Origin of the sequence: Methylobacterium sp. 37f (assembly GCF_023093475.1) — a bacterium.
Lineage (GTDB): Bacteria > Pseudomonadota > Alphaproteobacteria > Rhizobiales > Beijerinckiaceae > Methylobacterium.
Window position 1 is genome coordinate 1 of the sequence record NZ_JAGHKN010000039.1, and the last position, 46,612, is coordinate 46,612.

General features: G+C 65.7%; 38 protein-coding genes, 1 tRNA gene and 1 pseudogene. 26 read left to right on the top strand and 14 right to left on the bottom strand.

The genetic code is table 11. From position 1 onward, the window contains the following. Positions 1-81 precede the first annotated feature (81 nt). The 12 genes from J7U37_RS20325 (at position 82) to J7U37_RS20380 (ending at position 14,437) form a co-directional block, all read left to right on the top strand. Positions 82-1,074, top strand: coding sequence for a DUF5309 domain-containing protein (locus J7U37_RS20325; protein WP_247636916.1), 993 nt, complete (start codon positions 82-84; stop codon positions 1,072-1,074). Positions 1,075-1,149: 75 nt separating this feature from the next. Continuing rightward, positions 1,150-1,452, top strand: a complete 303-nt coding sequence (locus tag J7U37_RS20330) for a hypothetical protein (RefSeq protein WP_247636889.1) — start codon at positions 1,150-1,152, stop codon at positions 1,450-1,452. Between the two features lie 2 nt (positions 1,453-1,454). Then, positions 1,455-2,042: a hypothetical protein gene (locus J7U37_RS20335; protein ID WP_247636890.1), complete on the top strand. Its 588-nt coding sequence runs from the start codon at positions 1,455-1,457 to the stop codon at positions 2,040-2,042. Next, the gene (locus tag J7U37_RS20340; protein ID WP_247636891.1) at positions 2,039-3,550 is read left to right on the top strand and encodes a hypothetical protein; all 1,512 of its coding nucleotides are present in this window, start codon (positions 2,039-2,041) and stop codon (positions 3,548-3,550) included. The genes J7U37_RS20335 and J7U37_RS20340 overlap by 4 nt, the downstream gene beginning before the upstream one ends. Positions 3,551-3,558: 8 nt before the next feature. Then, positions 3,559-3,858, top strand: coding sequence for a hypothetical protein (locus tag J7U37_RS20345; RefSeq protein ID WP_247636892.1), 300 nt, complete (start codon positions 3,559-3,561; stop codon positions 3,856-3,858). Then, positions 3,855-4,259, top strand: coding sequence for a hypothetical protein (locus tag J7U37_RS20350; RefSeq protein ID WP_247636893.1), 405 nt, complete (start codon positions 3,855-3,857; stop codon positions 4,257-4,259). The genes J7U37_RS20345 and J7U37_RS20350 overlap by 4 nt, the downstream gene beginning before the upstream one ends. Before the next feature lie 2 nt (positions 4,260-4,261). Beyond that, positions 4,262-6,601 carry a hypothetical protein gene (locus J7U37_RS20355; protein WP_247636894.1) on the top strand — a complete coding sequence of 780 codons (2,340 nt, stop codon included), beginning with the start codon at positions 4,262-4,264 and terminating at the stop codon, positions 6,599-6,601. A 12-nt stretch (positions 6,602-6,613) separates the two neighbouring features. Further along, a complete protein-coding gene (locus tag J7U37_RS20360; RefSeq protein WP_247636895.1) occupies positions 6,614-8,287 on the top strand; it encodes a hypothetical protein in 1,674 nt (557 codons plus the stop codon). A 61-nt stretch (positions 8,288-8,348) separates the two neighbouring features. Next, positions 8,349-10,913: a phage tail tip lysozyme gene (locus tag J7U37_RS20365; RefSeq protein ID WP_247636896.1), complete on the top strand. Its 2,565-nt coding sequence runs from the start codon at positions 8,349-8,351 to the stop codon at positions 10,911-10,913. Then, complete coding sequence (locus J7U37_RS20370) at positions 10,910-11,263, top strand: hypothetical protein (RefSeq protein ID WP_247636897.1); 354 nt, start codon at positions 10,910-10,912, stop codon at positions 11,261-11,263. Before J7U37_RS20365 ends, J7U37_RS20370 begins: the two co-directional genes overlap by 4 nt. Positions 11,264-11,325: 62 nt before the next feature. Continuing rightward, the gene (locus J7U37_RS20375; RefSeq protein ID WP_247636898.1) at positions 11,326-13,839 is read left to right on the top strand and encodes a hypothetical protein; all 2,514 of its coding nucleotides are present in this window, start codon (positions 11,326-11,328) and stop codon (positions 13,837-13,839) included. 1 nt (position 13,840) lies between these two features. After that, a complete protein-coding gene (locus tag J7U37_RS20380; RefSeq protein ID WP_247636899.1) occupies positions 13,841-14,437 on the top strand; it encodes a hypothetical protein in 597 nt (198 codons plus the stop codon). Between the two features lie 14 nt (positions 14,438-14,451). Here J7U37_RS20380 and J7U37_RS20385 read toward each other — a convergent pair whose 3' ends face one another. After that, positions 14,452-16,203 carry a recombinase family protein gene (locus J7U37_RS20385; protein WP_348773009.1) on the bottom strand — a complete coding sequence of 584 codons (1,752 nt, stop codon included), beginning with the start codon at positions 16,201-16,203 and terminating at the stop codon, positions 14,452-14,454. Positions 16,204-16,249: 46 nt separating this feature from the next. Here J7U37_RS20385 and J7U37_RS20390 point away from each other — a divergent pair. The 7 genes and pseudogenes from J7U37_RS20390 to J7U37_RS20420 form a co-directional block, all read left to right on the top strand. After that, positions 16,250-16,681 (top strand): annotated as a pseudogene (locus J7U37_RS20390) (glutathione S-transferase C-terminal domain-containing protein); the annotation flags it as partial. Between the two features lie 64 nt (positions 16,682-16,745). Continuing rightward, positions 16,746-17,231, top strand: coding sequence for a hypothetical protein (locus J7U37_RS20395; protein ID WP_056181992.1), 486 nt, complete (start codon positions 16,746-16,748; stop codon positions 17,229-17,231). Between the two features lie 160 nt (positions 17,232-17,391). Continuing rightward, positions 17,392-18,285, top strand: a complete 894-nt coding sequence (trxA, locus tag J7U37_RS20400; protein ID WP_056181989.1) for a thioredoxin — start codon at positions 17,392-17,394, stop codon at positions 18,283-18,285. Between the two features lie 28 nt (positions 18,286-18,313). Beyond that, on the top strand, positions 18,314-18,982 hold the full coding sequence (locus J7U37_RS20405) for an LON peptidase substrate-binding domain-containing protein (protein ID WP_056181708.1): 669 nt from the start codon (positions 18,314-18,316) through the stop codon (positions 18,980-18,982). Positions 18,983-19,009: 27 nt separating this feature from the next. After that, positions 19,010-19,216, top strand: coding sequence for a Trm112 family protein (locus J7U37_RS20410; RefSeq protein WP_056181705.1), 207 nt, complete (start codon positions 19,010-19,012; stop codon positions 19,214-19,216). 13 nt (positions 19,217-19,229) lie between these two features. Then, positions 19,230-20,231 carry an asparaginase gene (locus tag J7U37_RS20415; protein ID WP_247636901.1) on the top strand — a complete coding sequence of 334 codons (1,002 nt, stop codon included), beginning with the start codon at positions 19,230-19,232 and terminating at the stop codon, positions 20,229-20,231. A gap of 198 nt (positions 20,232-20,429) precedes the next feature. After that, positions 20,430-20,825, top strand: a complete 396-nt coding sequence (locus J7U37_RS20420) for a hypothetical protein (protein WP_056181702.1) — start codon at positions 20,430-20,432, stop codon at positions 20,823-20,825. A gap of 276 nt (positions 20,826-21,101) precedes the next feature. Here J7U37_RS20420 and J7U37_RS20425 read toward each other — a convergent pair whose 3' ends face one another. After that, positions 21,102-21,461 carry an STAS/SEC14 domain-containing protein gene (locus J7U37_RS20425; protein ID WP_056181699.1) on the bottom strand — a complete coding sequence of 120 codons (360 nt, stop codon included), beginning with the start codon at positions 21,459-21,461 and terminating at the stop codon, positions 21,102-21,104. A 53-nt stretch (positions 21,462-21,514) separates the two neighbouring features. Further along, on the bottom strand, positions 21,515-23,761 hold the full coding sequence (locus J7U37_RS20430) for a primosomal protein N' (protein WP_247636902.1): 2,247 nt from the start codon (positions 23,759-23,761) through the stop codon (positions 21,515-21,517). A gap of 96 nt (positions 23,762-23,857) precedes the next feature. On the opposite strand from J7U37_RS20430, the gene J7U37_RS20435 reads away from it, so the two are divergent. The 5 genes from J7U37_RS20435 to J7U37_RS20455 all read left to right on the top strand — a co-directional run bounded on the left by J7U37_RS20435 (position 23,858) and on the right by J7U37_RS20455 (position 28,915). Further along, positions 23,858-24,565: an alpha/beta hydrolase gene (locus tag J7U37_RS20435; RefSeq protein WP_247636903.1), complete on the top strand. Its 708-nt coding sequence runs from the start codon at positions 23,858-23,860 to the stop codon at positions 24,563-24,565. After that, positions 24,562-25,638 carry an ABC transporter ATP-binding protein gene (locus tag J7U37_RS20440; RefSeq protein ID WP_247636904.1) on the top strand — a complete coding sequence of 359 codons (1,077 nt, stop codon included), beginning with the start codon at positions 24,562-24,564 and terminating at the stop codon, positions 25,636-25,638. Before J7U37_RS20435 ends, J7U37_RS20440 begins: the two co-directional genes overlap by 4 nt. Before the next feature lie 148 nt (positions 25,639-25,786). Beyond that, entirely contained in the window at positions 25,787-26,797 is a 1,011-nt protein-coding gene (locus J7U37_RS20445; protein WP_247636917.1) for an extracellular solute-binding protein, read from the top strand. A gap of 253 nt (positions 26,798-27,050) precedes the next feature. Beyond that, positions 27,051-28,820, top strand: coding sequence for an iron ABC transporter permease (locus J7U37_RS20450; RefSeq protein ID WP_247636905.1), 1,770 nt, complete (start codon positions 27,051-27,053; stop codon positions 28,818-28,820). Positions 28,821-28,840: 20 nt separating this feature from the next. Next, positions 28,841-28,915 (top strand) — tRNA-Val (locus J7U37_RS20455). Between the two features lie 37 nt (positions 28,916-28,952). Here J7U37_RS20455 and J7U37_RS20460 read toward each other — a convergent pair. The 3 genes from J7U37_RS20460 to J7U37_RS20470 all read right to left on the bottom strand — a co-directional run bounded on the left by J7U37_RS20460 (position 28,953) and on the right by J7U37_RS20470 (position 31,325). Continuing rightward, positions 28,953-29,396 carry a DMT family transporter gene (locus J7U37_RS20460; RefSeq protein WP_247636906.1) on the bottom strand — a complete coding sequence of 148 codons (444 nt, stop codon included), beginning with the start codon at positions 29,394-29,396 and terminating at the stop codon, positions 28,953-28,955. 411 nt (positions 29,397-29,807) lie between these two features. Then, positions 29,808-31,010 (bottom strand): Na+/H+ antiporter NhaA, encoded by a 1,203-nt coding sequence (gene nhaA, locus J7U37_RS20465; protein ID WP_247636907.1) that lies wholly within the window; start codon positions 31,008-31,010, stop codon positions 29,808-29,810. A 57-nt stretch (positions 31,011-31,067) separates the two neighbouring features. Further along, entirely contained in the window at positions 31,068-31,325 is a 258-nt protein-coding gene (locus J7U37_RS20470; RefSeq protein WP_247636908.1) for a hypothetical protein, read from the bottom strand. Positions 31,326-31,633: 308 nt separating this feature from the next. Between J7U37_RS20470 and J7U37_RS20475 the strand changes: the two genes are divergently transcribed. Next, entirely contained in the window at positions 31,634-31,864 is a 231-nt protein-coding gene (locus J7U37_RS20475) for a tautomerase family protein (protein WP_056181677.1), read from the top strand. A gap of 7 nt (positions 31,865-31,871) precedes the next feature. Here J7U37_RS20475 and J7U37_RS20480 read toward each other — a convergent pair whose 3' ends face one another. From J7U37_RS20480 to J7U37_RS20505, 6 genes are all read right to left on the bottom strand, one after another. After that, positions 31,872-32,243, bottom strand: a complete 372-nt coding sequence (locus J7U37_RS20480; protein ID WP_244476968.1) for a hypothetical protein — start codon at positions 32,241-32,243, stop codon at positions 31,872-31,874. Between the two features lie 138 nt (positions 32,244-32,381). Continuing rightward, positions 32,382-33,665 carry an NAD(P)/FAD-dependent oxidoreductase gene (locus J7U37_RS20485; protein WP_247636909.1) on the bottom strand — a complete coding sequence of 428 codons (1,284 nt, stop codon included), beginning with the start codon at positions 33,663-33,665 and terminating at the stop codon, positions 32,382-32,384. Positions 33,666-33,710: 45 nt separating this feature from the next. Next, positions 33,711-34,088, bottom strand: coding sequence for a response regulator (locus J7U37_RS20490; RefSeq protein WP_247636910.1), 378 nt, complete (start codon positions 34,086-34,088; stop codon positions 33,711-33,713). Positions 34,089-34,178: 90 nt separating this feature from the next. After that, positions 34,179-39,440, bottom strand: a complete 5,262-nt coding sequence (locus J7U37_RS20495; RefSeq protein WP_247636911.1) for a DUF4011 domain-containing protein — start codon at positions 39,438-39,440, stop codon at positions 34,179-34,181. A 537-nt stretch (positions 39,441-39,977) separates the two neighbouring features. Further along, the gene (locus tag J7U37_RS20500; protein ID WP_247636912.1) at positions 39,978-40,334 is read right to left on the bottom strand and encodes a hypothetical protein; all 357 of its coding nucleotides are present in this window, start codon (positions 40,332-40,334) and stop codon (positions 39,978-39,980) included. 186 nt (positions 40,335-40,520) lie between these two features. Continuing rightward, positions 40,521-41,567 carry an Atu2307/SP_0267 family LLM class monooxygenase gene (locus J7U37_RS20505; RefSeq protein WP_247636918.1) on the bottom strand — a complete coding sequence of 349 codons (1,047 nt, stop codon included), beginning with the start codon at positions 41,565-41,567 and terminating at the stop codon, positions 40,521-40,523. 245 nt (positions 41,568-41,812) lie between these two features. Between J7U37_RS20505 and J7U37_RS20510 the strand changes: the two genes are divergently transcribed. Next, the gene (locus tag J7U37_RS20510; RefSeq protein WP_247636913.1) at positions 41,813-42,733 is read left to right on the top strand and encodes a LysR family transcriptional regulator; all 921 of its coding nucleotides are present in this window, start codon (positions 41,813-41,815) and stop codon (positions 42,731-42,733) included. 18 nt (positions 42,734-42,751) lie between these two features. On the opposite strand, the gene J7U37_RS20515 is transcribed toward J7U37_RS20510, so the two are convergent. Beyond that, positions 42,752-43,936 carry a VCBS domain-containing protein gene (locus J7U37_RS20515; protein WP_247636914.1) on the bottom strand — a complete coding sequence of 395 codons (1,185 nt, stop codon included), beginning with the start codon at positions 43,934-43,936 and terminating at the stop codon, positions 42,752-42,754. Between the two features lie 796 nt (positions 43,937-44,732). Further along, positions 44,733-45,866, bottom strand: coding sequence for a DUF2336 domain-containing protein (locus tag J7U37_RS20520; RefSeq protein WP_247636915.1), 1,134 nt, complete (start codon positions 45,864-45,866; stop codon positions 44,733-44,735). Positions 45,867-46,612 lie beyond the last annotated feature (746 nt).

The following is a 46,612-nucleotide window of genomic DNA, read 5'->3' on the forward strand; positions in this document are numbered from 1 at the left end:
CGTGAGGCGCCTGCCTCGATCGCCACCACGACGCGTTCACGCAGATCGGCTGACAGGGCTGAGGGCATCCAGCTCTCCTCCTTGGAAAGCCGCGCATCGAATCACATCTGCGCCGCCCTCGAAACCCCAGTCGACTCAAGCCGATCGGACACCGCTCTAGTCACCAATTCGGTCGTTCACGTTCGTGAAGACCTCAGCAACGTCATCAACAACATCAGCCCCGAGGAGACCCCGGTCTACTCCATGCTGGAGAAGAAGAAGGCAACCAACACCCGTCACGAGTTCCTCACCGAGACCCTGAATGCTGCCAACGGCAACAACGCAGTGGCCGAGGGCGCTGAGTTCGTTGACAGCGCTCTCACCACCCCCGTGCGCCTGGGCAACTACACCCAGATCAGCACCAAGGTGATCAACGTCTCTGGTACCCTCCAGGCCGTGAACAGCGTGGGCAGCAACAACGAGTTCGGTCGTCAGGTCGCAAAGGCTGGCGTGGAACTCAAGCGTGACATTGAGACCTCGCTTGTTGGCAACAGCGCCAGCGTTGGTGGTCCTGTCCGCAAGAGCGCAGGCATTGAGGCGTGGATCAGCACCAACGTGAACGCTGGCGCTGGTGGTACAAGCCCCGGCTATAGCGCTGGTACCGTTGCTGCCCCCACCGATGGCACTCTGCGTACCCTCACCGAGGCCATGTTCAAGGGCGTGATTGCCACTGCATGGACCAACGGCGGCGACGTCAAGAAGGTCATTGCTGGCCCCAGCCTCAAGCAGGCCATCTCCGGCTTCACTGGCAACGCCACGAAGTTCCAGCAGGCCAAGGACCAGACCGTGACTGCGGGTATCGATGTGTACGTGAGCGACTTTGGTCGTCACGAGATCATCCCGCACCGCTACATGCGTTCGCGCACTGTGATCCTGTTCGACCCCAGCCTCTGGGCCATCGCCACATTGCGCGCGATGAAGACCGAGGATCTTGCCAAGACCACCGATGCTGACCGCAAGGCCATCCTCACCGAGTGGACACTGGAGAGCAAGAACGAACTGGGCAACGCCAAGATTGCTGACGTACAGCCCTAATAAATACTGGGTGCTTGGGGGAGGGCTCGTTTGGGCTCTCCCCTTTTTCATATGAATATTCTTGTAGGTGATTGCGTGAGCGAGAAGATTTTGTGGGAGGAAACTCCCGATAAGCGTGTTTGGTTTATCCGTAACGGCGAACACATGATCATCGAGACCGAGTGGAAGATTGATGCACTGCTGGATGCCAACAAGGCCAAGCAGGTCGATTTCAGCCGCACCAGCAAACTAGGCGAGATGATCCAAGTGGCCAGCATCCCCACGGGAATGTACTGGGACTGGCACAAGCAAGGCATCCTTGATGATGACGCTGCATTCAAGCGCCGCATCAACAGCAGTGACTTCCAGCACCTGCGCACCAACAACTTGAAGGTGTAAGCATGGCACTGGCGAACATCGTTGAACTGAGGGCTGCCCTAGCCGACTACACCACCCGCTCGGACCTACCCAATGCCACGTTGATTGCGCTGGCTGAGACCAAGTTCGCCAGCACCGTGAAGCACCGGCTGGCTGAGCGCTATGTGGAAATCCCTGTAGCCACGGGCGCAGCGAGTTTCCCACTTCCCGTGGACTTCCAAGAGGGTCGTTCACTCAAGGTCAATCACAAGCCCCTGACCCTGGCCAGCATCGACAGCCTCAATGCTGAGCCCGGCGACACCGATCAGTATGCGATCGTGGGCAGCACGGTTCGGCTCCAGAGCCGTCCGGCTGCGGATATCGTTGTGGGCCTCACCTACTACGCCCGAGTGCCTGCGCTCTCCGAGACCGCTCCCACCAACTGGCTGCTGGCCACGTTCCCGGATGTGTACCTCTACGGGGTGCTGCTGGAATACGCGATCTGGGCACAGGACCAGGACAAGCAGGCGGCATACGGCACATTGCTCGCGGCTGCGCTGGGCAACCTCAACACGGACCACGCACGCGGCTCCTTCAGCGGCAGCACGCTCCAGACACGGAGGTTCGCATGAGCCTTCCCAGCCTCAACGTGCCATTCGGCGAGTGGCTTCCTGACCAGCCCGCGTTGAACAATCCGGGTGTGACACGCGCACACAACGTGATCCCCGGTAGTGGTGCGTTCTACAAGCCATTCCCGAGCCCGCAGCAGTACTCGCCTACCTCGCTGCCCAGTCGCCCCTACGCGGCTATCTCGCTGCTGGACAATGGCCGCAACGCTCACGTGTATGCGGCTTCGCGCACCAACCTGTTCACGCTGGACCCTGGCACTCAGAACTGGACCGACATCAGCCGCCCAGCCGGATACAACACCGCTGAGATTGAAGGCTGGCGCTTCACTGAGGCTTATGGCCTCGTGGTGGGTACCAACTACAGCGACAATCCCCAGTACATCGACGCCACCAAGGGCACACGTTTCTCGGACCTCACCTCGCTGGTGAAGGCACGATACGTGACCACGCTGCGCGATTTCGTACTCGTCGGAAATACCTTCGACGCCTTTGACGGCGCAGTGCCGTATCGAGTGCGTTGGAGCGCCATCGGCAATCCCATGGACTGGAATTTCTCAGCCACCACGCAGGCGGACTTTCAAGACATCTTGGGCGGTGGACCTGTGCAGGCCGTGATCGGTGGCGAAGAAGGCACCATCCTGCTCAAGAGCCAGATCGTGAAGATGGTCTATGTGGGCTCGCCAGCAATCTTCGAATTCAAGACCATCTACCAGAACAAAGGCTGCGCAATCCCGCAAAGCGTGATTTCCGCAGACGGTAAAATCTTCTTCTACGGAGAAGATGGCTTCTACATGATGGAGAACGACAGGCTCAACGCCATCGGTAAGGGCAAGGTAGACAGTTGGTTCAAGGCGGACAGTAACCAAGCCGCGTTCGACCGTATGACCGTGAGCATCGACCCGCTGAACAAGTTGGTGATCTGGCTCTATGCCAGCGTGGACGCTTACGACCTCAAGCCGGATCACTTCCTGATCTTCAACTACGACACCGGCACATGGAGCACCGGCAACAGCACGGTGCAGTTCCTGTTCAACAGCCTCAGCCTTCCAGAGACACTGGCTGCGCTGGATCGCTACGGCAGTATCGAAGCCGTGCCAGCATCCCTGGATAGCACCGTATGGAGCGGTGGACGTGCGTTCCTGGCTGCCATGGATGAGAGCGGCAAGGTATACTCGTTCTCTGGTTCCAACATGCTGGCCACCATCGAGACCGGCGAATACCCAACCGCAGCCATGCTGGCGCAGCAAATCCAGGGCGTGAAGGGCGACCGAGCATTGGTGCGAGGCGCAAGCCCCAAGGTGCATGGCCGAGCGGATGTCTCGGTGCAGGTAAGCGGCAAGGTCACTCCCCAGGCAAACACCAACTACGGCACCACCTCTCCCATCAACATCAACGGCTGGTGCCCCCTGCGCAGTGATGCTCGCTATCACCGCTACCGCATCACCATCAGCGGCGGGTGGAGCCAGGCCATGGGCGTGGAAATCGACGCGGTTCCCACGGGCCTCAGGTAAATAAACGCATGAGTACTCGTGCGGATGGAACGCTCCGTCAGGTGATTGACCAGTGCAATCGCCTGGAGCGCAAGACAAATATCAAGGGCGAAGTCACCCTGGCTACTAACACCACAACTACGGTGGTCACGGTGGCACAGAGCGGCTTCGACGCAGCCGTTTCACTCTGCGCTAAGACCGCAACAGCGGCAGCAGAGATGGCATCAGGTGCTTGCTACGTGAGCGCCTACGGTCCCGGTACGTTCACCATCACGCATCGCAACAACGCTCAAGCAGATCGGACATTTAGATACGTGGTGGCAGTTTGAACGTTAAATTTTGCAGTACAGGTCTTGAAGCCGTCCTAGCCGATTATCTTGAGTGCCGCGAGTTGCTGTTAGAAGCCGTCGCACACGGCGACGGCAGAGTGAATGAAGCAGTGCTGATCGCTGGCCTTGTGAAAGGCGACTATCAGTTGTGGCGCACCGCCAACAGCGCAGGTGTCACGCAGATTAACACAAACCCTTTCAGCAAAACCCTCTTCATCTTCCTTAGTGCTGGCGACCTCAACGAAATCGAGCATGTTGCAGGCCCAGTAGTTGAGAAGTGGGCAGCAGATCAAGGCTGCACAAGCATCATCCTAAGCGGTCGGCGTGGATGGGAGCGGGCGTTGCGTCCGCTTGGATACGATTTTCAATCCACAAATTTAATTAAAAGAATTGCAGGTTAAGCATGGGAACCCAGACACGCACGGAGACCGTAACAAGCAACCAGAAGACCGAGCCGTGGAGTGGCGCTCAGCCATACTACGCTGATCTGTACGCGAGTGCTGAGGCTGCACGCAAGAACGGCAATCCGGCTCCGTACCCGAACAGCACGGTGATCGACTGGAGCAAGCCCACCCAGGACGCCTACACGAACATGGAGGCGATTGCCCGTAATGGCTCGCCCCTCATCGGTCAGGCCGGTGGCACTGCCAGCAACGTGATGACCGGCAGTGCCTACGATGGCACGCCCAAGAACACCTACGAGAACCTACAGCAGGGCCTGAACCCCAGCGCCAACCCGTACTCGGGCATGGTGAACGCGGTAGCCAACGGCGCACTGGCCAACGGCTTCGGTGGCACTGGTGCACTGGCTGCGGGCTCGCAGTGGAACAACCCCGGTGTTGCCGCCACGGCAGGGGCCGCAACAACGATCAACAACAACGCGGGCAACGCCCTGATGCAGAACGGCCTCACCGGCACCAACGCCGGGATGGGGCTCGCGCAGCAGGCCGCACAGACCGCCTCGTCCAATCCGGCCCTTACAGGTTACCAGAGCGCCAGCGGCTACACCAACGCGGCTGGCGGCAGCGCTGGGACGCTTGCAGGCATGGCAGGGTTCAACCCCGCTGTGTTCGGCTTCGGCGCGCAGACCGGCTACACCAACAGCGGTCTCGGCCTTGCGCAGAACGCAGCCACCCAGGCCAGCAACAACCCGGCACTGTCGGCTTTCCAGAACGCCAGCGGCTACACCAACGGCAGCCTTGATCAGGCTCGTGGCCTCGCGGGCACTGCTGGCAACAACCCGGCTCTTGCAGGCTTCCAGGGAGCCACCGGCTACAACAACAGCGCACTTCCGGCTCAGCAGGCTTTTGCCTCGTATCTCGCCAACAACGGCAACCCTGCGGGCAGCATGCTCCAGAGCACAGCCAATGGCGATTACCTGAACAGCAATCCATACATCGATCAGGCTATCAAGAACAGCAACCAGACATTCGTAGACCAGTTCAACAATCAAGTTGCTCCGGGTGTGGATAGCGCCATGTCCAAGGCTGGCCGACTGGGTTCCGGTGCATACGCGAGCCTGCGCAACACCGCTGAGGAAGCCACTGCGAAAGCAATGGCCACCAACAGCGGCAACATGATGTACAACAACTATAACAGCGAGCGCACCAACCAGTTGAATGCGCAGAACGCTATTGGCAACCTGTACCAGCAGAACGTTGGCAACGTACAGAACGCGCTCAACAGCCTCAGCAGCACGGATCAGGCCCAGCAGGCACAGCGCCTCGCTGCGCTCACGGGTCTCAGCAGCACCAGCGATGCAGCCACCAAGAACGCTCTCGCGGCCAACCAGAACGCAGCGAACATCGACAGCAACCAGCAGGCTCAGCGCTTGGCTGCGATCACCGGCATAGGCAACACCTCGGATGCCATCGCCAAGAACAGCATCGCTGCCAGCCAGAACGTGGCCAACATCGACAACAGCCAGCAGGCTCAGCGCCTCGCTGCCCTGACCGGTCTCGGCAACTTCTCGGACAGCGCCACCAAGAACGCGATCGCCGCCAACCAGAATTGGGCCAACATCGACAACACCCAGCAGAGCCAGCGCCTAAACGCCCTGGCGGGTGTTGCGGGAACCGCCGACAGCATCGCGAAAAACCAGATCAGCGCCAGTCAGAACATCGCCAACATCGACGCGCAGCAGCAGACCACGAATAACAACGCGCTGCTCAATGCGGGCAATCTCGGCAACAGCGCAAGCACACTGTGGTTGAACGCAGCCAACCAGTTGGGCAATCAGGCCGTGGCTCAGCAGAGCAGCAACCTGGGTTACCTCAACCAGTTGAGCGACCTCTACAAGTACGACACCACGAACCGCATTGGTGCAATGAACACTGGTGCCAACTTGGCTAACCAGGACTTCGCGAACCAAATCAGCAATGCTGGTCTTCAGTTGAACTCTGCTAACGGTCAGACTGCAATGAACAACAATCAGGTTGCTCAGCAGTTGCAGGCCGCAGGCATGGCCGGTTCACTCCGCGCTAACGACTACGCCGACAGTCAGGCTCTGCTTGGTGTTGGTCAGGCGCAGCAGGCTCGTGAGGGTGCGTTCCTGCAGGACGACATCAACAAGTGGAACGCCGAGCAGAACGCTGTTTGGACCGGCCTCATCAATCAGGCCAACATCCTCAACGGCGGCGGCTTCAACAACACCAGCGGCACACAGACAAAGCCGATCTACACAAACAACATGGCGCAGGCGACCGGAGCAATCGGCTCCATTGCTGGTCTCATGGCCAAGTAACGGGAGCAAACTATGGGACTTCTCGACATTCTCGGACTGGGCGGTGGCAATGGCAACGGCGCTGCCCCTGGTGCCACAGGCGCACCCGCTGCCGATCAGGGCGGCTTCCTCAGCATGCTGGGTCTCAACGATCCAGAGAAGCGCAGTAGGCTCGGTCAGGGCCTCATCGCGCTGGGCGGCAGCATGATGAAGGCAGGCGGTCCCTCCTACACCCCGAACAACTTCCTGGGTGCGCTGGGCGAGGGCATGAACTCGTTTTCCAAGAGTTACAGCGGCTCGAAGGATGACGGCCTCAAGCGTCAGTACCTCAAGGCGCAAATCGGAAATATGGGCGCGAACACGGTGCTACATCAAATCCAGGCTCAGCAGGCCCAGCAGCAGGCTGCTGCCCGCGCCGCCTTCAACGGCACCGTGAACCCCAACGGCGCTGGCAGTACCGCCATCAACACCACCCCTGGTGCACCCGCGCCCGGCGCTCCTGCCCCCGGTGCTCCCGCTGTGCCGGGTCAGGTTCCTGCCCCCGGCGCTCCCATGGACATCAAGCCCCCGGCTATGCAGCCGCCCCAGGCCGCCCCAGCAGGGCCAAGGCCGCCCCAGGCCGCTCCCGGTGCTCCGGCTGGCCCCGTGGCCCCTGTACAGGGTCCTGCGGCCCAGGGAGGCCCAACAGCACCGCAGGCCAATGGTGGTGACGTTGGCAGCCAGATCATGGCCCGCATCAGCCAGCACAATCAGATGGCGCAGAAGGCTCGTGCGGCTGGCTACGATGACGTTGCCAAGCAGCACAGCGAAGCCGCCTTGGCCTGGGAGAAGCAGGCCGTGAGCCAGGGCCTGTTCCTCGGTGCTGATGGCAACACCGTGCCCATGCCGGGCTATGCGGCTGGCAAGGGCCAGATTGCCCAGGCCGAAAGCGCAGCCAAGAGCGCTGGTGAACTGCCCAGCAAGTTGCTGTTGCAGAACAACGAAAGCGACCTGCGCATGAAGGAGCAGGCCGCCAAGGACGCGAGTGGGGACAAGAAGACGTTCGATGACCGCGCCAAAGACATGAACGCAACTTGGAATGCCAACGAGTACAACAAGAAGTTCCTCGCTGCCAGCAACATTCGTGCAGGCTTTGACCGTGCTTACAAGGACAACAGCGGCTTGGGCACTGCTCAGTTGGTGCTGGACTGGTACAAGTTGAACGATCCAGGCTCCGTGGTCTCACAGAACGAAATCGCGACCCTGAGCACCAAGACGCAGAGCCTGCCCGACGGCATGGTCAGCGCCATCAATCAGGCTCTTACAGGCGGTGGCATGAGCCCCGAGAACAAGGAGAAGATCCTTCGCAACATGGATGGCAAGTATCAGGATCAGCGCAAGACCTACGAGACACAGCGCGACAACCAGCGCAAACTTGCTGGCAAGATTGGCGGTATCGATCCCACCATGGTGGTGCCGGACCTCGCCGAACTGCACAGCCCGTGGAAGAGCCCGGCTGAAATCGAGCGTGAGCAGAACGCGGCTGCTGCCGCTGCTCGTGCCCCGGCCCTGGGTGGTGGTGGTGCTCTTGCTGCACCTGCTGCACCTGCTGCGCCTCGCGCTCCCGCTGGTGTGCCCAAGTTCAACAGCCCCAACGATCCCGGTTTCGCAGCACTCAAGCCTGGAGACAGGTTCGAGTATAACGGCCAGGTCTTCCAGAAGAACTAACTAATAAGAAAAACGAAAGGCCACACCAAGAATGGCTAAGAACATAAGCCCCAACGCACTCATGCTCTACAACAAGTTCCTAGAACTTGGTGTTGCACCCGGTACTGCTGCGGGTGCGGTGGGCTCCATGATTGGTGAGAGCGGCGAGAAACTGAACCCCAACGCGATCAATCCCGGTGATGGTCGCGACGGCTCCGACAGCATCGGCATGGGGCAGTGGAACCAGGGTCGAGCAACGGCCCTGCGTCGCACTGCTGAGAGCATGGGCACATCGTGGAATGACCCGCGCGCCCAGATCAGCCACATCGGCAACGAACTCAACGGTAGCCACAAGCATGTGCTCAAGGCGCTGCTGGCCGCTGGCGATGACGTGCGGGCCGGTAACGATATCTGGACCAAGCAGTACGAGGTTCCCGCCAACGCTGGTGCGGTGGCTCGTGCTCGACTGGGTGATGGCATCCGCTTCGCCGGTCAGATGGGAACGATCAGTCCAGAGCAGATTGCAGCGATCACCGCGCAAAATGCCCAGGCTCCTGTTGGCGAGCCGCCCCGTAGTCGTGGCGCTGCCCCTGCTGGTCCCGCTCCATCGGTCCGTGAAATCACGCAGAACGCTGGCAACTTCGGTATGCCCCCGGACGCACTGGCTGGCATGATTGCCCTTGGCGGTCCCAGCAACAGCAGGCCCGAGGCCGCACCGGTTCAGTTGGCCAGTGCGGACAAGGCCCAGGCCGACGCGCTCACCATGCGCGCTCTCGGTGGTGCTATCCCGGCTGCACCCGTGGCACCGGCAGCACCCATCGCACCTGTGGCTGCGCCTGTGCAGACCGCTCAGGTCATCGGCAGCACTCCCGGCAGCCAGGGCAACCCATTCGGAGCGCTTGCTACCCCGGTACAGCCTGCTGAACCCGTAGCCCCTGCTCAGGCTCAGCCTCTAACTCAGAGTGAAACAGCCAACCCATTCGGTGCGCTGGCCACTCCCGTGCAGAACACCTCTCCCCAGGCCAAGCCTGCTGCGGCTCCCGAGTTCAAGTGGAACGACAAGGCCGAGGCTCCGGCAAACATTCGCTTCGAGGTTGATGCTCTCAGCAAGCCTGAGGATCAGTTGGCTGCGCTGCGCAAGCACTACCCCACTGCAATGCCGTACCAGGGAGACAACTTCCAGTACCAGAACGAAAAGGGCGAATGGCAGAAGTACAACAATCCGGGTTGGATGCCCTCACTGGGTGACATCGCGGGTGCTGCGCCCATGATCGCTGAGATGATCGGTGGCGGCCTCGGTGCTGCCGGTGGTGGTCTCGCAGGCGCTGCCGCTGGTCCCGGTGCACCAATCGCGGTTCCAGCAGGAGCCATGGCTGGTGCTGCCGCTGGCGGTACGGCTGCTCGTGAAGCCGCACAGCGCGGCATCAACTGGTACTACGGCAACAACGACACCCGCAGCACGGGTGAGCAACTGACCGACGCAGCCATTACGGCTGGAGCCAACGCAGTCGGTGAGGGTGCTGGCCGCGCTCTCATCGGCACTGCCAAGTACGCCGGGCGCAGCCTTGGTTTCGGTACGCCGGAAGCAGCCGCAGCAGTAACGGACATGCGCGCTATCGGCATGGAGCCCAGCGTGGGCATGGTGACGGGAAATGCTCCCACGCAGTACGTGGAGCGCGGCGTCAGCGCTGTGCCTGTGTTGGGCGGCCAGTTGGGTAAGGCAGGCACTAGCGCAGGTGAGCGCATGGCTGCGGAGAACGACCGCATCATCAGCGGCATCGCCAGTAGCACCAATCCCCAAGCCATGCCCGGCACGGCTCAGGAAGTGGGCAACACGCTTAAGGCCGCAGCCGGTGACGCGCAGACCCGTTTCACCCAGGCAGCGGATCAGCAGTACACCCAGGTGGGTGCACTCACGGGTGCTCAGCCCGCACAGGGCAATCACATCGCCAACCTCGCATACGAGTTGGCCACGGAACACCAGGGCCTCAGCGCGTTCGGTCGCGAAACCCACGGCAGCGAACTCGGCGCAGCAGTGCGCAGGGTGCGCGCGATCAACGAGGACATCAGCAACGGCGCAACCTTCGACAGCCTCAAGACAGCCCGCACCCAGGTGGGTGGCATGCTCCGCGAGAGCAGCAACACAGCGGAGAAGGGCTACCTGGGTCGCATGTACGATGCACTCACCGCTGAGATGGCTGCCACGGCAGACAACGCGGGCAATGGTGCTCGTGCAGCCTGGGAAGCAGCAGATGCCTCCTACAAGGCCGGTGTAGCCAAGGGCAGCCCCACCAACGTGAAGGAGAACCTAGCGCCCATCCTCAAGGCTCAAGTGGATGAAGACGTACTGACGAACATGCTCAAGGGCGTGGAGAAGGGCGGCAACAGGATCGCGGCTGCTCGTAGGCAGATCGTTCAGGGCCAGGGCAACGAAGCCTGGGACCAGTTCACTGCCGCAACCGTGCAGCGCCTGGGCAACCCCAAGGGCGACGGCTTCAGCAGCACCCAGTTCCTCAAGGGCTGGAACGCCATGAGCCCCGAAGCCAAGAGCGCACTGTCGATGGCACTGCCAACGAAGCCTACCGCAGTGATCTGGATCGCTTGGCTCGCATCGCTGGCAACATGCGCAATTACGGAAAGAGCGTGAACGGCAGCAACACCAGCAACATCGAGACGGTGAAGGCTGGACTGGCGGGTATCGGCGCTATCGGTGGTGCAGCGATGACCGGCAAGGCCACGCTGGCATTGGGCAACATCGCAACAGCCGCTGCCGGTGGTGTGGCCACCAAGGCAGCAGACTTCCTCCTCACCAACCCAACCGTGGTTAGCATCGTGGCCGGTTTGCCCCGTGCACAGGTGCAGCGTGGTGGTGTGGCCAAGAGCGTGCAGGCGCTGGTGGATTACGCCGCAGCGCCGGGACTGGCGGCGGCAGAGCGCGAAGCAGTGGCAAACCTCGCACGTAGCATTGCGGAAGCAGACGAGAAGAAGAAGAAATAAGGTCATACGGGGCTTTGCGGTAAATAGCAGAGCCTCCAACAACAATAAGAAAATGGTGAAAGATGGCAGATCTAACTAACTCCAGTTGGAGTGAAGCAGACAGCAGCAATACTCAGCCCGATCCGAGCGGCTTCCCCTCTGGCATTCTGCCCTCTCAGGTTGGTGGTGTGGTTCGTGCGCTCATGGGCGCAACCAAGCGCTCGTTTGACCGTAGCAACGCTATGGTATCCAGCACTGGATCGGCAAACGCCTACGTGCTTACTTATACGCAGGTGCCCGAAGGTTACGTGAAGGGCGAAGTGTATCGCTTCTTCGCTAACGCCACCAACACGGGCGCTGCTACAATCAACATCAACGGCCTTGGTACTCGCAGCATTCTGCGTGCAGATGGCAGCGCACTTAGCCCCGGTGAAATCGTAGTCGGTCAGGTAGTCACGGTGGTTTGCGATGGCGCAAACTTCCTGCACCAGAGCGTGGGCAGCAGGTTCTTCAAGGACAGCGTGAGCATCGTTAAGGATGGCGATGCCATCCTCACGCTGGAGGACACAGGCGCAGCGGCAACCACATTCCGCAGCAAGAACATCTACAGCAGCAGGAACGTGGGCGGTGGCAATGACTGGCTGTTCCGTTCGCGTCGTCCCAGCGATGGAGCCATTGAGGACTTCACGCTCAAGACCGGCACGGGCGGCACCATCTGGACCACTGGTAATTTCAACCCGGACCTCAAGGCCAACCTTGCCGGTGCAGTGTTCTCCGGTGACATCACTTCGCATCGTGGTGACAAGAGCGGCGTAATTTTCCTGGGTCGTCAGGATCAGAACGGTGGTCGCTACCTCTACTATGACGGCAGCAATTACCAGATGCCCGGCTCACAGTTGTTCGTGAACGGCAGTCAGGTGTGGAAGCGCGATGATTTCGATCCCAACACCAAGGTCACTGTAAACAGCCAGCCGCGTTTCAACGGCTTGCTGCCAGCCCTCACCGGTGAGGGTTACATCTACTCGGACGGTGGTACCAGCAACCTGCGTTTTCGCAGCGGTCCGGCAAGCGCGTACAAGTACGCTGGTCTCAACGACGACGGTAATTTCCAGATCTTCAACGGTGGCGTTGAGGCGGCTGGCGATGTGCACGCGGTAGGCGCAGTTCGCGCGAATGGTCGTGTCGTTGTCGGCGAGGGTGGGAATGCATCCTACATCGAGATGCGTGACAGCGACGAGGGTACTCGCTTCATCCACAACAACAGCGGCCTTATCGGCTTCCTAGGTGCAGATGGCGGCTGGAAGGCTCGCGTAGGCGACGATGGCAAGTTCTGGACTGCTGAACTTGGCGATCTGAATACTCGCATCGAAGCACGCGGCGCAGCATACCGCGACAGTGCCAACGCCAACACCTCGGCGAACTACATGGCGAAGACCGGAGCCGCCGCGAATGGTGGTCTCTACATCAACGGCGGTAGTTCCTACGCTAATGTGCAGCCCAGCCTTAGCCTGTTCTACGGCGGGCTTGAGCACTGGAACATTATGGCTGCCAGCGATGGCAACCTGTACTTCCGCAACGGCGACAACGGCGATGCGCGCATGCGCTTGAACCGCGATGGTTCACTGTGGACCAAGCAGTTTGGTGACCTCAATCAGCGCATCGAGGATCGCACGGCAAACCGTCGCGACGAAGCCAATGCCAACACCGCGGCCAACTACTTCAACAAGGCGACGGGCACCCAGCAGAACGTCAATAACATCCCGTCGTTCAACGCTGCTGCCATCGATATCGTTCGTGGCGGTGTTCTGCGTGCTCGGTGGGTGGTTGACGGCAGTGGCAATACGATCCTTCAGAACGGAGACAATGGCGACAACTTCTTTTACGTGAACACTGGTGGTGCTGTCTGGACCAAGCAGTTTGGTGACCTCAACACTCGCATCGAGGATCGCGCATACGCGCACGCGGCGGGTCAGGCTGGCTCTCGTGTCTCCAAGACCGGCGACACCATGACAGGTACCCTCGAAATCCAGGGGGCGTACCCAACGCTTCGCCTGCACTACCCGAACGTTCGCTATTGGGACATGAATGTTCGTGAGTGGGGTGGCATCTCACTCACCCCCAACGGTTCGGGTGAAACCCACCAGTTCAAGGCGGATGGGTCGATCTGGACGTCGCAGATGGGCGATATCAACAGCCGCATCGAAACCCGCGCACGGGAATGGGCAGAAACTCGCCAGGGTACTCTGGGCTTCATCCCGGTGCAGCAGAGTGGTGGTGCATACCAGGGAAACAACAAAGTTTACCTCGGCTGGGATGGTGCAGCACTACGCGCGCAGGTAGATGCCAGCGATCTTGAGCGTGTGGTCACTCGCAGTTGGTGCAACCCAATCATCGATATTCGTATGACGCTGGCCGGTGACCTCAACAACGATTGGAATAATAACTATTCGTATTCTGAGCCCTATGGTGGTGCGGTGGTTACATCGCGTGCGTCGGGACTTGCCACAAACAGTCAGCAGATGATCTTCGGTATGCGCTGGAGGTATCTACAAAAGCAGGACAGTTACGGGAATTGGTACACAGTGGGGTACGTTTAATATGAATTATACTATCATTAATCACGGCAATTGGGTGCCGTACACCAAGGATGCTGTGCTTAGCCCAGAGGGTTTTCCTCTGGTGCCAGCCGGTACCATTTTCTGCAAGCGCGAGAGCGATGGTGTGGACTGGTACGACTACAGCCGCGCTGAGGGCACTTTCCAGCCTGGCAGCATCAAGGTGGTGTGCCTGCGTACCAACCTCGGCTTGATCACCCAGGCCATCTACGCGGAAGCAACCAGCGTGTTTCCGCAGAACTGCACCCTTATTGAAGTGCAGGGCTGGGAGGGTGAAAAGCCCCACCGGACATTCGAGTACAAGGTGTACGACCCCGAGACCCACACGTTCTCGGATATCGTGCTGCCCGCAGCACCAGTGATCACCTACAAGAAGGACATCTGGGTGAGGGCCACGGACGAGGAAGCCGACATCATCGATCAGGTGCTGAGCCAGCAGAGCACGCGCAAGCAGCGCATCTTCAACGAAGCGCAGTATCTGGACCATGCGAACCCGCTGTTCGCCGAGTTGTATGCGGGCTTCGTACAGGCGTTCGGAACAGAAAGAGCCGACCAATTGCTGGCCGGCTCCTCGGACTGACGCGGAGTTAAACGTTACGAGCGGCTGAGCAGTTGTTTCAGCCGCTCTTCCTCCTCGGGTACAGAAGCGCCCGTGATGCCATCCGCAGTGAACGAGATGGGGTCGATCATCCCGAGCGCACTGTCACCGAGTTGGCTGGTGAGATCGAAATGCCCGGATAACTTGTAGTCCTCAAACCTGTACGCACGCAGGCCGTTCATTACAATCACCGTTACCATGTTGTGCGCGCTGTTGAACGTAATGGCGTCGATGAACGTGCGCAGTGCGGCGTTGGTGCGAGCGCGGAGCATGTACACGGTGCTCTTGTCCGCCGTTTTCCACTCCGCGCGCATGCGGTCGATTTCATCCTCCGTGATGCTCTGTGCGGTCAGCGTCATCTCAGCATCTGCCTTCTGGCGCTCCAAGCCAGCCACGGCAGTTTCCAAGTCGGCTCGTTGGGCCTTGCGCTGTGCAAGACGCTGCCTGATTTCGGCGGTGTCGCCGTCGGCTTCCTCCAACTGATCCAGTAGCCGTGCTTCGCGCTTGCGGATGTCCTCGATCTGATGGCGGATCGCCGCAATCTGCTCGTTGAGCGCATCCAGCGGGTTCGTAGCCTGCCGCTCCCGAAGCACGTCGCTGAGACGAAACTCACGCACGTTGTCCAGAATGGCTGCTTCCAGCGGATCGTACTGAAACAACTTTGCAGGCTGAGGGCAGCCGCGTGCGCGCTTGCGGTTGCCGCAGGTGATGTAGTGCTGGAGGCCATATTCCTCGGCGCGCCTGCGCGTGATGTGGTGCATGTTCATGGCATCGCGGCAGTGCTCGCAGCGACACATGCCGGTGAACAGGTTGCTGAACAGGCTGCCCTTGCGCCCACCGCTGCCGTGATAGGGGCGCTTCTGCTGCTGCGCCCGCTGCCATAGATCGTGGCTCACTACCGCTGGGAAGTAGCCGAGGATTGGTTCGCCGACCGGAATGTTGACCCGATTGGGACCCTCCTTGTTGGGCTGAAACTCACCCAGCGTGTCTCTGCCGTTGATCACTCGGCCAACCATGCCCGAGTACCAACCGCTGCTGCTCTGTTTGAACGGGGGGATGCCCTCAGCATTGAGCGCCTGGGCAATGGCCATCTGCCCCATGCCGCTGGCAGCCATCTCGAAGATACGACGCACAGTGGGTGCATGCTCGTTCAGCACGAACTCGTACTTGCCTCGTCCCACCTTGGTGGCATCGATCCAACCCGGCGCGCTGAGGGTGAAGCCGTAGCCGCCCTCCGCATACTGTGCACGCCGCGCCTCGTAGGACTTCGCCATACGCTGGCTCTTGCGCAGGCTTTCCTCGTGCGCGCGGGCCATGATGGTGAGCGAGATGATGAGTTTGCTCCAGTCGTTACCAACCGTCTCCTGGCTGTACATCTGGTCATCGCCAAGGGTGACGATGGTGATGCCCGCGCGGATGATCTCAAGGAACAGGCTCAGCGCCTCCAGCACCTGATCACGCGACAACCTGTCGAGGCTCTCCACAAGTAGGTAACTGCCCCTGCGGATGCGGCCCTGTTCAACCATTTCGAGAAAGCGACCCAGCGCTCCGTCGGTGCGGTTGCGTCCCTTGAACGCACTGATGCCGATGTCGCGCAGACTGCCATCGAGTGCGACATTATGTCGTTCCGCCCACTCCCGGCTCATGTCCAACTGGCGGCGAAGGCTGTCGCCGGTAATCTGCTTCTCCGTGCTCATGCGTATGTAGGAGTACGCTAGATGCTCCGATTTTATGGGTGTGTGCTCCACTGCCAAACTCCGCGGATTGCTGCATGTGCAATCGCACGGGGGTTGCTACGATGCCGTCAACAACGGGGTCTACAAGGCGGGCTTCGCCACCGAGCCGGATGCCTATGCCGAGGCCTTCACCGCCCTGTTCGCCGAACTCGACGCCCTGGAGGCAAGGCTCGACGGCGCCCGCTACCTCTGCGGCAGCCGGCTGACGGAGGCCGACATCCGCCTCTTCACCACCCTGGTGCGGTTCGATGCGGTCTATGTCGGGCACTTCAAGTGCAACCGGCAGCGCATCGCCGACTATCCCAACCTGTCGAACTATCTGCGCGATCTCTACGCGCTGCCGGGCGTCGCCGGCACGGTGAACCTCACCCACATCAAGCGCCATTATTACGAGAGCCACCCGACCATCAACCCGACCGGCATCGTGCCCCTCGGGCCGGCCCTCGACTTCGACGCGCCGAACGACCGCGCCCGGCGCTTCCCGGCCTGAGCGCACCTGGCGCGCCGCCGCAGACCCTCGACGAATCGCAACCCAGCCTTACATCGGAGTCATGATGCTGCTCTCGACTGCCCGCCTCGTCCTCGCCGCCCTGCCGCTGATCGCGGCCGCGCCCGCCTTCGCCCAGACGGCCGTCAAGCTCGAGGGTCGCTGCGAGAAGCTCGTGATCGCCGGCAAGGACGTGTCGGCGACCTGCAAGAACACGCTGATGAACACGGTCTCGCGCAACCGCACGAGCTTCGACTTCGCGGCCGAGGGCCGGTCCCTCAGCTTCAGCGGCAACGGCGCCCAGCAGGAGCGCACCGAGGAGACCGATCCGCTTCAGCCGATCAACCTCGTGATCCCGAGCGAGACCACGAAGGACGGCGTGGTCCAGGGCCCCCTGGTGGCGGTCGGCTCCTGCGCCTTCAGCACGCCGCAGCCGGGCAAGACCGCGATCACCTGCGAGGCGAACGCCGCCAAGGGCACCTACCAGGGCGTCTTCGTGACGGATACCAAGGCGCCGGACGAGACGGCGGGCGGAAGCGCGCCGGCGCGTTAAGGGCCCGGCCTCCGGGCGCGTCGTCGGGGCGGGGGCAGGGCCTGCAGGCTGCCGCTCTGGTCCAGACGCGCGGAGTTCCCATCTCTTGCTCTTGACGCGGGAGGCGATGGGTGGACAGACCCGGCCCTCCATCGATCCAAACCAAGGCCTCGAGGACGTGATGCTGAACGATGCGCCGATGCCGGGCGAACCCACCAAGGATGTGACCACGGCGAGCTTTCGCCAGGACGTCATCGCGGAATCGATGCACCAGCCGGTGCTGGTCGATTTCTGGGCCCCGTGGTGCGGCCCGTGCAAGCAGCTCGCGCCCGTGCTGGAGAAGGTGGTGGCGGCCTCCGCAGGCCAGGTGAAGCTCGTCAAGATGAACATCGACGAGCATCCCTCGATCGCGGGCCAGCTCGGCATCCAGTCGATCCCGGCCGTGATCGCCTTCGACAAGGGCCAGCCGGTCGACGGCTTCATGGGCGCCGTGCCGGAAGCCCAGATCAAGGAGTTCATCACGCGCCTCGCCGGCCCGGCCGGTCCGAGCCCGATCGAGCAGGCCATGTCCGAGGCCGAGGCGCTTCTCGGCACCGGCGACGTGGCCCAGGCCGCGCAGCTCTACGCCGCCGTTCTGTCCGAGGAGCCCGAGAACGTCGACGCGATCGCGGCGCTCGCCAAGATCCAGCTCGACGCCGGCGATATCGAGAACGCCAAGCAACTGGTCGAGATGGCGCCGGCCGACAAGGCCTCCCATGCGGGGCTCGCCAGCGTGCGCGCTGCGATCGAACTGGCCGAGCAGGCCGCCGCGCTCGGCGACCTCGGCAGCTTCCAGACCCGGATCGAGGCCGATCCGAACGATTTCCAGGCCCGCTTCGACCTCGCGCTCGGCCTCAACGGCCGCAACATGCGCGACGAGGCGGTGGACCAGCTGATCGAGATCGAGCGGCGGGACCGGACATGGAACGAGGGCGCGGCGCGCAAGCAGCTGCTCACGTTCTTCGAGGCCTGGGGCCTCATGGACAAGGCCTCGATTCGCGGGCGGCGGCGCTTGTCGACGCTGGTCTTCGCGTGAGGCAGCCAAGCAACGGCGGGGGGACGCGATGAGCACGCATGCGGGCTACAAGGGACCGGCCGACTGCCCCGGAGTGATCCCGGTCTTTCCCCTGCCCGGTGCGCTGCTGCTGCCGCGCGGACAGATGCCGCTCAATATCTTCGAGCCGCGCTACCTCGCGATGATCGACGATGCCCTGCGCACCGACCGGATCATCGGCATGATCCAGCCGGACGTGGAGGCCGGCGCGTCGCCCATGACCCCGAAGCTGTTCCGCGTCGGCTGTGCCGGGCGGATCACCCAGTTCGCCGAGACCGGTGACGGGCGCTATCTCATCTCGCTCACCGGCATCGCCCGGTTCCGAATGGAGAGCGAGCTGGCCACCACCACGCGCTACCGCCGCTGCCAGGTCTCGTACGACGACTTCGCCTCCGATTTCGAGCCGCGCGCCGGCGAGGAGGCGGTGGACCGCGAGGGCGTGCTGAAGGCCCTGCGCGATTTCGTCGAGGTCAACGACCTCAAGGTCGACTGGGCCGGCATCGAGGAGGCGCCCAACGAGGCGCTGGTCAACGCGCTCTGCATGATGAGCCCGTTCGGCGCCCGCGAGAAGCAGGCCATGCTGGAGGCCGCCGACCTCAAGACCCGGGCCGAGGTCTTGATCGCGGTGACCGAAATGGAGTTGGTGCGCGGGTCGGGCTCCGAGCCCACGCTCCAGTAGTTTTCTCCCGCGAAGGATACGCCCCAGATGGCCGATGACACCCCGAGCCCCGTCGAGGCCACACGCGTCGACCCCAAGCTCCTCGAGCTTCTCGTCTGCCCGCTGACGAAGACCACCCTGGAATACGATGCCGCCCGGCAGGAGCTGGTCAGCCGCTCCGCCCGCCTCGCCTACCCGATCCGCGACGGCATCCCGATCATGCTGCCGGAAGAGGCGCGCGCGCTCACCGACTAACCGGCGCCGTATCATGGCCGAGCGCTCCGTCAGAGCAGGGCGACCCACCATCGCCATCGTCGCCACCGGCGGCACCATCGCGATGCGGAACGATCCCGTCACGGGGGCGCCGGTCCCGGCCCTGACCGGGGCCGATCTCGCCGCCGCGGTGCCGGGTCTCGCCGATTGGGCCGCGATCGAGGTGGTGGAATTCGCCAACGTGCCGAGCGCCTATATGGGCCCGGCCCTGTGGCCGGACCTCAGCCGCGCGGTGGCGGGGCTGCTCGACCGGCCGGAGATCGCCGGCGCCATCGTCCTGCACGGCACCGACACCCTCGACCAGACCGCGTACTTCCTCGACCTGACGCTCAAGAGCGACAAGCCGGTGGTCATGGTCGGCGCCCAGCGCAACGCGTCGGATGCCGATGCCGACGGCGCGCGCAACCTCCTCAGCGCCGTGCGCCAGATCCTGGCCCCGGGCGCAGGTCGCATGGGCGTCACGGTCACGCTCAACCACAACATCAACGCCGCCCGCGACGTGCGGAAGACCCACACCCACAACGTCGAGACCTTCAACTCCGGCGAGGCCGGCTTCCTCGGCCATGTCGATCCGGACCGGGTGGTGTTCACCCGCCAGTCCCTGCGCCGCCAGACCCTGCCGCTGCCGGACCGGCTCGCGCGGGTCGCGCTGGTGGCCATGGCGGCGGGCAGCGACGGGCGCCAACTCCGCCACGCGGTGGCGGATGGCGCCGAGGGCGTGGTGATCGCCGCCTACGGCTTCGGCAATGTCAACGAGGCCCTCCACGACGCAGTGGTGGAGGCGATCGCCGCCGGGGTCATGATCGTGGTGGCGAGCCAGGTGCCTCATGGCCGGGCGCTCCCGGTCTATGGCTTCAAGGGCGGCGGCAGCACGCTTCGGGCGGCCGGCGCCGTCTTCGCCGACGACCTCTCGCCGGACAAGGCCCGCGTGTTGGCGCTGCTCGCCCTCCCGATCACCCGCGATCGGGAAGCTTTGCAGCTGTATTACGATCGATAAAGGCCAGGCTTTCGGCCTGTTGTGCTCTGTTCAGGCAGTTTGAGACATACGTCTCGTCATGGGATTGCGGCGTCTGTCACAATCTTGCCGCTTCGGCGGGTATGCTCGACGCACTCTCAATCGATCGTCTGCTTGGAACGTCGGCGTGCCGCCTTGCGGCCGCGCCACGCACGGGCGCTGTTTGCCGAAGGATGATGCATGACCAAATTCGTGGTGGTTCTGGCGCTCGGAGCCGGCCTGTCCTCGCCCGCGATGATCCCGGCCGCCGCGCGTGACGGCGGAAACTTCAACGGAGCGTGGTCGGTCGAACTCGTGACCGAGACCGGTATGGTCTGCGACAGCCGCTATACCTACGCGGTGTCGGTGCAGGAGGGGGCCGTGCGCCTCGCGTCGGCCTCCGGTTCGGCCAGCGTGAGCGGCCGCGTCGGCCCCGACGGCACGGTCGGCCTCAACGTCTCCAACGGCACCGCCTCGGGCGCCATCTCGGGCCGCCTCCAGTCGCAGAGCGGCGGTGGCACCTGGAAGGTCTCCTCGCTCTGCTCGGGCCGCTGGACCGCCCGCCGCCAGACGACGCGGACCGCGCAGGCGGACTGAGCGCGCGGGCGGTGCGCCGCGCCGCGTCCGTGACAGCAGATTCGCGCATCTCGAAACGCGACGTGGGCCTCCTCCTCATTGAATCCCGGGCCTGCCCGAGATCCGTCGGACGTGTGGGGAAGCGTTGGAGGCTGGAGGTGGCTCCGCCAGCCTCCACCGGCTGAGGGTCACTCAACCACCACCATCCCGAGCCTCTCCCCACTAAGGGAACCTCTCCCCACAAGGGGGAGAGGGACGGGCGCTCTGGATTTGGTCCCCAGAAATCGATTCAGCCCCTCAGGCGGCGGCGAGCCACTGGCGCGCTTCTTCGATATGCGCGCGGTCGAAGGTCTTGATCTGGGCCGGGGAAACCTTGCCGAAGGTGTCGGCGATCATCCGCAGCCAGGAGGCGTCGGTCACCAGGGCGACGTGGCTGACGCCCTTCATCATGGCGAGGCCGAAGCGCGGGTCCTTGAAGAACGCGGCCGGCTCCATGCCCTTGAACTCACGGACGTCTTCCAGGAGCTTGATCTTGCCGCCCTTGTCGAGGTCGGCCTGCATGGCGGTGATGACGGTGTTCATGTCCGCATCGGTGATCTGTCCGTCGACCACGATCTCGGCGACGCTCGAATCCGGCTTCTTGGTGTAGGTCAGCACGTGGGGCACTCCTCAGGGGATCGAACGCTACCCAAGCGAACGTCGCGCCAGCGTTATAGGAAACTCTGCGGGTCCACGTCGATGGCGACCTTCACGTTGCCGCGAATCTTCGGGCCGCGTGCCAGCCATTCGCGCAGGTAGGTCTGCAAATCGACGGCGCGCTCGGTCTTTACCAGCAGCCGGAAGCGGTAGCGCCCGCGGATCAGCGCCAGGGGCGCCTCGGCCGGCCCCAGCACCATCACGCCCTCCGGCGGCTCGGCGGCGCGGGCCAGCGCCTGCCCGTGCGCCTCGGCCACGTCGCGCTCGTTGGCCGAGACGATCAGGGCGGCCAGCCGGCCGAAGGGCGGCAGCCCCGCGGCTTCGCGGGCGCCGATCTCCTCCTCGTAGAAGCGCTCCGAATCCCCCGACAGCAGCGCGGCGATCACCGGGTGGTCGGGCTGGTAGGTCTGCAACAGGGCGCGGCCCGGCTTCTCACCGCGCCCGGCCCGGCCGGTGACCTGCTGCAGCAGCTGGAAGGTGCGCTCGGCCGCGCGCGGGTCGCCGGAGGTCAGCCCGATATCGGCGTCGAGGACGCCCACCAGGGTCAGGTGCGGGAAGTTGTGGCCCTTGGCCACGAGCTGCGTGCCGATGACGATGTCGCAGCCGCCCTCCGCCACGGTCTGGAGTTCGGCCCGCAGGCGCTCGGCCCCGCCGGGAAAGTCGCTCGACAGCACGATGACGCGCTTGTCGGGAAAGAGCTCGGCGACCTCCTCGGCGATGCGCTCCACGCCGGGGCCGCAGGGGGTGAGATTGTCGAAGGTGCCGCATTCCGAGCAGGAATCCGGGCGCCGCTCGGCATAGCCGCACTGGTGGCAGACCAGGGCCCGGCGGAAGCGGTGCTCCACCAGCCAGGTCGAGCAGTTGCGGCACTGGTAGCGGTGGCCGCAGGCCCGGCACAGGGTGAGGGGCGCGTAGCCGCGCCGGTTGAGGAACAGCAGGGCCTGGTCGCCCGAATCCACGGTCTCGCGCACCGCCGCCACCAGGGCCGGGGCGATGAAGCGGCCGCGCTCGGGCTTGTCGGCGCGCATGTCGATGGCGGCGATGTCGGGCAGGCGCCGGCCGCCGAAGCGCTCGGGCAGGGCGACCCGGAGGTAGCGCCCGCGCTCGGCATTGACCCGGGTCTCGATCGACGGGGTGGCGGAGGCCAGCACCACCGGGCAGTTCTCGATGCGCCCGCGCACCACCGCCATGTCGCGGGCGTGGTAATGCACCCCGTCCTCCTGCTTGTAGGCGGCCTCGTGCTCCTCATCGACCACGATCAGGCCGAGATCGGCGAAGGGCAGGAACAGGGCCGAGCGGGCGCCCACCACCACGGCGATCTCGCCCGCCGTGACCCCGGCGCGGATGCGCTCGCGGCGCTTGCCCCCGACGCCCGAATGCCAGGTCGCCGGGCGTACGCCGAAGCGCTCGGCGAAACGGTCGAGGAACTGCGCCGTCAGGGCGATCTCGGGCATCAGGATCAGCGCCTGATGGCCGCGCCGGACGCAATCGGCCACCGCCTCGAAATACACCTCGGTCTTGCCCGAGCCGGTGACGCCCTCCAGCAGCACGGTCGGCGCCTTGTGCTCCACGCCGGGTGGCGCGACCTTGCCGTCCGCCGGCAGGGGATCGCCGATCGCGTCCGTCGCCGCCGGCGCGGCCGGAGCGGGGTTCATCAGCGCCACGAGGTGGCGCACCGCCGCCTCCTGCGCCTCGGAGAGCGGCACCCGGGCATGGTCCGGGTCCGGCGGCAGGGCGACCGGCTCGGGGGCCAGGGCGAGCGCCTCCAGGGCGCCGTCATCGATCAGGCCGTCGACCACGCTCAAGGAGACCCCCGCCTCCTTGGCGAGCGCGCTCTTGCCGCGCAGCGTCCCGTCCGCCGCCACGGCGAGCACCTTGGTGCGGGCGGCGGTCGGCCGCGCCGGGGCCTTGCCGGAGGCCCGCACGCCGACCCGCACGGTCTCGGTCAGGGCCGATTCGTCGGGCAGGCGCAGGGCCATGGCCAGGGCCGAGCCCTTCGGCGCCAGGGTGTAGCGGGCGAGCCAGTCGACCAGTTCCCGCAGGGCGTCCGGCAAGGCCGGCACGTCGAGCCGGCCGGTCACCGGGCGCAGGTTCGAGCCGCCGGGGCTCTGGCGCACGCCCCAGACGACGCCCACGGTCTCGCGGGGGCCGAGGGGAATCTGCACGACCTCGCCGACCGCCAGATCGAGCCCGGCCGGAACGGCGTAGCTGTAGGCGCTGTCGAGCGCCAGCGGGATCAGGATCTCGGCGATGCAGGGCATCGGGCGGGGCTTTGATGGAACATAACCGGAATATAAGCATCCTGGTGGCAATGCGCGACCGCTGCGCAGCCGATCGTGGCGAGGAGGTGCACCAGGATGGACGAACCCGGACGATCGGCGCCCGGCGATGCGGACCTCGAGGGGGTGCTGCTCCTACACGGCCTCGCCCGGCGGGCCGCCTCCATGACCCGGCTGGAGGGTACGTTTCGCGCGGCCGGGTTCGCGACGCTGAACCTCGACTATCCCTCCCGCACAGCCGGTCTCGGCGATCTCGTGACGGTCATCGGACCACTCGCAGCCGCCTTCGCCGCCCGGGTGCGGACCCTGCACGTGGTCACCCACTCGATGGGTGGCCTCCTCGCCCGGGCGTGGCTCCACACGCAGCGGCCGGCCAATCTCGGACGAGTGGTGATGCTGGGGCCGCCGAACGGCGGGAGCGAGGTCGCCGACCGGCTCCACGGCTTTCGCGCCTACCGGCGCTTCTTCGGTCCGGCCGGAGCCCAGTTGACGACCCGGCCGGACGATCGCCTCCGCGACCTCCTCGGCGCCATCGACTATCCATTGGGAGTCATCGCGGGCGACCGCACGCTCTATCCCGTGGAATCGTGGCTGATGCTGCGGGCTGCCAATGACGGCCGGGTCACCGTCCAGCGCACGCGGGTCGCGGGCATGGCCGACCACATCACGTTGCATGCCAGCCACGGCCTGATGATGCGCAACCCCGCGGTCATCGCCGAGACCCTCCGCTTCCTGCGGACCGGAGGGTTTTCGCCGTCGGCCCGCGGTGACACAAGGCTCGCATGAGCTTCGATGCGCCCCAGCCCGCCCCCACGCCGCCGCGCCTCGATCTGCGCGGCATCGGCCTGCGCTTCGGCGCGGTGCGGGCGCTCGCCGACGTCTCGCTCCAGGTGCAGCCCGGCGAGATCCTGGCGCTGCTGGGCGATTCCGGCTGCGGCAAGAGCACGCTCCTGCGGGCCATCGCGGGGCTGGAGCAGCCGGACACCGGCACCATCCGCCTCGACGGCACGGTGGTCAGCGAGGGCGGCCGCGGCGTTCCGCCGGAGGCGCGCGGCGTCGGGCTGATGTTCCAGGACTATGCGCTGTTCCCCCACCTGACGGTGGCCGAGAACGTCCGCTTCGGCCTGCATGCCCGGTCCGCCGCCGAGGCCCGCGTCCTCGCGGCGGCGCGCTTGGAGCAGGTCGGCCTCGCCGACCGGTCCAACAGCTATCCGGGCACCCTGTCGGGGGGCGAGAGCCAGCGCGTCGCGCTCGCCCGCGCGCTGGCGCCGGGACCGCGCATCCTCCTCCTCGACGAGCCGTTCTCGAATCTCGACCGGCGCACCCGCGACCGGGTCCGCGACGACACCCTCGCGGTGCTGCGCGCCAGCGGCACCACCACGCTCCTGGTCACCCACGATCCCGAGGAGGCCCTGGGATTTTCCGACCGCATCGCCCTGATGCGCCGGGGCCGCATCGTGCAGGTCGGCACCGGGCGCGACCTCTACGAGCGCCCCGGGAGCCACTTCGCCGCGCGCTTCTTCGGCGACCTGATCGCCTGGGCGGGCCCCTGCCGCGCGGGCGCCCTGGCGACACCGTTCGGGCCGGTGCCGGCGCCGGGACGGGCCGAGGGGACGGCCCTGCGCTACTGCCTGCGCCCGGAAGCCCTGCGCCTCGGCGCAGCGGGGGCGGGCCTCGACGCGGTGGTGACCGGGCGCCGCTTCCTCGGAGCGCATGCGCTCCTGACTCTGGCTGTCGAGGGCTTCGCCGAGCCCCTGCGGCTGCCCGTGCCCGACGCGGATTCCCGGCAGCCCGGCGACCGGGTCGGCCTCACCGTCGCGCCGGAGAGCGGTTTTATTTTTGGCGACGAACGGGATTAAAAGACGATCCGCGCCTGTCCCGGCGCCTAGTCTGCGCCTGTTGTTTGGAATTGGTTTAAGTCTAAGACATCATCCTTGCTTTTTTCGCCGCGATGCTTCTGAACACCCGTCGGGTTCAGCGGAGAGGGTATCGGCGATGGCGGGCGGGATGCGGGTGATCGGGTTCGCGGGGCTGATGCTGGCGACCGTGATGGGCACGGCCTCGGCCGCGGAGGTGAACCTCTACACCACCCGCGAGCCCGGCCTGATCCGGCCTCTGCTCGACGCCTTCACGGCCAAGAGCGGCATCACCGTCAACACCGTCTTCGTCGAGAAGGGCCTCGCCGAGCGCGTGGCCGCCGAGGGCGCCCGCGCCAAGGCCGACGTGCTGATGACCGTCGATGTCGGCAACCTCATCGACCTCGTCGACCGCGACCTCGCCCAGCCGGTGCGCTCCGGCGTGCTGGAGGCGGCGGTGCCCGCCACCCTGCGCGACGCCGAGGGGCGCTGGTTCGCCCTGTCGATGCGCGCCCGCGTGCTCTACGCCGACAAGGACCTCTCCGATCTCACGGCCATGACCTACGAGGGACTGGCCGATCCGAACTGGAAGGGCGGCCTGTGCCTGCGCTCGGGCCAGCACCCCTACAACACGGCGCTGATCGCCCATTACCTCGTCAAGCACGGACCCGAGAAGACCGAGGCGTGGCTGCGCGCCCTCAAGGCCAATCTCGCCCGCAAGCCGGCCGGCGGCGACCGCGACGTCGCTCGCGACATCCTCGCCGACACCTGCCAGATCGGCCTCGGCAACTCCTACTATGTCGGCCTGATGCGCTCCGGCCGCGGCGGACCCGAGCAGCAGAAATGGGGCGACGGCATCAAGGTGGTGATGCCCACCTTCGTGGGCGGCGGCACCCATGTGAACATCTCGGGCGCGGTGGTGTCCAAGACCGCGCCCAACCGCGACGAGGCGGTCAAGCTCCTGGAATACCTCGTCTCCGACGAGGCCCAGGGCCTCTACGCCAAGGCCGATTACGAGTACCCGGTGAAGGCCGGCGCCCCGATCGACCCGCTGCTCACGGCGCTCGGCCCGCTGACCATCGATTCCGTGCCCCTGGTGGAGATCGCCCGCAACCGCAAGGCGGCGAGCCTCCTCCTCGACAAGGTCGGCTTCGACAATTGAGGGCGCTCCAACCCTCCCCCTTCCGCGGGGGAGGGGGCCTGCGCCGCAGGCGGGCCGAGACGAAGTCCCGCCAGAGGGGAAGCCCTCTCCGGGCATGTCGCGCCCCTCACCCGACCCGCTGACGCGGGCCACCCTCTCCCGCAGAGGGGAGAGGGACGGGCGCAACGCCTTCACGGCGTGCGAGCGGGCCGGTCCCTGCGGGAGAAGCGCCCACACGTTCGGCCGATCCATCGCAGACGCATTCGAGACCCGCATGACCGGGGCCGCCCCCGCCCTCTCGTTCACCCGCAACGCACGCGGCCTCGCCTGGGGCGCCGCCGGGCTGGCGTTATGCGTGTTGGTGCTGAGTCCGGTCGTCGCCCTCATGGTGGCGGCCGGAGAGGGCGCCGGTGACGCGGCGGGCGGGGCCCTGTGGCCCCATCTCGTCGCCCACGTGCTGCCGCAGGCGCTGCGCGACACCGCCCTGCTGCTCGCCGGGGTCGGCGTGCTGGTGATCGCCCTCGGGGCCGGATCGGCTTGGCTGGTGGCGGCCTACGACTTCCCCGGGCGGCGCCTGCTCGAGGCCGGATTGCTGCTGCCGATGGCGGTGCCGACCTACATCGTCGCCTTCGCGTATCTCGACCTGCTGCACCCGATCGGACCGGTCCAGACCACCCTGCGCGATCTCCTGGGCTATGCCCGCCCGCGCGACCTCGTGCTGCCGGAGATCCGCTCGCTGCCCGGCTGCATCCTGCTCCTCGGCTTCGTGCTCTACCCCTACGTCTACCTGCCGACCCGGGCGCTGTTCCTGATGCAGGCCGCCAACCTCATCGAGGCGGCGCGGATGCTCGGGCGCTCGCCCTCCGGGACCTTCCTGCGCGTCGCCCTGCCGATGGCGCGCCCGGCCATCGCGCTCGGGGCGAGCCTCGCCCTGATGGAGGCCCTCAACGACATCGGGGCGGCGGAATTCCTCGGCGTCCGCACCCTCACGGTCCAGGTCTATGCCACCTGGGTCAACCGCTCGGATCTCGCCGGCGCGGCCCAGATCGCCCTGGTCATGCTGGTGGCGGTGGTGGCCCTGGTGGCGGTGGAGCGCTGGGCCCGGTCGGGCCGGGGCTTCGCCGGCACCGCTCAGCGCCCGCGCCGGCTCGCCCGGCAGCGGCTGTCGGGGCCACGCGCCTGGGCCGCCCTGGCCCTCGGGCTCGTGCCCGTGGCGATCGGCTTCGCGATTCCCGCGAGCTACCTCGTCCATGCCGCCCTCCGGCGGGTGCTGCGCAGCGGCCTGCCCGAGACGATCCTGCCCGAGATCGGCTACACCCTGCTGTATGCGGGAATCGCCACGCTCCTGGCGGCCGCCCTCGGCTTCGTGGTGGCGGCCGGCCCGCGCCTCGTGGCGCGCCGCTGGGGCGAGGCGCTGATCCGGGTGGCGAGCCTCGGCTATGCCCTGCCGGGCGCGATCCTGGCCATCGGCCTGCTCGGCCCCCTGGCGCTCGCCGACACGGCCCTCTCGGCCGGCACCACGCAGCTCTTCGGCATCGCCCCGGCGCTGATCGGCCTCGGCACCGGCGGCGCCCTGGTCACGGCCTACCTCGTACGCTTCCTCGCGGTCAGCATCGGCACCTGCGAGGCCGGGCTGGCCCGCGTGCCCCGCAGCCTGCCCGATGCCGGGCGGATGCTCGGGCGCGGCCCCGGCGCCACCCTGTGGCGGGTGCAGTTCCCCCTGGCCTGGCCGGCCGTGCTCAGCGGGGCCCTCCTGGTCTTCGTCGATTGCGTCAAGGAATTGCCCGCCACCCTGCTGCTGCGCCCTCTCAACGTCGAGACCCTCGCGACCCACCTCTACGGCGAGGCGGCACGCGGCACCTACGAGGACGGCACCGTGGCGGCCCTGCTCATCGTCGCCGTCGGGCTCGTGCCGGTGGTGATCCTTCTCCGGCTCGGGACCCCGCGCCCCGAGGCCGGGCCGGAACGCGCCGGAGCCTGGGTCAAACCCGCCGGGCCCGCGACAGAACCTGCCGATCAGCGCTTGACGCCGCTGCGCCCATAGCCCTAGAAGGCCCTCGGTCCGGGTGCGTAGCTCAGCGGGAGAGCATTCGCTTCACACGCGAAGGGTCACAGGTTCGATCCCTGTCGCGCCCACCATTTCCTTCGAAGCCGCCTCGACGCTTCGACGATCCCTTCAGAAGATCGACACCAGCACCAGGCCGCCGACCATCAGCAGGCAGCCGAGGATGCGCCCCGTCCCCGCCGCGTGCTGGGCGAAGCCGAGCCATCCGTGATGGTCGAGCAAGGTCGAGGTCAGGATCGCCGCCGTCACGGTGATGCCGGTGAAGATCGCCGCGCCGAGGCGCTCCGCCAGGAAGATCATCGCCAGCACGTAGACCCCGCCCATGGCGCCGCCGGCCCAGGCCCACCAGGGCACGCCCGCGACCCGGGCGGTGCCGGGCCAAGCGAGGCCGACGAACGGCACGGCCAGCAGATAGACCGCCGCATTGGCCCCCGTCACCACGAAGGCGGCGAGGATCGGCTGGCCGAGTGTCCGCGCCAGGGTGGTGTTCGCCCCCGCCTGGACCGTGTTCAGCACGCCCGCGGCGGCCGCGATGAAGGCGATGAGGAGGGGCATGGCGTGTCCGTCTCGGTCCCGGCATCCGACCGGACGCGGAGGCGTGCCGGTCTGGCGTTGCTGCCACTCGCGACAACCGCTGCGCCGGCCCGAGCTTTCAGACCTGCGACGTTCGTGCGCAGTCGGGGAGACGGTGTCCGGAACGGTGTTGTCGAAGCGCGGGCTCTTCTCTCCCCCTCTGCGGGCTGGTGTGGGGAGTGTCCGGAGCGGTCACACACCTCACCCCAGGCCTCTCCTTCCGGGAGAGGGAGCCCCGTGGGGCCTGAATCCCATCCGCAGATGACCTCCAGAACACTCCTTTCCCGCCTGCTTACCCAGCAGGGTGACGTGCAGCACGCGGACGGCACCAGGATGGGCGCGCCCGAGAGCGCGCAGGCAGGCGGGCGCCCCCGCTCGTCCCGGCCAGCCCCCTCAGCGGGCGCGTTCGGTCGCCCCCACCTCGCGGCGGGGTGCGACCAGCAGCACCAGCGCGCCGGCCAGCATGCAGACGATCGATCCGGCCAGAACGCCGACCTTGGTCTCGGATTCGAGCTCCGGCGCGCCGGCGAAGGCCAGGAGTCCGATGAACAGGCTCATGGTGAAGCCGATGCCGCACAGGAGCGAGACCCCGTAGATCTGCAGCCACCCGGCCCCCGCCGGCCGCTGGGCGAGGCCGAGTTTCACCGCCAGGACGACGAGACCGAACACCCCGGCCTGCTTGCCGACGACGAGGCCGAGGGCCACGCCCAGGGTCACCGGATCGAGCAGCATCCCGGGCGTGAAGCCCGCGAGGGACACGCCCGCATTGGCGAAGCCGAAGATCGGCAGGATCAGGTAGGCCGACCAGGGCTGGATCGCGTGTTCGAGCCGGTGCAGCGGCGAGGTCGGGTCGTCCGGCCGGCCGGTGCTGAGGCGCAGCGGGATCGTCAGCGCCAGGAGCACGCCCGCGACCGTGGCGTGAATGCCGGATTTAAGAACGAAGACCCAGAGCACCAGCCCCAGCAGCAGGTAGGGCGACAGGCGGCTGATCCCGGCCCGGTTCAGGCCGTAGAGCAGGGCCAGCGTCACGGCGGCTCCGCCGAGCATCGGCACCGACAGGTCGGCGGTGTAGAACAGCGCGATGATGATGACGGCGCCGAGGTCGTCGATGATCGCCAGGGCGGTCAGGAAGATCTTGAGCGAGACCGGCACCCGGGACCCCAGCAGCGCCAGCACCCCGAGGGCGAAGGCGATGTCGGTGGCGGCCGGGATCGCCCAGCCTCGCATTGTCTCGGGCGAGTGCCGGTTCACCGCCAGGTAGACCAGGGCCGGCGCAGCCATGCCGCCGAGGGCGGCAAGCCCCGGCAGGATGCGGTCCGGCCAGGTCCGCAGCCGCCCGTCCAGCATCTCGCGCTTGATCTCGAGGCCGACCAGCAGGAAGAACAGCGCCATCAGGGCGTCGTTGACCCAGTGCAGCACAGTCAGGCCGCCGAGCTTCGCCTGGAGCGCCGAGACGTAGGTCCCGGCCAGGGCGGAATTAGCCACTCCGAGGGCGAGAGCGGCGCTCGCTATCAGGACGAGGCCGCCACCGGCCTCGCTGGTGAGCGTCGAACGGAGGGCCGAGAACGGCCGCCGGAGCGGGGACGGGGCGTGCATGCCCTCCGGCTTACAGGGATCGGGCGGGGGTTCAACCGTCCCACCGGCAAAACCCCGTCAGCGCAGGTTGGCCGAGCGCGTCCCCGCCCGGTCGCGGGAACCCGCATCGAACACCGTGCGGCAGCCGGGGCTGAGGCTCGCCCGGTTCACACGCATGCAGGAGACGATCTGGTCGCGGTTCGGCACGGCGCTCAGGCACAGGCGCATGACGTCGCCGCGGCACAGGGCGGCCTGCTCCTCCTCGCCCGCGAAGGCGGCGCCCGAAGTCAGGGCCGGAAGCGCGAGCAGGGTCGCGAGAGCGAGTCGGCCGAACATCTGCGTTTCCCCCGGTAATCCACGATCCCGGCTTTCCTCCGGGATCGGCGCGGGCATGGCGCCCGGCCGCGGTGGGAATTCAAAGGGGCTGGGGAAGTTCCTCATCCCTCAGCAGCGGAATCCGGCGACCGACCCGGCGTCACACATCGGCGGAGGAGCCGTTACGCGTGCCGGCGAACCGCCTCGCGGACCCGCAGCGTTTCCCTCTCGCCGAGGGCCGACGCGCTTGCCCAGCCCGTGCGCTCCTGGCAATGGACCGGGGGGCCTCGCCCCGCACGCCTTGATCCCCGGGCCAAAGGATTCGACCTATGCCGCACGTGACCGTGAAGCTCTACCCCGGCAAGACGGACGAGCAGAAGACGCAGATCGCCGACGCGATCGTGGCCGCCGTAATGGCGAGCGCCGGGGTGCCCGAGGCGGCGCTCTCGGTGGCGATCGTCGACGTGCCCGAGGCGGACTGGGCGGCGACGGTCTATCACCCCGAGATCGTCGGCCAGCCGGACGTTCTGGTCCGGAAGCCGGGCTACACTCTGCCCTGAGCCCCGCTCAGCGCTTCGCGCCCTGGAAGGGGCGCAGGAGCCAGGCCAGTCGGCCGGCATCGTCGTCCTGGACCTCGGCCGGTGCGGCGTCCGCCGGCCCCGCGTTTCCGGACTCCGCATCCTCCGGCTGCGCCTCGGGGGCCTTCGGCGTACTGGCATCCTGCATGATCTGGTCGAGGGGCGACGGCAGTTCCGCGCCGTACTCGTTCAGTAGAAGGGCCGCGTCGAGCAGGTAGCGGATCTGGTCGTCCGGGACCGGGCGGCCCGCGATCTGGGCGTCCAGCACCGTCGCGGCGAAGCGGGCTGCGAGCCGCGACAGCTCGGGCAGGCGGTCGGCCGGCGTCGTGGCCCCGATCGATATTGCTGGAGCGGCACTCACCCGCACTCTCCCTCGGTTTGGTTCAAAACTGGCGCGACCGCGACGAACGCTCGCGTGTATTCCACGAACTCTATCGCACGTTCCTCACCACTTCGTTGAACCGCGCCGACCTCTTCGCCGCAGGGTAAGCTCCGGTGCTCAACGGGCCGGCGGCGCGGTGATCAGGCGCGCCCCCCGGCGATAGGTCAGGTAGCGCCACAGCCATTGCAGCGACACCCGGGTCCGCTGGGCGAAATCCACCAGCAGCACCACGTGCACGGCCGCCCAGAGCAGCCAGGCCGGGAAACCCTTGAGCCGGCGTCCGCGCCCGAAATCGAAGATGGCCGCATGCCGCCCCACGATGGCGGCGTTGCCGCGATTCTGAAACGTGAACGAAGGCAAGGGTTTACCCTGGGTCAGGGCCTCGCGCAGGGCGCGACCGAGATGGCTTCCCTGCTGCTGGGCGACCTGGGCCAGACCCGGCAGGGGCTCTCCCGCCGCATCGCGGATCAACGCCGTATCGCCCAGGGCGAACACGTCCGGACACCCGGTCACCGAAAGGTCGGGCTCGACGGGGATGCGCCCGTTCCGGTCCGGCGTCACCCCGAGCCACCCGGCCGCCGGCGACGCGCGCACCCCGGCCCCCCAGATCACGGTGGCGGCCGGGACGACCCGCCCGGCGAGCGTCACGCCTTCCGCATCGATGTCCTGCACCGCCTGGCCCGTCATCACGCTCACCCCGAGGCGCTCCAGGGAGCCGAGCGCGTAGGCCGCCAGCGCCTCCGGGAAGGCCGTCAGCAGGCGCGGGCCGGCTTCGACCAGGATCACCCGCGCGGTGGTCGGATCGATGTGGCGGAAATCGCGGGCGAGCGCGTGGTGGGCGAGTTCGGCGATGGAGCCGGCCATCTCGACGCCGGTCGGACCGCCGCCAACGACCACGATCGTCATCAGGCGCGCGCGCTCGGCCGGGTCCTGGGTTCGCTCCGCCCGTTCGAAGGCCTGCAGCACCCGCGTGCGGATGGTCCGCGCCTCCTCAAGGCTTTTCAGCGACGCGGCGTGCGGCGCCCAGGCGTCATGTCCGAAATAGGTACTTGTCGAGCCCGTGGCGATGACGAGGCGATCGTAGGCGATTCCGCTCCCATCCGCGAGCAGCACCTGCCGGGCTCCCTGGTCGATGCCCGTGACCCGCCCCATCACCACGTTGACGTTAGGGGCTCCCGACAGGATGTGCCGGATCGGCTCGGCGATGTCGGCGGGGGAGAGCGCTGCCGTCGCCACCTGGTACAGCAACGGTACGAACAGGTGGTAGTTGTGCTGGTCGATCAGCGTGACCGCGACTTCTGACCCCGCCAGGGCCTTGGCGGTCGCGAGGCCGCCGAAGCCGGCGCCCACGATGACGACGCGAGCGGTGACTGCTCCGGATGACGATTGTTCCTGACTCATGCTGGCAGAACTGGAGCCGGGCCGGAATGTATCCCCGAGGATCCCTCAGGCTTGCGCGAGCATCGCCCCCAGCGTCGTGGCGAGGTTCGCTGGAACGTTCGGTTTAAGCAGGAAGGCCGCTCCCTCCGTCAAGAATCCGGAAGTGGGATCGGAATGGCCCGACATCAGAACCACCGCGAGATCCGGCCTTAGCGCGCGGGCACGCTGCGCCAATTCCCAGCCATCGATCGCGCCCGGCACATGCGCGTCGGTCACCAGCCCTCGGGCGTCCGGTGTCGCGTCCAGCAGGCGCAGGCCCTGGTCCGTCGTCTCCGCCCCCACGACCGCAAAGCCCGCCCGATCGAGCATGTCGGCGATGGCGCGGCGCTGGTCAGGTTCCTCCTCGACCAGGATGACGAGGGCGCGGTGTTCATCGGGGTTCATGGCGGGTGCTTAAGGGACGAGGTCTGGTATGGTGACCAACCTCGTCGTGCGCGGGCTGGTTCAGCTGCACCACGACCGGTCCGCGGGCCGTCAGCGGAGCGAGGTTTCGCCGTCCGGGCTTTCGGGATCGGCGGGTGGATCGAACGCGCCGCCTGCCGCCGTCAGCTGCAGGCGCGACTCGGCCAGACGTGATCGCAGCGCGGTGTCGAGGCGGTCGAGGGCACCCGCCCGGTCGACCCACCAATCCGTCGACCAGACGCGGACCAGCGACCAGCCGAGGCCTTCCAGGATCGTCGCCCTGACCCTATCGCGATCGCGCGCCGTGGCAGCAGCGTGGTAGGTTGCCCCGTCGCACTCGACACCCGCGAGATAGTCGCCCGGCCTGTCGGGATGCACCACGCCGAGATCGATGCGGAAGCGCGATACCCCGATCTGCGGAACCACGACCCACCCCCGACCCGACAAGGCCGCAGCGACCGCCTCTTCGAAAGGAGATTCAGCGCCGCCGAGCGAGCCCTGGACGGCCTCGGCCAGGGCGCGAGGTCCGCGCTCGGCGAATTCGAGGAAGTGCTTCAGGTCCCTGACCGCCGGTGCGCTGGTCCGATTGAGGTCGATCATTCCTGGTTCGAAGGAGGTGAACACCACCATTTCGCGACGGGCGCGTGTGAGGGCGACGTTCAAGCGTCGCCATCCGCCATCCCGGTTGAGCGGACCGAAGTTCATGGACATCGTGCCGGCCTCGGCCTCTGTCGGCCCGTAGCCGATGCCGAGCAGGATCACGTCCCGTTCGTCGCCCTGCACGGTCTCCAGGTTCTTGACCACCACGGGTTCCGGAACGTCCTCACCGAAGGCGTACTCGATCTCGGGACGCCGTCTCCGCTCGAGATCGAGAAGGTTCTCGATCAGCGCCTGCTGCTCGGTGTTCAGCGTGATGACGGCCAGGGTATGGGCGTGATCCACACAATCGGGGTCGGTCAGGCGCCGGACGATCTCGGCAACGATCGCCTGGGCCTCGATCTGGTTCGTCCGGCCCTTCCCCTTTGCGTAGACGCCCGAAACGCGCCGCCATTCGACCGCGCTGGCCCGGGTCTCCGCAGCCGGAAAGGTGATGAGGGCGCCGTCGTAGTAGCGGTGGTTGGAGAAGGCGATCAGGCTTTCGTGCCGGCTGCGATAGTGCCAGCTCAGCCCATGGCTCGGGACGCCGGCCGCGAGGCATTCGTCGAGAATGCTGACCATGTCGGCCTCGACCTCGTCTGCCTCGTCGGCATTCGCGGATCGCGTGAAGAAGCTGGTCGGCGGCATCTGTCGCGGATCGCCGGCGACGACGACCTGCCGTCCGCGGGCGATCGAGCCGATCGCGTCCCAGGGGGTGATCTGCGACGCTTCATCGAAGATGACGAGGTCGAACAGGGCCTGATCCGGCGGTAGGTACTGCGCGATCGACAAGGGACTCATGAGCATGCACGGCGCGAGGCGGGTAAAGGCCTCGCCCATTTCGGCGGCGAGTTGGCGGATGGGTTTGTGCGCGCGCTGCTTGCGCAGTTCATGCTTCAGGACGCCGTATCCACCCTTGCGCCCGACCGTGTCCTTGTCGGGGATCAACCCGCAGATGCGTGCCCGGATCATGCGGATCGCGAGCGCGTCGAGGCGTTCGTCCAGGCGGCGAAAGGCGTCGATCGCATCGCCGTGCTCGGCCGTGACCAGATCCCGCAGGTCGGGCTCGGCATCGATGCCGCGCGCCGCGAACCAGCGGGCATGGATCGTCTCGAACAGGGCGAGCGCGCCGCCCTCCGCCACGGTTCCGGCCTCCAGGGCCAGAACGACCGCCCGCAAACCCGCGTCGAGGGCAGTCTGCCGAACCCGCTGCCAGTCGCACCATGGCTTGAGCCCGGCGGGCGCCGTCGCAATGGCGGCCCCCAGGGCCGATATCCCGTCGAGGTCCCGGCTCGCCGAAGGGCCGAGGGCCAGCAGGACCGCGAGATGGCCCGCTGTGTCCTCCCACGCAGCGAGGCGAAGTCCGAGGTCGGCGGCCGCCCCGGCGATCCGGCCATCCGGGCTCAGCAGATCGTTGGCTTCGATCACCAGGGTGGCGGTTACCCGCGCAAGCGCAGTGAGCGTGTCGGCATCGGCGGCGGCTGCGGAGAGTGCCGATCGCAGCGCCTCGGCGATCTCGGCCGTGCGCCGCATCGCAACGGTGTCGTGGCCGGCGTCGCACCCGGGCGGACCGGCGAGGTCCGGCGCTGCGGAGGCGACGAAGCTCTGGAAGCCTGCCATCCGACGCAGCACCGGCAGGTCACGTGCAGGGTCGGGCCGCGCAATCGCGTGGCCTTCCCTCCGAAGTCGCGCGGTGACGCGGCGGCGCGCGAGAACGTTGAAGGGCCAAACGCTCCGCGCTGCTTCGGCCCACGCGGCATCCAGCCGGTCGAGGTCCAGGCGCCGCAGCCCGTCCGCTGAATAGGATGTCGATAGGCTCGTCTCCGCCGCTCGGAATCCGTCGATCGCATCGGCGACATTTCGGACACGTGCGATGCGGGCGGTGGCGTCGGGCGCGAAGGCAAAGCGCAGATCCTGGCCCGATGCCGCGAGCAGTGCCGTGGCCAGCCGATGGAGCTTGGCGATCGTATCGAGGTCGGTCGCCGGATAGCGCAGGCGCGTGGCGGCCAGGATCCCATCCCGCGCCTCGTCGAGGGCGCTGCGCGCTGGCGCGATCGCCCGTGCGGCGGCCAGGGTCCGCGCCTGCCAGCCATTCGACCAGGCCTGGTGCCGAATGGGCGCGAAGGCGTCGGGGATGACAGGAATGGCGCTGTGATGCAGGTCCAGCCGGTGGACGGTCTCCCGCAGGGCATCAAGGGACGCTTTGTCGTGCGCGACGTCTTCGGTCCAGCCGAGGTCCGGCAGTTCGGGCGACCAGTCCCGCACCACGCGCCCGATGGCGCCGTGCAGCGTCAAGCCGTTCCCATGCCTCTCGTGCAGCAGTCGGACGACCGCGTTGAGACGATCCCGCAGCCGTCGGACCTGAGCGGCTTCGCGGGCCCATTCCTCGGGGGACAAGGCATCCCGAGTCTCCCAGGCGCGTTCAAGGCTCTTCAGGACCTCGAGCTTCGATGCCCTGTTCGAATGAAGTTCCAGGCAGAACGTGCCGAGACCTTTCTCCGCGAGCCGCCGATGGACCACGTCGAGGGCGGCGCGCTTTTCCGCCACGAATAGGATGCGCCGTCCGAGGGCGAGATTATGCGCGATCATGTTGGCGATGGTCTGTGACTTGCCCGTACCGGGCGGTCCGTCGAGGACGAAGTTGCAGCCCCGCGCGGAGGCGACGACCGCCGCGATCTGCGAGGAATCCGCCGGAAGGGGAACAAAGAGTGCCGACGGGTCGATCGCGTCGTCGAGGTGCTCTGGTCTCGGAAAGGGCGGCCCCTCGGGAAAACGCTCACGCGCCCGCTCGATCAAATGCCGCACGACAGGGCTCGCAGCCAATTGATCACTTCGGTCCGCCAAATCCTTCCACATTAGATATTTGGCGAAGGAGAAGGTGCTGATCACCACATCCTCGGTGACCTCGAAGCCCGGCACGTCCCGCACCGCCCGCCGCACGAGGTTCCAGATCCCAGCCACATCGACGCCGCTCGCATCCATCGGCAGGGAGCCGTCCAGTCCTGGGATCGGCAGCGCGAAATCCTGGCGCAGCATTTCCAGAAGCGTGAGATTGAAGCGCGCCTCGTCGTCATGGCGCAGCAGGGCGACTCCGGACAGAGCGCTCATCCGCTCCAGTTTCACCGGCAGGAGGATGAGGGGCGCCTGGTAGACCCGCGTGTCGGCGCCCGAGCGGCGCCACTTCAGGAAGCCGAGAGCGAGGTAGAGCGTGTTGGCTCCGCCTTCCTCCAGATCGGACCTCGCCTTCCGGTAGAGGTCGATCAGCATCTGATCGAGGTGTTTTACATCGCGATGCTTCGCGTCGCCGACGGCGACGACCTGATCGCGTTCGAGGGCGGCGCGGGCATAAGCCGCTCGCTGGTCCTCGCCGTCCGGGAGCGGACCGGAGGTCTTGCCGGGTCCGCCGTTCCCGAAGTCGGGTTCGGCGACGACGCGAATTCGTTTGCCCGCCGACAGGCGGTCCTCCAGCCTCGCCGGTTCCGGGCAGGCGAGCCGGACGGCCTTCGCACCTTCGGGCAGGTTGAGCAGCCGGTTGCGCGTTGTGAGGTCCAGCAGACGGCGCTGCCAGAGCGCGATCCGGCCGGCCGGCGTGCTCGGCTCCGCCGTCACCTCGACGTCGAAGGCGGGAAGGGGCGGGGCCGCTTCGAAGGACGCGAGCGTTCCGACCCGCACGGCTGAATCGTCCGACGGGTTATTCGGGGGGCTGTGTCGCGGGGTGTCGAGCGGGTGGATGCGGCGCAGGCGCGCGCGGCGGATGTCCAACGCTATGGTGAAGGTGGAGTCGGCATCCTCCGCGATCCGCCGGCGCGCTCCTGCCAGGGCGCTGCCGAAGCCGGGCGGATGAGCCTGCCCAGTCAGAGCCGTTTCGAGCAACACGAGATCCTGGAGATCGGCCCGCTTCCGAAGGGAGGCCGCCTCGTCCGTAACGAGGGCCGCAAATTCCTGTGGCTGCAGCCAGGCTCCCGCAAGGGCCTGTTCCCCGGTCAGCACCACGAGGGGGTTGAGGCCGGCTTGTTCGACCACGGCGGCGAACAGGAGCGCCAGATCCAGGTCCGTCGCCCTTCCATCCTTCAGGATGTCGGTCGGAGAACGCACTGCCTGACCCTCGGTCGCAAAGCCGGCAGGCGATCGCTCTCCGACGAGGCGCAACCCGCAGATGGCGGACCAGATCGCCGAGGTGACATCCCAGGCGCGGCTCCGCGAGCGGTCCGCATAGCCATCGAAGCCATCCGGTTTACCCGCACGCCGGAGGATTCCCGAGGTTTCCAGCAGAATGCCATCGACCGCCGGATCGGTCGGCGTCACGAAGGCGGCGAGCAACTCGCCCATCGACGCCGCCCCGCCCCATTCGGATGGCTTCAGAAGCGTAACCGGATGCTCGCTGACGGCCAGCGTCCGGTCCGCATGAGACACACGCAGCATGACCGTGCCGGTGACCGTTTCGTTCAGGTCCGCCAGGAAACCTGCGGCGAGCGAAACGTCGCGGTCAGCCAACCGGACGGACCCGCCTGGACGGATGCGATCAATCGTCCAGGAGCGCGGCTTCAGAAAGGACGGGTCGGCCGTCAGCGTCACGACGAGATCCGCGTGGACTTCGTCGTCGCCGACGATCTCCAGTTCGTTGAGAACCGGACGGGCGTTCTGGTGCGAGGCGAGACCAATCCTGCTCGACACATCCGCCCGCACCGCAACCGCCATTGCGCTTCCTCCCGGCAGCCCGAAGATTCCTGCCGATCAGGATTCCCGCAGATCATCCTGTCTGCAGGTCAACGCTCTCGGGCGTGCCATGGCTTGGTTGTACGCGAGGTCGCGCGCAAGGAAAAACCACAGGTTGTGAACTGGGGCAGGGGTAAGAGCTTGGAGGCCCGATGCCTAAGCACGATCGAGTTCGATCGGTTCGTCGGATGCGTCAGCGGTGGAAAGCCCGGTCGGGAGAAGCAGACCGAGGCGAGTCCGGGGCACCGTTATGCCGGGTCGGAGCGCCGTACTACGTCGCCGCGCTTCGCGGTCTGTGGCTGGGGCATCCCCCGGCCCGGTTCTTTAGCGGCCTTAATGAATTTCCCGAGAGAGATCCCCAGGGGAATCGAGAGCACGAGCCACTTCAAAAGAAACCTGACCATGTCCACTGCCCCTATGCCACATCACCTTACACGATCCGGCAAAGCGCAACGATGAAGCGATGTCACAGCCGATGAGCGGGCCCCGCCGGAGCCCGAGCCAGTTGCCTCGTGAACCTTAACGGGGAAGTCCTTTGAGAACGGCGTTGTGTAGGGTCCGAAGCCAATGAAGCGCTTCCTTGGCCTTGGCCTCCGCGATTTCCGCACGCATCTCCGCCTGTACGATGGCGGATCGGCTGGCATTGCTGGCATCGACGATCGCTTCGACGTTGGCCAGTGTTACCGACCAATCAAAGTCATCATCCGCCGGTTTGCCGGTCTCTGCTCTCTGAGCGATGGTCTCGGTAAAATTGCTTGGGAAAAGGCGCTCCAGGCTTCCGTCCGTCTGTTGGAAGGATTCTTTGAAGATCTCCCGGATGCGATCGGCCTCTTCATTGACGGTGGCTTGGCTCGCAAGCTTCCTCTCGGCCTCCATCTCTGAACCTCCTCTCAAAACACAGGTGGGGATCGCGGCAAGAAAGCATCATGCGGTGAATTATTGTTTAACTCGCGCCAGGGTTTCGATCATTCGGCCAAACTCAACCGTCCGACGCATGCAGAACGGCGTCCCGCCCAATGCCGGCCGTGAGCGCCGTCCGGCACGCGCCGGGCATCCACGCCATCATGGCCGGGTGCCGGCCAAAACAGCTTTGACGGCGGGGGCGACCCGCGTGCCGAGCAGCGTGATCGAACGCTGCATTGCGTCGGTCTCCAGCATGGCCGAACTCATCTGGAAGGTGACGCGGGATAGGCCGCCCAAGGCCTCGTTCGCAGCCAGGATCTTGGCGCCGACCGTTTCGACCGAACCGATCAGGAAGGCGCCGTCCGGCCCACACATCGCGTCGAATTGGACACGGTTGGCTCGGGCCCAGCCGCGCTCGCGCCCGATCTCGGTGAACATGTGTGCCCAACCGGGGAAGAACGCATCGCGCGCGGCCTGATCGGTGTCGCCGACGAAGCCCATGGCGTGGACTCCGACGCGGAGCGTGTCCGGCGCATGTCCAGCCCTGCGGCCCGCCTCGCGGTAGAGATCGACGAGGGGACGGAAGCGCTGGAAGCTGCCGCCGATGATCGCCACCATCAGGGGCAGGCCGAGCGTACCCGCGCGCGCGAAGGATTGCGGGGTACCTCCGACCCCGAGCCATATCGGAATCTGGGCTTGATGGGGACGCGGATAGACGCCTTGACCGCTGAGCGGGGGACGGAAGCGTCCGCTCCAGGTCACATGGACCTCGTTGCGCAGCGTCAGGAGCAGGTCGAGCTTTTCCGCGAACAGGGCGTCGTAATCCTCCCGGGCGAACCCGAACAACGGATAGGCTTCCCCGAACGAGCCGCGACCGACGACGATCTCCGCGCGACCTCTGGCGATGAGATCCACGGTTGCAAATTCCTGGAAGACCCGTACCGGATCGGCGGCGCTGAGCACCGTAACGGCGCTGGCGAGCCGGATACGCCGGGTTCGCGCCGCGGCCGCGGCCAGGATGACGGTGGGGGCCGAATCGAGGAACTCCGTGCGATGGTGCTCGCCGATGCCGAAGACGTCGAGGCCCACCCGGTCGGCGGTCTCCACCTCGGCCAGCAGTGCCTCTATCCGGTCCGCCGGCGAGACTGTTCGGCCCGTCTCCAGATCCGGCATGGTAGCGGCGAAGCTGTCGATCCCGATTTCCATCGTCATGCCCTCGTGGTGGTTGTCGGCGTCCTAGACTGTTTCCCCTACATGACAGGCGGCCAGTTTCAGACCAGCCGGTCTCTTGCGATGCGATCCATCGTCAGCGACGATGGTTGCCACACCGGTCCGTTGATGGCGACGGACGTCTTCGGCCTGAGATAACCCGTCATGTTCCCAGTGCCAGGCGATGACATCGGGCTAGTTTTGATTTTACCCATCGGGCTGGCCGATGGAGGTGTCTGACCATGCTCGACGGAGTCTCGCTGGACCAATTGCGGATCTTCCAGGCGGCGGCCGATGAGGGCAGCTTCTCCGCGGCAGCCCGTCGTGTCCGGCGGACGCAATCGGCCGTCAGCGAAACAATCGCCAACCTCGAAGCGCAACTCGGCGTCACGCTGTTCGATCGGAGCGGGCGCTATCCCCGCCTGACGACCGAGGGCGTCCTGCTTCTCGCCGATGCCCGCGCGATCGTCGCCGGGGTCGACGGCATGAAGGCGCGGGCCAAGGGGATGGCCGGCGGGCTCGAGGCGGAATTGACCGCCGTGATCGACGTATTCTTCCCGATCCGGGTTCTGGCCGACACCGCCCGCGAGTTCCGCGTGCAGTTCCCGGCGACGCCGCTGCGTCTCTACGTGGAGGCGCTTGGGGCGGTGATTCAACCCGTCCTCGATCAGCGGGCGAGCTTCGGCCTGGTGGGCTCGCTTCCGACCCTGCCCGCAGGCTTGACGGTCGAGCGGATCGGGACCGTCGAGTTCGTGATGGTCGCGGCGTCCGATCACCCGCTGGCGGCACATCGCGACATGATTCCCAGAGACGTCCTGGCGCAGCATATCCAGCTCGTCCTCACGGATCGCTCCGAGCTCTCGGCCGGACGCGAGTTCGGTGTGATGTCACCGACGACGTGGCGCCTAGCCGATCTGTTCGCTAAGCATGCCTTTCTGGTCAGCGGGCTCGGCTGGGGCGGCATGCCGCTGCATTCGGTCCGCCAGGATATCGCCGAGGGCCGCCTCGTCGAACTGGCGATCGAAGACGTTCCGCCGGGAGGGCTGTCCCTGCCGATCTCGGCGGTTTACCGAACCGCCGCGCCGCCCGGACCGGCTGGGCGCTGGATGATTGAGCGCCTGAAACGGCGCTCGACCGATGGGGAGCCGGACGGGGACCCGTGAAGGCCCACCGGCCGGCAATCAGGCGAAGTGGCTGACCACCAAGGCACCCGCCTGCTTGCCGACTACGCTGCTGTCTTTGAGGGCGAAGCTCCAGTTTACGGCCCCGGAATTGGTATTGCGTGTATCGACCGTCAGAGCGAAGCCATTCCTGATGGTGGCCGATTGTGCTGCATCGAGAGTGTATTCTGCACCCCTCGCGCCCTTGTACACGGTGGTCTGACCCACCACCGTCGCGTCCGGACGATCGGTCAGGTCCGCGTCGCTGAAGGCGATGCGTCCGGAGGTCTGGTCGAGAGCGGCATTGCCGGTCGTGCTCGACCGCTCGCGCACCGTTTCGCTGGCCAGGCTCTGAGCCTGGGCGATCGTCAGCGCATCGTTGGCGCCCGTCACCATGATGTCGACGGCCTGCAGAGACGGTGAGCCGTGGCCATCCGCCACCTGAACGTCGTAGATGACGGTCAAGGTCTCGTCCCAGGCCAGGAAATCGAAGGTCTTGTCGACCGTGCCGTACGCGAACTGAACACGACCTGCGCCGGTGCCGGTGCTGTCGGTCAGTTGCAGGCTGAATGTGCTCGCCGCAGTCAGCAACGTGACTTGATCCATGGTGAGTTGGCCGCCGGACCATGAGAAGCGCGCGGGGCCGGCCGTGGTGACGTGCGTGTCAGACAGGTCGGCATCGTGGAAGCGCAAGTCGCCGCTGGCGGCCTGCGCCGCGAGACTTCCAGTGACTTTTGCGGTCTCGCTCAGGCGGTGAGGACCCGAGGCATCGGCGTCCAGCACCACCGCATCGTTGGTGCCGACGATGTCCAGGGTGACGGTCGCGGTGCTGACGCCGCCATGCCCGTCGCTGATCGAGTAGGTGAACCGATCCGTGCCGTGCTCGCCTTCGGCAAAGGCAACCTGGTTCGATGCGGCGTAGGACAGAAGATCCCTCGCTGCGTCGAAGGCAACGCTGCCCATGGTGCTCCCGGTCTCGACGCTGGTGATGTGGAGGGTGTCGCACGCGTCGATCGCCCGGTCATTGGCGAGAAGGAGCGTCGACAGCGCCCACGTCCCGGCATCGGACCCGACCGAGATCCTGCCGTCGTGGCACTCGGCATCACGCGGATCGATGTCCCGTGTTTTCGGCGCCGATAAGGACGATGTTGTTGCCGTTGCCGAAAACCACTTCGCCGCGCTTGGACCCGTCCAGCGTGATGGCATGGTCGAGGTTGTCTGAGAGATGAATTCAGGCGTCGCCTCAGTTCTGGAGCACCAGCCTCGTTCCGCTGAACTCGGCAATCTCGATGCCGCGGCTCGAATTCCAAGCTTGATTGAGAGAGATAACCGCGGTCGCGTCGCCCCGCCAGTCCGACGACATCATGTTTACGCCGGATACGGTGCCGGCGGTGATGCTGTCGCTTGCGAAGCTGAGATCACCATATTCCGAAGAAAATATATGGATGCTCGCGCCCGTATCATCCGAGGCGCTCGCACTGTGTTGCGGGATGTCAGATTTAGGATCATTAGTATAAGTATAGTGGATGGCAATCCTGAGTCAAAGGGCGGATTGGGGTGATCATTTGTAGCAGAAGAGATCCAGCCCGGTTCCATGGCTCCATGCGCAACCGTCAGCGAAACGACACTCATTCCTGAAAACGTTCTGGATGCTATAATTAACGAATCATTTATATGGGGCTTCTGGTGCGATCGATGGGGTGAACTGCCGATCTGAACGACAAGACCTATTGGTTTTAATTGCTCGAGCAAACTCGGGTTTGCCCAGTCCCACGCGTCATGGTCCTGTGAAGATGTCGCTGAAGTTGTCGTTTTGTCGGTCGAAATCTGCCAGAATGTAGATCTGTCACTTTATCGAAGCAAAACTCGCTGCGCGGATCCGGCGCAGGGACGAATCTATACCAATGGTGTGATGTCCCGGTGCCGGGTTGTCGGCCTCCGTCGACACAGATCCGGCGCGTAGGTGCCTCTCGGTCCAATGCGGAAGTCCGCATCGAAATCGTCAAAGGCCCCCGGTCATCCCGCCCTCAATGACGCGGATCCGAGACCGCAGATGAATCGCCTTGAGGGCGCGCTGGGCGGTCCGGCGCAGGAGCTTCGCGTAGGTCTGCCGCTGGGCCGAGATTTGGCTCGGCGCCGGATCGGCACCCGGAGTCACCACTCGCACCACGTCCAGCAGGACGCGTTCGACCAGGGTCCAGGGCAGGTCTGCGGCTTTCATGATCAAAAGCGCATGATGCCGCGTGGGGCCGGTCCCTGTCACAGATCGCGCGAGGACATCGATCTCGGCCTCCGCGAGGTAGGCAATCACGGCCAGCGCTTCGGCGAGGTTATCCCGCGTCAGGGCGTCGGCGATGTCGACGGGTGCGAGCGGACGTTGCGCTTCCAGGCTTCGGACGCGCGCTACCGCCGCGCGCAATCGGCGGTCGGAGAGCGCATCGCCCGCCGAGACCTGCGGAGCCAGGATGGCGGGCATGCGGCTGCTTTCGAGGCTGAGGCCGGAATTCTCACCGCAGAAGGGAGGCTGCCGCGTCTCGACCATCTGCCTGAACTGCGTGAGGAGCACCTTCCTGGTTTCCGGTGGGACATCCTGGCGTTTCGTCAGGGCCACGGTGATGTGGCCGTCACCTTGCGAGATCGCGACAAGGCGGAGCAATCCCCCGTGCGACAACCGAGCGGTCCGGTTGGCCGACAGCGTTCGGAGAACCGGCCAGGTTCCGCGCCAGACCACGACATCCGTGACGGGAATGCTGACGTGAGGCCGCTTGGCGATGGCATCCAGGTGTTGCTGGCTCCGGACATGAGCAATCGCGATCAGATCCTCGTCGAGCGCCAGCACCGAACCGGACAGGAGCGGGCTGGCGACTTCGCTGTGCAGATCATAAGATAGTTCTTTCACTGTTTGTGCCGGGCCGCGACTGAGATGAGATAGGCTACGGGCGAGCTTTGCACGAACACTGAGTGTCTCAATCCTTGACATTCGTAGAAGAATTTCATCGAAGACACGAACTTCATTGTCGGATAGCGGATTGTCGAACTGGTCTGCGATCTTCAGTGCAGACGAACTTGGCGCATTCGCAACAAAGCTTTCAAGAAGACGCATTAATCTTGCGTCTTCCATGAATTGATAGGGCAAAGCTTAAGCTCCCGCGTCAACGGCCGAATGAGTCGCCTGGATTTGATCTTGATTGTCCTTTCCACTGCTTTAGAAAGCCGTAGCCTAATTAATCATGGCCGCAACCTTCGGCATTTGAAGCAAATTCGAGCCGCCCAGCGTCAATGCGTTGGCGCTCAAGCAGAAACTGGCTGTGACGTTCTTTTCCCCACCCCGCGTTGAGAAAGGGCTTTCGGAAGCGCTTGGAAGGCCACTCGTCATACGGCCGAACGGTTCGACGCAGCTGCGCCATCCGGTGCATTCGCGCGGCGTTCGAGCTGATCCAAAGCGCTGCCCGCCTCGCGGCCGAGCGTTTGATAGAATTGGAGGCGGACGGTCGGACGGATGCGCCTGACAGGGAGGACCCGCAAACCCCGGCTGGTACAGTCGAGTTGCGCAGTCTCCGCTTGCGCAGGATTTGCTGCTTTCACGGCTTCCTGGAGCCTCGGCCCCAGGATGCTTTTGGCGAAATGCCGGTGCCGGGCTGCGCGGCGGTCGCAACGAAGTCGAAGAGCGCGGGTGCAACGACAAGGCTGCCCAATCTTATCCGGCCCACCATCGATTCACTCGGCATGATATTGCTGCGGACTGGTAAATACTCTAGAGCGTTTTCCACGATCCCTGAGTCGTTGCGGCGAGGTGAGCGTTGATCCCTGAAGGTTCGTCAGGGAGATCGCCATGGCCCGTGCCTACAGTCACGATCTGCGCATTCGCGTCCTGGACGCAGT

Coding starts and splice junctions, on each gene's coding strand:
- J7U37_RS20335 (WP_247636890.1), top strand. CDS start 1,455: ATGGCACTGGCGAACATCGTTGAACTGAGGGCTGCCCTAGCCGACTAC.
- J7U37_RS20340 (WP_247636891.1), top strand. CDS start 2,039: ATGAGCCTTCCCAGCCTCAACGTGCCATTCGGCGAGTGGCTTCCTGAC.
- J7U37_RS20345 (WP_247636892.1), top strand. CDS start 3,559: ATGAGTACTCGTGCGGATGGAACGCTCCGTCAGGTGATTGACCAGTGC.
- J7U37_RS20355 (WP_247636894.1), top strand. CDS start 4,262: ATGGGAACCCAGACACGCACGGAGACCGTAACAAGCAACCAGAAGACC.
- J7U37_RS20360 (WP_247636895.1), top strand. CDS start 6,614: ATGGGACTTCTCGACATTCTCGGACTGGGCGGTGGCAATGGCAACGGC.
- J7U37_RS20365 (WP_247636896.1), top strand. CDS start 8,349: ATGCTCTACAACAAGTTCCTAGAACTTGGTGTTGCACCCGGTACTGCT.
- J7U37_RS20375 (WP_247636898.1), top strand. CDS start 11,326: ATGGCAGATCTAACTAACTCCAGTTGGAGTGAAGCAGACAGCAGCAAT.
- J7U37_RS20380 (WP_247636899.1), top strand. CDS start 13,841: ATGAATTATACTATCATTAATCACGGCAATTGGGTGCCGTACACCAAG.
- J7U37_RS20395 (WP_056181992.1), top strand. CDS start 16,746: ATGCTGCTCTCGACTGCCCGCCTCGTCCTCGCCGCCCTGCCGCTGATC.
- trxA (WP_056181989.1), top strand. CDS start 17,392: ATGCTGAACGATGCGCCGATGCCGGGCGAACCCACCAAGGATGTGACC.
- J7U37_RS20405 (WP_056181708.1), top strand. CDS start 18,314: ATGAGCACGCATGCGGGCTACAAGGGACCGGCCGACTGCCCCGGAGTG.
- J7U37_RS20410 (WP_056181705.1), top strand. CDS start 19,010: ATGGCCGATGACACCCCGAGCCCCGTCGAGGCCACACGCGTCGACCCC.
- J7U37_RS20415 (WP_247636901.1), top strand. CDS start 19,230: ATGGCCGAGCGCTCCGTCAGAGCAGGGCGACCCACCATCGCCATCGTC.
- J7U37_RS20420 (WP_056181702.1), top strand. CDS start 20,430: ATGACCAAATTCGTGGTGGTTCTGGCGCTCGGAGCCGGCCTGTCCTCG.
- J7U37_RS20430 (WP_247636902.1), bottom strand. CDS start 23,761: ATGCCCTGCATCGCCGAGATCCTGATCCCGCTGGCGCTCGACAGCGCC.
- J7U37_RS20435 (WP_247636903.1), top strand. CDS start 23,858: ATGGACGAACCCGGACGATCGGCGCCCGGCGATGCGGACCTCGAGGGG.
- J7U37_RS20440 (WP_247636904.1), top strand. CDS start 24,562: ATGAGCTTCGATGCGCCCCAGCCCGCCCCCACGCCGCCGCGCCTCGAT.
- J7U37_RS20445 (WP_247636917.1), top strand. CDS start 25,787: ATGCGGGTGATCGGGTTCGCGGGGCTGATGCTGGCGACCGTGATGGGC.
- J7U37_RS20450 (WP_247636905.1), top strand. CDS start 27,051: ATGACCGGGGCCGCCCCCGCCCTCTCGTTCACCCGCAACGCACGCGGC.
- J7U37_RS20460 (WP_247636906.1), bottom strand. CDS start 29,396: ATGCCCCTCCTCATCGCCTTCATCGCGGCCGCCGCGGGCGTGCTGAAC.
- nhaA (WP_247636907.1), bottom strand. CDS start 31,010: ATGCACGCCCCGTCCCCGCTCCGGCGGCCGTTCTCGGCCCTCCGTTCG.
- J7U37_RS20470 (WP_247636908.1), bottom strand. CDS start 31,325: ATGTTCGGCCGACTCGCTCTCGCGACCCTGCTCGCGCTTCCGGCCCTG.
- J7U37_RS20475 (WP_056181677.1), top strand. CDS start 31,634: ATGCCGCACGTGACCGTGAAGCTCTACCCCGGCAAGACGGACGAGCAG.
- J7U37_RS20485 (WP_247636909.1), bottom strand. CDS start 33,665: ATGAGTCAGGAACAATCGTCATCCGGAGCAGTCACCGCTCGCGTCGTC.
- J7U37_RS20490 (WP_247636910.1), bottom strand. CDS start 34,088: ATGAACCCCGATGAACACCGCGCCCTCGTCATCCTGGTCGAGGAGGAA.
- J7U37_RS20495 (WP_247636911.1), bottom strand. CDS start 39,440: ATGGCGGTTGCGGTGCGGGCGGATGTGTCGAGCAGGATTGGTCTCGCC.
- J7U37_RS20500 (WP_247636912.1), bottom strand. CDS start 40,334: ATGGAGGCCGAGAGGAAGCTTGCGAGCCAAGCCACCGTCAATGAAGAG.
- J7U37_RS20505 (WP_247636918.1), bottom strand. CDS start 41,567: ATGGAAATCGGGATCGACAGCTTCGCCGCTACCATGCCGGATCTGGAG.
- J7U37_RS20510 (WP_247636913.1), top strand. CDS start 41,813: ATGCTCGACGGAGTCTCGCTGGACCAATTGCGGATCTTCCAGGCGGCG.
- J7U37_RS20515 (WP_247636914.1), bottom strand. CDS start 43,936: ATGCCATCACGCTGGACGGGTCCAAGCGCGGCGAAGTGGTTTTCGGCA.